The sequence below is a fragment of the Pauljensenia sp. 20925_1_27 genome, from assembly GCF_041432835.1.
Classification (GTDB): Bacteria; Actinomycetota; Actinomycetes; order Actinomycetales; family Actinomycetaceae; genus Pauljensenia.
This window is the reverse complement of the sequence record NZ_JAPWAH010000006.1, coordinates 1-57,671: the sequence shown is the minus strand read 5'-3', so window position 1 is coordinate 57,671 and position 57,671 is coordinate 1. Positions and strand designations below refer to the sequence as shown.

Genomic DNA, 57,671 nt, shown 5'->3' with positions numbered 1-57,671 from the left:
ACTCCCAATATAAGGTGTCGCAGCTCACTTACCTTGTTTATGTCCGTAACTTCGGACACAAAACAGTGGGCGTAGCGTGAGGAATGCGCACACGGCAGGCGCGGGCGCATCACCACACCTTCAAGGATGAAGACATGTCATCGACAACAACACTCACACCCCGCGAGAAGCAAGCGAGGCGCTACGCAACGACTCTCGCTCTCATCGCCACCCTCGGCCCCTTCTTCTACGGATTCGAAGGCATGGTCCTCAACGCCGCCATCAAGGCCGTGGGATCCACCTTCGAGCTCGGCGCACTACTTCAGGGCGTTGCGGGCGCGGCAGGTGTCATCGGCGGCCTGATCGGTGCCCTCGCCGCAGGACGCATCTCCGACAAGATCGGCCGCAAGACCACGCTCATGTGGGTCGGCCCCTTCCTGCTCTTCGAGGCCCTCCTCGGCCCCATCTCTCCCCTCCTGGGAAGCTTCGGCTACCCCTTCCTGCTCCTAACCCGCATCGTCGGCGGCATCGGCTTCGGCGCGGCGACCACGGTCGCCCCCGGCTACGTCGCTGAGATTGCCCCCGCAGACATCCGCGGGCGTCTCATCGGCTTCCGCCAGCTCGCGATCATCCTGGGCCTGTTCTTCGCCGGCCTCATCAACACGGCGGTCGTCTCGATCACGGGCGGTGCCGCGAAGCCCGCGTTCGGCGGGCTCATGACCTGGCAGGTCCTCTTCGCGTGCCTCATCATCCCGGCCCTCCTCTTCGTCATCTTCACGGCAAAGATCCCCGAATCTCCCCGCTACCTTGTCTCCGTGGGGCGCACCAAGGAAGCCGAGCAGATCCTGGCCAAGCTGTCCGGCGAGGAAGACCCTGCTGATCGAGTCACGGCCATCACCCAGTCCCTGACCATCACGGGCGGCGCGAAGCTGTCGATCGGACAGATCCTATCCTCGCAGTGGCGCGGCCTCGTGTTTGTCGGCATGGCGATCGCAGCGTTCCAGCAGCTCACCGGCATCAACGGCGTCTTCTTCTACTCCAACTCCCTCTTCGCGGCCGTCGGCTTCACCGAGTCGATGGCCCTGGCCCAGACGCTGCTCATCACCGCCTTCAAGATCGTCGGCGTCCTATCGGGCATCATGCTGGTGGACCGCGTGGGCCGCAAGCGCATGCTGATCTACGGCGGCACCCTCATCTTCGTGTCGCTGGGCATCGTGGCCACGGTCTTCACGGTCGCCCCCACCGTCGACGGCAAGCCGGACGTCGCAGACTCCCCGGTCCTGGCGTTCCTGGCGGTCGCGGCACTGTGTACCTTCCTCCTCGGATTCACCTCTTCGTGGGGCCCCATCTTCTCCATCGTCATGGGCGAGATGTTCCCCAACTCGATCCGTGGTGGCGCCATGTCGCTCGCATCGGGCGCCGACTTCCTCGTGAACTTCCTGGTTGTCCTCCTCTTCCCCTTCCTCATCGGCTGGTCGCCCGCCGGCACCTACTGGATCTACTGCGCCTTCGGCGTCCTCGCGGTCATCTTCACGGCGAAGTTCCTCACCGAGACCAGCGGCGCTGAGCTTGAGGACATGGACAAGGTCGTCACCCAGAAGTGAGCGCCCTCCCCTTCGATTTCAACGACGAAAAGGCATTGCAATGACTGATACGACTCGGGATATTCCCGACAACGTGCGCAACGTCCTGGTCATCATGACCGACCAGCACCGCACCGACACGATCGGCTGCCTGGGCAACCCCCACGCACGCACCCCCGTCATCGACGCGATGGGCGAATCGGGCTTCGCCTTCACACACTGCTTCACCCCCACGGCTATCTGCACGCCGGCGCGCGCCTCGCTGCTCACCGGCAAGCGCCCAGGTAAGCACCAGGTGCTGGCCAACCCCGAATGGAACATCGCCTACCAGGTCTCGATCCCCGAGGGGACATGGACGTACACGCAGGAGCTGCGCGACGCCGGATACAACGTCGGCATCGTCGGCAAGTACCACTGCGGCTACAACCTGCCCGACAAGTTCGGCGCGGACGACGACACCTACTGGGGAGCCGAAAACCCGGTGGCCAACGAAAAGTACGTCGCCTGGCTCGAGGCCAACAACCTCCCGCCCGTGCGCGCACACGACCTGTGGCGCGGCAAGCTGCCCGGTGGGCGCGACGGGCACATCATCGCCGCACGCCTCGATCAGCCCGAGGAGGCCACCTTCGAGCGCTTCCTGGCAGACCGAGCGATCGAGAAGCTGCGCGAGTACGCCGCGGACTGGAAGGACTCTTCTCAGCCCTTCTGCCTCGACGTGCATTTCTTTGGCCCCCACCTGCCCTACTTCCTGCCCGACGAGTGGTTCGACCTCATCGACCCCAATGACGTCGAGCTGCCGGAAAACTTCGGCGACTCCCTGATTGGTAAGCCCCCGATTCAGGAGAACTACGCGACCTACTGGTCCACGTCCTCGTTCACGAACGAGCAGTGGAAGAAGCTCATCGCGGTCTACTGGGGTTACACGGCCATGATCGACTTCGAGATCGGACGCATCATGGACGTGGCGCGCGAGCTGGGCATCCTGGACGACACGGCGGTGTTCTTCTGCGCGGACCACGGCGAGTTCACGGGCTCGCACCGTCTCAACGACAAGGGCCCGATGATGTATGACGACATTTACAACGTCCCCTTCATCGCCCATATCCCCGGCGTGTCCACGGTGGGCCGCTCGGACGCGTTCGTCTCCCTCATCGACCTGCCGGCCACGGTCCTGGACATCGCGGGCTTGGACACCTCGCTTGTCGAGGACGGCCGCTCGATCGTGGACCTGACGCGCGGGCAGGACGTCGAGGGCTGGCGCGAGGACATCGTGTGCGAGTTCCACGGCCATCACTTCCCCCTCCAGCAGCGCATGCTGCGCACGCGGGATTTCAAGCTCGTCATCAACCCCGAGTCGATCAACGAGTTCTACGACCTGCGCCTGGATCCGGCCGAGATGAACAACGTGTACACCGTGCCCGTCTACGACGAGATCCGTAGGGAGTTGGCCACGAACCTGTACCTGCAGCTGCGTGAGCGCGGGGACCACTCCTTCGCCAAGTGGATGGCGGCGATGACGGACTTCGACATCCCGCTGGTGAACACGGCTCGATCCGACCTCGACGAGGTCACGAGCGACTGACGCAACGCCTCGGCGGCGGGAGGGCACTCACATCCCGCCGCCGAGGCAATCGCGCGCCCTGCACACTCCACGCAGTGATGCGTATCATAGAAACTATCAACGAGGCCAGAGCGCACTGAGCGGACACCAACGATGATGTGTCGGGAAGGAGAGACATGCACTACCCCACTCGCAGCCCCCTGCCGACCCTGGAAGACCGCATCGTCGCTCACCTGGCCAAAGCCCCCGCGACGCGCTCCCAGCTGTGCGACGCGCTCGACACCTCGCGCACAAATCTGGGCCGCGCGCTCACCACTCTCCTCGACGAGGGATCGGTGACGCCGGTGCGCACGAACGCCCCCGGGCGAGGCCGTCCCACCCAGCTCCTCACCCTCAACTCCTCGGCCGCCCACTGTGTCGGCCTCAACGTCACGCGTACGTCATGCGCGGGCGTCATGCTCTCGCGCAGCGGCACCGTCTTGGCCGCCGTCCACATCGTCTCCCCCGCCTCTCCATCCCTGCAGCTCTCTCTCGAGCAAACCTGCGAGGCCCTGGCCGCGAGCGCCGCCCGCCAGGGTATTGACGCCTCGACGGTGCGTGCGGTGGGTGTGGGCGTTCCCATTCCGATGGGGCGTAACGCCAGGTTGTCCTCGGATGCGTACCCGAGCGTGGAGGAACTTGCCACGCTGACGCGTCGTTGGTGGTCTCCGGCTCCGGTGGTTGATAACACCGTCCGGATGGCGGCTCTTGCTGAGGCTATGTGGGGCGCGGGGGCTGACATGTCGTCGTTCATTTACCTGCGTTTGTCGGGTGGCGTGGGCGGGTGCGTCGTCTCCGATTTTCGGCTCGTTGGTGGAGCGGGTGGCTTGGCCGGCGAGCTGGGCCATATGACGGTGGGTGCCAACGACTCTCCGTGTGCGTGCGGCAAGCGTGGGTGTTTGGAGACGCTGGCGTCTGTGCCTGCACTGTGTGAGAGCGCTGGGGTTCGCGATGTTACGGAACTACGAGCAGCTGTCTTGGCGGGAGACGGCCGCGCACGCCAGGCCCTGGAGCGGGCGGCGGAGGCTGTCGGCTATGTTTTGGGCTCGGCCGCGCTCCTCATTAATCCGCGAGCCATCATCGTGGCGGGTGAGGTCGTCGACGCATTTCCTTCTCTGCGCACTAAGATTGCCGCCTCCATGTACAAAGAACTCCTTCCCGTGATGGAGTGGGACATCGATGTCGTCGGTGCCTCGCTGGGACCCCTGGGGGCCGCTCAAGCCAGCGCGTATGTCGCGGCCCGCTCCTCCGAGGCTGAGACACCGGATACCCCTCACCCCGAGGGCACCCCAGCGCGCGAGGCACCCTCGGCCTCGTCGATGAGTGAGGGCACGCGGCGAGAGGCCAGGCCGTGACACGTCCTCTCCCCTTTTCTGTGGTCACGAAGCCGACGGGTGCCGCCTGCAACCTGGATTGCCAGTACTGCTTTTTCCTGTCTAAGGAGCTGCTGTACAACGCGGCCGCGCAGACCATGTCGGAGCAGACGCTTGAGCGCTACGTGGAGGCGTTCCTCGAGTCGAGCCCCGACGGCGAGGTCACGATGCTCTGGCAGGGCGGGGAACCGACCCTGCGAGGCCTCGGATTCTTCGAGCGGCTCATGGAACTGTGCGATCGCTATCGACGCCCAACCCAACGCGTGCGCCATGCCCTGCAAACGAACGGCACGCTGGTGACCGACGAATGGGCGCGCTTTTTCGCAGACCACAACTTCCTCGTGGGTGTGTCCATCGACGGGCCCGCTCCCCTGCACGACGCCTACCGACTCAACCGCGGAGGGCGCGGCACGCACGCGATGGTTGTGCGCGGCTGGGAGGCACTCGCCCACGCGGGCGTAGAGACGAACATCCTGTGCACGGTCAACGCCGCGAACGAGGACCACGGGGAGCAGGTGTACCGCTACTTCCGCGACGACCTCGGTGCCCGCTACCTTCAGTTCATTCCCATCGTGGAGCGCGTACGCGCCGCCGACCTGGCCCAGGCTGAGCGCGGCTGGCGTTCCGGGACCTCTGCGCTCCTGTACCGCCAGGACGGGGACTGCGTCACCAGCCGTTCCACGTCCCCCGCTTCCTACGGGCGTTTCCTGTGCGAGGTTTTCGACCAGTGGCTGACCTCCGACGTCGGCGAGGTTTTCATCCAGGACGTGGATTCGACCCTGTCGGCCATGTTTGGCTCGGCCACGGTGTGCGTGCACGCACCCCAGTGCGGGGCGAACATGGCGATGGAGTTCAACGGCGACGTGTACGCCTGCGATCACTGGGTAGAGCCGGATTGGTTGGTCGGCTCGATCAACTCCTCGTCCTTCACGCAGCTGGCGGCTTCGGACAAGATGCGGGACTTCGCGCGCCTCAAGCCCGGCCTGGACGACGAGTGTCGCGCGTGCCCGCACCTGCGGCTGTGCTGGGGCGGGTGCCCGAAAGACCGTTTCGTGCGCCGCGGTGAGTCCTCGCATAACTACCTGTGCGAGGGGTACCGGGCGTTCTACGAGCACGCAACGCCCGCCCTGCGTGCGATGGGAATGCTGATCGCGGCGGGCAGGCCGGCCTCGGACATTATGGACCCCGCAGTCGCTTCCTCACTCGGACTTCCCTCGTCCACGTCAACCCGGAATCACCAATGATCATTGAAGCGCTCCTCATCGGCGCATTCGTCGGCATCGTCGTCGGCTCACTCGGCGCAGGTGGCGGCATCCTGTCGGTACCGATCCTCGTCTACATCCTCGGCCAAGACCCCCACCAGGCAACAGGACTCTCCCTCATCATCGTGGGTCTGACGGCCGCCGTTTCGCTGGCGACGCGCGCTCGCAGCGGGAACGTCGCATGGCGCGAGGGAACGATCTTCGCGCTCGCGGGCCTCGTCGGCACATGGGCGGGGTCAACACTCGGTCCGCTCGTCTCGGCGCGCACCCTCATGCTTGCCTTCTGCGCTTTCCTGGGAGCAGTCGCGGTGTTCATGGTGCGCTCCCAGCTGCGCACATCCGCCCCTTCCTCTTCAGACGAGGCCGGGGCTGCCTGCGACGACAAGGGTTCCTGGACGCTCGCGACCGTATTCCGGGTCGTCGCTCTGGCGACGCTGACGGGTTTCCTCACGGGATTCTTCGGCGTCGGCGGAGGCTTCGCAATCGTGCCCGCGCTGCACCTGGCGCTGCGATACCCGATGAAGCGGGCCTCCGCGACGTCCCTTCTGGTCATGGTCATCACCGCCGCCTTCGGACTGGCCTCGCGCACTCTCGCGGGCACGCTGACGATTACCGCCGAGGCCGGGGTCATGGTCGCGCTGTTCACCGCGGCATCGATGGGAGGCGGCATCGTGGGAGCCAAGCTCACCAAGAGAGTGTCGAACCGGGTGCTCGGTCTGGTCTTTGCGGCGCTCCTCGTGTGCGTGGCAGTCTCGACCCTGGCGGCCACACTCGCATAAAGGCGCGCGAGACGGATGTCGTCTCGCGCGCCCTCATCGCTCAGCTGGCGGTCGTTCCTTCGCCCTGGGTGGAGGTGTCCGCACTGCCCTGGCTTCCATTCTTGCTGCCGGGGCCTCGGCCTCCCTCCGGGGGAGGTCCCGGGCGGGTGCTACCGGTATCGCCCTGCTCACCGCCCGGCCCCTGCTGGCCATTACCCGGTCCCTGCTGACCACTTGGACCCTGCTGCTGACCATTACCGGGCCCCTGCTCACCGCCGGGCCCCTGCTGATCACTTCCGCGACCGGAATCCTCATCCTCGGTCCCGTTACCCCGATCGTTGGAGCCGTCCTCGTATCCCTGCTCGTAATAGTCCTGTCCATCCCCCATCACGGCGGCATGGGTAATGATGCCCGCGCCGAAGCCGACGGAGAGGATGGCAGCTGCCGCTCCGGCGATGGCCGCGCGCTTGCCCCACGAGGTTTTCTTCGGTGCAGGCTCGAGCGTCGCGGTGCTAGCTGCCACGGCCTCGTCACCCGATAGGTCGTCGGCAGAAGATCCCGCGACGGACTCCAGGGGCGTGCCAGCAAACGCATTGCTGGTTGCCTGCTGGGTGACGGGGGGCATCTGTGCCGTTTCCGCCTGGGACACGTGGGTGGGCAGGACTTCGGTCTGATCCGCGGCCTGCGCGCCCGTCTGGGGCAGGATCGAGGTGCGCTCGGTGTCACCTGCCGGATTTTTGTTGTCGTCCGCCATGGGGACGCTCCTTTCTGCTGATGTGTGCATCAATGCCTCGCAGATTAGGGACGACACATAAGGGGACGTTATGACGAAACTGTGAAAACACTGTGAAGAATGAAGTGTTGCACATCACCTTTTGGTGCTTGATTTATTTGTCAGCTCACAACTATCCTGCAACGTTCGCCACCCGACGATCCCACTCACGAGGTGACAGATGTCCATCAAATCCCTCCCCACGATCATGTTTGCCACGGCAACCGCACTCGCTCTCAGCACCTGTGGGTCAGCCTCAACCACCTCCACTCCCACCGCGAGCGCCGAGGCCTCGTCTGCTGCTACGGCAGACCCGTCGACCGCGCCCATGTCCGGCATTATCTTCGCCGCCGCCGACGACGGCATCGACACGACGGTCACCACCGTGCGGGCCATCGACCCGCAATCGGGCACGATCACGGCGACGCGTACCTTCACCTTCCCGAGCGAGTACCTGTCCGCACCGGGGTACATGTGTGAGTATATGCAGTGCTACTCCCCCGACTTCTCACGCATGATCATCGCGAACGACGACGGCGAGAACGAAAAGGTCGCCGTGGTTTCCACGAACGGTACGCTCACCGTCCTCAATGACGCGATCCCGACGCCGAGCGGACACACCCCCGTGTCCAATCACTTCGCCCAATTCGGCCCCGACGGCGCCATCTACGTGGCCCATATCGACAAGGACGCCGCATCGGATCGCGTCGGTACAATCTACCGTTTCCCCTCAGAAACTGAAGCGCCCGAGGCCGTTCCCACCGACTTCACGGTCGAAAACTACGCGCGATTCCAAGTCATGCCCGACCTGTCCATCCAGCGCACCAAAACCGCGGTGTGGGTCGCCAACGAGGCCGGCGTTGGATGTTTCGGCGCGGACGCCGTCACCCCCGACGGCACGTGCCTCACGATCGACCAAGGCACCATCTACTCCAAGCCGGGCACGCCTCTGGCCCAGACCACCCCGGAGGACCAGACACTGCTCGTGTCCAACTGGACAAAGGTCAGCCTGCCCAGCCTGGAGAGCACTCACACCATCGAGGGATGGCTCGCCGTGAGCCCCGACGGCACGCAGATGGCACTGTACGCGTCGCCCAAGGACACCTACTCCGACCTCTCACTACACCTCTTCGTCGCCCCCGTCACAGGCGGCGAGGCCACCCAGATTACGACGACCACCGAGGACGTCCCGGGCGTCGTGAGCATCCTGGGCTGGACTCAGTAGAAGACGCGAGGCCGGGACCGCGACGCGCACCCCATCGCGCGAGCGGCCCCGGCCTCGTCCCATGTATGCGGCAGACTCAGCGGACCTATTTTCCGATGGTATTCCTGGCCACGAGGGTGTTCGTCGCCTGGGCCACCGGGCGCACGATCATCGAGTCGATGTTGACGTGGGAGGGGCGCTCCAGGGTCCACACGATCGCCTCGGCGACATCTTCGGCGACGAGCGGGGCGGAAACGCCCTCGTAGACGCGGTCGGCAGCTTCCTGGGAACCGAGTCGGTTAAGGGAAAATTCCTCGGTGCGCACCATGCCGGGCGCAATCTCGATGACGCGCACGGGCTCGCCCACCAGCTCCTGGCGCAGCGTGTTGGCGATGATGCGTTCGGCATGCTTGGCGGCGACATACCCGCCGCCACCCGGGTAGGTGTCGTGGGCCGCGGTCGAGGTCAGGAAGACGAGGTCTCCCCCGCGCTCACGCATCCCCGGCAGGAAGGCGCGCGAGCAATGCAGGGCGGTGAGCACGTTGCGGTCAAACATCGCGCTCCACCTGGCCGGATCTCCCTCCGCGACCCGGTCCACGCCGATCGCTCCGCCGGCGTTGTTGACAACCGCATCCACAGGGCCACCCTCCAGGACGCGGGCCGCCATCTCATTCACCTGTGCCTCATCGGTGAGGTCGGCTGCCCAGTACTCACAGCCAATTTCAGCGGCGAGGGCCTCCAGGCGCTCGCGGCGCCGGGCGACGGCGACAACCCTCCACCCTCTCTGCGCCAACAGGCGTGCGGTGGCCTGCCCAATTCCGGTGGATGCTCCAGTGACGACGACGCGGCGAGAATTGCTCATAGGGCAACAGTAATATCCCCGGGAACGCACCGTCGTGCGCGCCCGGGGATACTCGCTGGTGTCTCAGCCGTTGGGCAGGCCGTAGGCCTTGTGGATCAGCCAGATCGGGTGGACGACGTTCGCGCCCGTGGCCGTGCGCAGCTGCCAGCGGCACGTCTCCGTGTCGCAGGCCGCCAGCTCGGCGTTGACCTGCTTGATGAAGTCGAAGACCGGGGCGCCCACGGCCTGGGCGATCGCGTACTTCTCCTTCTTCATGCCGTAGGTGCCCGCGATGCCGCAGCAGGGCTGCTCGGAATCCTTGACGGTCACACCGGGGATCAGGCTCATCAGCTCGATCGCCGGCTTGCCCAGACCCTGGGACTTCACCTGGCAGGGGGCGTGGTACGGGATGGTGACGTCGATGCGCTGGAAGTTCGTATCCAGCTCGCCCTTGTCGTACAGGTGCAGCAGGAACTCACTAATGTCCCACGTACGACTTCCCACATCGCGCAGCTCCGGGGTGTCCATCTCGAGGATCTCGTGGGCCTCGTGACGCAGCATGCCACCGCACGAGCCCGACGCGGAGATGATCGGGGCGTCACGGTTGACGCTGCGCAGGTCGTTCGTCAGCTTGGAGACATACTTGCGCGCGTCGTCGTACAGGCCGTTGGACTGCAGGGCCAGGCCGCAGCAGCCGTGCTTGGGAACCAGGACCTCGTAGCCCAGGTGCTCGAGCACCATGACCGAGTGAATCGAGGTCTCGACCTCGAAGTACTGGCCGGCGCATCCATGGAAGAAGATCACCTGGCCGCGCGTGCCGGAGTTAGGAAGCGGCTTGTGCTTCTTAAACCAGGACTCGAAGGTGCGACCATACGCGCGCGGCATGGGGGCCGAGCGGTGCACACCGATGACGGCCTCCATCGCCATGCGGATCGGCTTGACGTCCAGAGCCCAGTTCGCGATCGGGGCGACCGGGGTCATCATGGTGCCGATCAGGGAGGTGCGACCAATGAGACGGTCGCGCAGCGGAATACCGTGCGCTTCCTTCATGGCGGTGCGGCGGTGGTGGATGATCTCGGTGACCTTCACCCCCTGGGGGCACACGAGCGAGCATGTGCCGCACGAGGAGCAGTAGTCGATGGACTTATCCACCATCTGCCCGCCCTTGCGGAAGCGCTCGGCCTGTGGACCGGAGTACTTGGGGCCGGCGAACAGGTCGGTGACGCGCATGACGGGGCACTGGGTCTCGCAGATTGTGCACTTGACGCAGGAGTCAAGGCTTGCGCGCAGCGCGGCGTCACCGGTGAGGGCGAAGACGTCCTCTTCTTCCACGCCCGGTCCCATCAACGTTGACATTTCCAGAGTCATTTCAGTTCCTCCACGATCGAGTCGACGGCCGCGAGTGCGCTGGCCAGCGCGATTCCTTCGCCGCTCTTTTCGCGCCAGCGGGTGGCGCCGGCCAGGTTTCCTCCGGCTGCGTACAGGTTCGGGCACACGGGCGCGCCTTCCTCGTTCAGGACGCGCATGTTGTCGTCGACGGCGAGGCCGGCCAGGAAGAGGGGCTGGTCATCCCCCCAGAAGTCGGCGTGTAGGAGCTGTCCGGAGGCACCCATGACGGGCAGACCGCAGATGGTTTCGCGCACGGTTCCGTAAGAGTCCATGTCGAGGGCGCCGGATTCAAAACCGCCGGCGGCGAGGATGAGGGATCGGGTTTCCACGATCGTGGAGCGTCCCGCGCTGGCGTATTCGACGCCGCTCACTCGTCCGTCTGCCGTGTGCACGGCCTTGATCGGGGATCCGAGGATGACGCGGCACTTCTCGGAGGCGATGCGGGTGAGCAGCGCGTTGAGGCGCATGCCGGGCACCGACGGGGGCTGGATCGGGATCTCGAAGACTCGGTGGCCGAGCTTGTCTGCGAGGTCGCGCCACGCGTTCGGGTCCTCGAGGCCGAGGACGGCGGGCAGGCCGACGATTTCGCCTTCTTCGAGGAGGGGGCGAATCTGGTCTGCCAGGCGCGCGCGGTTCTCCTCGCGGTCGAGGCTGCGCGCATGGTTGGTGCCGGTGGAGTCGACCTCACCCTCGCGCACGACGTAGTCGACGGACAGGGCGCGCGCCGTGATCGGGGCACCGTCGGGCCCATTCTGGCGCGTCAGGTTTTCGGCGACGAGGCTGGGGTAGAAGTCCTTGAAGCGCGTCAGTCCGACGATGGCGTAGCGGGCGCCCGCCTGGGGGATGCCGGCCTCCATAGAGGGTGGAATCAGGCAGGTGGGGCGCAGCGCACCAACGCCGGTGGGGATGCGCACGTTGCGGGTCTCATCGCCGATGAGCACATCGGAACCGACGAGGTCGCGCAGCCACGCGACGGAAGCACCGACGCGGTCGGGGGTGACGTGCACGTAGGGGTGGGTGGGGCGGGAAGCCACGTGGGCTTCCAGCGCCTCGAGGGGCGCCTCGACCGGCTCGGGACGGTAGCCGAGAATGTCGACCGTGCCCGTGCCGAGCTGGATGCCGCCCACACCCTTCGTGACGAGCGTGACACTCAGTCCCGCGTCGGCCGCCTTGATTGCTGCGGCCAGGCCTGCCAGGCCCGCGCCGATAACGACGACGTCTCTCATCGAACGACCTCCTCGCTGGGTGCGGGCAGGTGCTCGACGTCGAGCGTGCCCTCGTGGATCCAGGCGTCCAGTGCGGCCTGCCTGGCTTGCTTGCCGAACATGATGGGCCACAGTCCGATCCAGCGGTTCTTCAGGAAGAGACGCAGGAGGGAGTTGGCGCGCATCGAGTCGATGTCTCCACGCTCGTGGGCGATGCCGGCGGCGCGCTGGGAGCAGAAGCCACCTTGGCAGGGGCCCATGCCCAGGCGCATCTGGCGACGAACATCGTCAAGCTGCCCCTTGGGCAGGGTATCCATGACGTTTTCGAGCATGGCGCGCGTGGCCATCTCGCACTCGCAGATAATCTGCTCGTGGGAGGGGGATTCGTTGCGCGATTCGACATTGTCGAGGCGGTGGCCGATCGTGTAGAGGCGCGCTTCCTTGGCGGGCGGGACGGCCTCGTCGGCGGTCGTGCAGGCGCGCTGCTCGCCCATCTCCTCGCACATGATGTCGACGATGCGCTCGGCCATGAGGCGGTAGGTGGTGAGCTTGCCGCCCGCGATGGTCAGCATGCCGTAAACGCCGTCACGCGTATTGTGGTCGATGATGCTCATGCCGCGCGCCATGTGGCGGGTATCGGTCGCGGACACTCGGGAGTCCTTGACGAGGGGGCGTGCTCCGGCCCAGGCGTGCACGGCACGGGACTTGCGGAAGCCGGGGATCATGGCCTCGCCGGAGTCGAGCATCTGCTGAACCTGGTCGGCGGGGATGGAGAGGCGATCCGGATCGTCGGCCTTCAGGTCGGTGGTACCGATGATGCACACGGTGTGATCGGGCACGAGAATGTCGCCGTCGGCGGGCCACACACAGCGGTTGATGACCGATTGGCTCAGGCGGTGATTCATGGCGATCATGATGCCGGCGCCCGGGACGACGTCGACGCCGTGGCAGTTCGCCATGGCAGCGATCTGTCCGGCCCAGGGGCCGCCGCAGTTGAGGACGAACCCGCATTCAATGCGCACGTCCTCGCCGCCGCGCTCGTCGTGGACGACGACGGCGCTGACGCGATCGCCTTCGCGTTCGACGGAGGTGACGCGGTGGTAGGTCAGGATCTGCGCCCCGTATGCCTGCGCGGAGCGGATCGCTCCCCAGGTCATCTGCCAGCCATCAACCGTGCCGTCCTGAACCTCGAAGGCTCGCTTGATGCGCGGGTCGAGCCGGGGTTCGCGGCGCAGTGCCTCGGCAATGGAGATTTCCGCAGCGGGCACCTTTGCTGCCGCTGCACGAGCCAGGAACTGGTCCGCGTACTCTTCATCGTCGTGGGCCGTCACCACGAAGAGGCCACCGGTGGCCTCAATAGCGTTTGCGTTGATGCGCTTGACGATTTCGTTTTCCTCGGCGCATTCGGTGGCCGACTCGGGATCGGACGCAATGTAGCGGCCACCCGAGTGGAGCAGACCGTGGAAGCGACCGGAAGTTCCCTGAGCGATATCGGCCCGATCGACGAGGACGGCTGAGAAGCCGCGCATGGCGACGTCGCGGACGACGCCGGCACCGGTGGATCCGCCACCGATGACGCACACGTCAGTGCGAAGTGTCTTCACCGTTAAAATTCCCTTCACCTGTTGATGAGGAAGTGCCTCATTGCTGCCTCCATCATGCGCCAGATAACCCCGTTTGCACGAATGCACACACGACTCTGCACATATGTGCAGGGCGTCGCCCTACCAAACCGACATCCGCACTCATCCGCACAACTCTGGGCAAAAACGGGGAATTACATATCATGCGCATCACGTAATTTCGGATGACTCACGCCCCGTGGACACTCATCCCACGCCATCGGCCCCTCTCCCCCTAGAGTTAAGGCATGACGAATACACTGCTGGCACGAGTCCTCGACACCGCGTACACCGATTCGACGGTGCGTCCCCAGGACGACTTCTACCGCCACGTCAACGGCACCTGGCTGGCGACGCACACAATCCCCGCGGACCGCCCCATGGACGGGGCATTCCACGCGCTTCGCGACGCCTCGGAAAAGTACGCCCGCGCAATTGCCCAGGACGCAGCCGACGGATCCCTGGACGATCCAGATGCGAGCCGCATCGCCACCCTGTGGAGCCAGTTCCTCGACGAGGACACCATTGAAGAGGCCGGCGCCACTCCCCTGCGCCCCGACCTCGACGCGATCAACGCCTGCACAAACCACGAGGAACTCGCCCGCGAAATGGGCCGCCTCATGCGCGAGGGCATCGGAGGCCTCGTCGGAGCGTACGTGGGCACCGACCCCCACGATTCCTCCCGCTACATGGTCTCCCTCGTCCAGTCCGGAATCGGCCTGCCCGACGAGGCCTACTACCGCGAGGAGGACTACGCGCCGATCCGTCAGGCGTACGTCGCACACACGGCCCGTCTCCTCGCCCTCGCTGGCGTGGACGACCCCGAAGGAGCGGCCACGCGCATCATGGAGCTCGAGACTGCACTGGCTTCACACCACCGCGATTCTGTGAGCAACCGCGATCCCCTGCTCTCGGACAACCCAGTGCCGTGGGAGGAGCTCGCCACGCTCGCACCCGGATTCGACTGGGACGCGTGGGCCAGCGGCGCACGCATGCCCGTCGCCGGCCTCGTCGTCAACGTCGACCAGCCCGACTTCCTCAAGGCCGCCGCCGCCCTGTGGGCAACCACCGACCTGCCCGTCCTCAAGGAGTGGCTGAGCGCCTCGGCCATCGACTGCCACGCTTCCCTCCTCTCTGGCGACTTCGTCAACGAAAACTTCGACTTCCACGGTCGCACGCTGTCCGGCACGCAGGAGCTGCGTCCGCGCTGGAAGCGCGCCCTCGGCCTCATCGAGGCCTACCTGGGCGAGGCCATGGGCCGCGCGTGGGTGGCACGCCACTTCCCGCCCAACGCCAAGGAAGCGATGGACACGCTGGTGCGACGCCTCCTCGACGCCTACGGCGAGTCGATCCGCGGCCTCGACTGGATGAGCGAAGACACGAAGGCCAAGGCACTCGACAAGCTGGCAACCTTCAACCCCAAGATCGGTTACCCCGTCAAGTGGCGCGACTATTCGACCCTGCACCTGGACCCCAAGGCTTCCATCGTCGACAACGTGCGCGCCGCTAACGCCCACGCCACCGACCGCGAATGGGCCAAGCTAGGCCGCCCGGTCGACCGCGACGAGTGGTACATGACTCCTCAGACGGTCAACGCCTACTACAACCCCACGCAGAACGAGATCGTCTTCCCCGCCGCGATCCTCCAGCCCCCGTTCTTCGACGCCGAGGCTGACGACGCGGTGAACTTCGGTGCAATCGGCGCGGTCATCGGCCACGAGATCGGTCACGGCTTCGACGACCAGGGCTCGCGCTACGACGGAGCGGGAAACCTGTCGAACTGGTGGACGGACGAGGACCGCGCCGCCTTCGAAGAACGCACCCACGCACTCATCGCGCAGTACGACGCCCTCACACCGGCCATCCTCCTCGAGCAGGACGAGGAGTCGGAGGAAGGCGACGAACGCACGCTCCCCCACGTCAACGGCGCGCTCACGATCGGCGAGAACATCGGCGACCTCGGAGGCCTCACGATCGCGTGGAAGGCCTGGGCAGCGTCGCTTGCCGAGCAGGGGCTGACCCCCCAGACCGCTCCCGTCATCGACGGAATCTCGGGTCCGCAGCGTTTCTTCTACTCGTGGGCACGCGCCTGGCGCACGGCCACACGCCCCCAGTTCGCGCGCCAGATGCTGGCGATTGACCCGCACTCCCCCGCGGAATTCCGATGCAATCAGGTACTGCGCAACCTTGACACGTTCGCCCGGGCATTCGACGTCACCCCCGGCGACGACATGTGGCTCGATCCCGCCCAGCGCGTCACCATCTGGTAGAGCGTGTCCCAGCCGACAAAACCCGGCGCGCCCCGCGCAATCACCCCCAACACATGACAACATAGGAATGTTGAGCGCAACAGCGCCCCCATTCCATCGACGGAAAGGCACCCCATGCCAGGCCTGAACCTGACTCGCGAGGAAGCGACCGAGCGAGCCTCGATCATTTCCTCTGTGACCCGCTACGAGATCTCACTGGACCTCACGCGCGGAGACACCGACTTCGGTTCATTCACCCGCATCGAGTTCGACGCGCGCGCAGGCGCCTCCACATTCGCTGACCTCGTGTCCAACAACGTCCACTCGATCACGCTGAACGGCAACGCCCTGGACCCCTTCTCGGTTCACCAGGACAACCGCATCGCGCTGGAGAACCTGGCCGAGCACAACGTCCTCGAAGTTGAGGCATCCTGCCAATACATGCACACGGGCGAAGGCCTACACCGCTTCGTCGACCCGGCCGACGGACAGGCCTACACCTACTCGCAGTTCGAGGTCCCGGACGCACGCCGCGTGTACACGACGTTCGAGCAGCCCGACCTGAAGTCCACCTTCACACTGACGGTCAAGGCCCCCAAGGGCTGGAAGGTCTTTTCCAACGCCCCGACCCCCACCCCCGAGGAAGAGGGCGAGGCCTGGATCTACCGCTTCGCCACCACCGAGGTGATGTCGACCTACATCACGGCGATCGTCGCAGGCCCCTACGAGGGCACGACGGCGACGCTCACGTCCTCCGATGGCCGCACGATCGACCTGGGCGTCTACGCCCGCGCGTCGATCATCGAGCACCTGGATGCCGACGAAATCATCGACATCACCCGACGTGGCTTCGAGTTCTTCGAGGGTGCGTACGGCATCGCCTACCCCTTCACCAAGTACGATCAGATCTTCGTGCCCGAGTACAACGCGGGCGCTATGGAGAACGCGGGCTGCGTCACCTTCCGCGACGCCTACGTGTTCCGCACGCGTCCCACCGAGGCTCAGATGGAGGCTCGCGCCAACACGATCCTGCACGAGCTGGCGCACATGTGGTTCGGCGACCTGGTCACCATGAAGTGGTGGAACGACCTGTGGCTCAACGAATCCTTCGCCGAGTTCATGAGCCACCTGGCTCTGGCCGAGGCCACCAAGTACACCGAGGGCTGGACCGGGTTCATGGTCCGCAAGGACTGGGGCCTCAAGCAGGATCAGCTGCCCACGACGCACCCGATCACGGCTGAAATCCGCGACCTGGCCGACGTCGAGGTCAACTTCGACGGCATCACCTACGCCAAGGGCGCCTCCGTGCTGCGCCAGCTCGTCTCCTACGTAGGCCGCGACGCTTTCTTCGCCGGCCTGCACGAGTACCTGACGAAGCACTCCTACGCCAACGCGACGCTGGACGACCTACTCTCGGAGCTGGCCGCTGCCTCGGGCCGAGACCTGGCATCGTGGTCGAAGGTGTGGCTGGAGGAAGCCGGCGTGACCCTCCTGCGTCCCGTCATCACCACGGCCGAGGACGGCACGATCGAGCGCCTCGAGATCACCCAGGAAGCCTTCTCCGAGGGTGCCTCCTTGCGTCCGCACCGCATGGGCGTGGCCGGCTACTCGCTGACCGAGGAGGGCACGCTGGCCCAGGTCTTCCGCGAGGAGCTCGACGTCGACGGCGCCTCCACGGTGGTCGAAGGTGCCGCGGGCATCGCCCGTCCCGACTTCATCCTCGTCAACGACGGCGACCTCGGCTACGCAAAGGTACGCCTCGACGAGCAGTCCCTGGCCTTCGCGGTCGCTAACATCACCAAGTTCACGGACTCACTGACCCGCGGCGTCGTCATGGCCTCCGCGTGGGACATGACCCGTGACGGCGAGATGCCGGCTCGCGATTACCTGAACCTGGCGCTGCGCGCCGTGCCCGTCGAAGACAACATGAGCCTCCTGACGCTCACCCTGCGTCACATCGACGAGGCCGTGCGTACCTTCGTTGCGCCCCAGTACCGTGCCGACGCCGCCGAGGACACGGGCCGCCGTCTGCTCCTCCTGGCTCGCACGGCTGCCTCCGGTTCTGACGCACAGCGCATGCTCGTCGCCGCAGCAGCCCGCAACGCGACCAGCCCCGAGCAGTTCGAGGCCATCCGCGCCCTCTACGACGGCACCCAGACCCTCGAAGGCCTGGACCTCGACGTCGACCTCAAGTGGGGCCTGCTGATCGCCCTCGTACGCGGCAACGCCGCCACCGAGGAGGACATCGCCGCCCTGGAGGCCACCGATGACACGATGACCGGCCATCAGAACGCCGCCGCCGCTCGTGCGGCTCGCGCAGGCGAGTGGATCAAGGCTGACGTGTGGGACAAGGTCCTGACCGACACGTCGATCCCCAACGACACGCGCTGGGCGATGATCTCTGGCTTCTGGGCGCAGGCGCGCACCAACCCGTCGGCCTACGCGAGCTACGTGGGCGAGTACTTCGAGGCCCTTGCTGGCATCTGGGAGACCTTCACCTTCCACACGGCCGAAGACCTCACGACGCTGCTCTTCCCGAACGCCATTGCGGGCTACGCCCCCGAGGTCGACGTGGTTGCTTCGGGCAAGGCCTGGATCGAAGCTCACGCGGATGCGTCCGCCGGCACGATCCGCATCATCCGCGAGCTCATCGACGTGTGTGAGCGTCAGATCGCCAACCAGGCGGTGGACGCGGACTGATCCGTTCCTCATAGACGCCAGGGGGCGTGGCCATGTGGCCACGCCCCCTTCGTCTACCTCGTGCCTGTCTACGCGCTACTGCAGTTGCAAGCCCGTGTACGTGACACAGATACAGAGGAGACAATCTCACCCAAAGGTCAGCAGAGTGAACTCACAGGGTCACCAGCCGTACCCGAGCTTGTACGCGATTCCTCCGTGCCCCGCACACATACCCCGATAGTCAGATGCTCCCGGAGACGAGAAGCTCTCTGTCCCATCGTGACAAATTGCCTTGTAGCGGTTGCCGGTTGCAACATCTGCCGCTCCAGATCCACCGCCATTCGAGGGGACCGGGTACAGGCCCCACCACACGCCCGAGTCGTAGAACCAGTGACGCTCGCTGCCGATCCACTGGGTGCCTGTCACCATGACGCCGGACGCGTTCAGGTAGTACCAGGAGCCTCCCTGGCTCAGCCAGCCGGTCACCATTGCACCCGACTCGTTGAAGTAGTACCAGGAGCCGCCGATCGCGTTCCAACCGCGCACCATAACGCCCGAGTTGTTCAGGTAGTACCAGGTACCGCCTTGGTTCAGCCAGCCGGTCTTCATGGCGCCGGAGGCGTTCAGGTAGTACCAGGAGCCGTCAACCATGGTCCAGCCCGTGCGCATCACGCCGCTCTGCGGATCCAGCAAGTACCAGGTTCTCGGCTCGTTGAAGTAGTACCAGGAGCCGCCGATCGCGTTCCATCCATGCACCATCGCGCCCGAATCACCGAGGTAGTACCAGGAGCCGCCTTGGTTCAGCCAGCCGGTCTTCATGGCGCCGGAGGCGTTCAGGTAGTACCGGGGGGAGCCGTCAACCACGATCCAACCCGTGCGCATCACTCCGCTCTGCGGATCCAGGAAGTACCAGGTTCCCTGCACGTTCGTCCATCCACGCGCCTGCGCACCTGAGGGGGCGTAGTACTCCCACGATCCCCCAAGGTTGTACCATCCGGTGACCATGTAGCCGCTGCCGTTGAAACGGTAGGTGGCACCGTCGATGTCTCGCTTCTCGTCACGTGCGTACGAGCCATTGTCCAGGTCGTACCACCAGCCCACAGAGTCCATCTTCCACGAGGGCTTAGGCGCGGGAGCAGGCTCGGGGGCCGGCGCGGGGTCCGGGTTGGGCGCGGGGTCCGGGTTGGGCGCGGGGTCCGGGTTGGGTGCGGGGTCCGCCGTTGGTTCAGCCGTCGGATCCACAGTCGGCTCCGCCGCCGGAACCTCAACAGCAACGCCCGTAGTGTCGCCGTCTTCGTTCGATACGATCGGGAAAGCGTAGGCGGGTGTCAACGGGCCAACAACGAGGGCAGCGGCACCCAGGGCTGCCATCGCGCTCCTGCGCATATTGATGGGACGCATATCTTATTCCTCTCTGAACAGAAGGCAACGAGTGCGTGATTCCGTTGAGCACAACAGTCGCACTCGATCGACGAATGCACATTAGTTTCGCAGCATTCCTTTACCGACTATACACAGAAATATGTGACGCACAAAATAAAATGCAGCCCTCATTGGCAGTTGCAGCAAAGAGATATCAATAGGCATGAAGAAGCCCCGTCGGTGAGTACTCACCGACGGGGCCTGAAAGCGTTGTGTCAGCGCTTGGCTCGACGCGATGCCACGAGCGCACCGATACCAGCAACAAGGACGGCGACCGCCCCAACGCCAACCCACACGCCCGACGCACCGGTAGCAGCCAGCGTGTCACGACGCGTCTCGGCCGGGGTCGACGCAGGCGCGTCAGACGGCGCCGGATCAGCAGCAGCAGCAGGCGTTACCGGAACCTGAACAGAGGGAACCAGGGTAGCAGGATCCTGGGTCACGGGGTTCTGCGGGGCGGGGGCCTGGGTGGTGGGGCTCTGCGGGGCAGGCGTCTGAGTTCCGGGGGCAGGCGTCTGACCATCACCAACGGACGGATTCTGCGGGGCAGGAGTCTGCTCGTCAGTATCGATTCGCGGATTCGCACTGCCCTGGTTAACACTCTGGGAGGGTGTCGGGCTTGAGGGACTCACGGAGAGCGTCGTGCAGCGCGTGAGAGCATCGCGGTACTCAGCGGCGGTCAGGTAGCGGCCCGCTTGGCCCCCGGATGTCACGGTGACGCCGCCATCCTTCTCCGGACGTACGGACGTCTGCGCAGCGATGGAGTCGGCCACACGATCGAGCTCAGCGTCGATGTCAGCAAGGCTGGCAGCGGGCTTCTGGTCAGCCGCGGATGCGAGGTACTCATCAAGAGCGCTCTGAGCGGCGTTCACGGATGCCTGCGCATCAATGACGGCCTGCTGGTTATCGGTCGTCGAGCCTGTCACGGAGGGAGCGGGCGTCGAGGGCGCGGCAGCCCCAGACTTGGCGGGCAGCGTCGAGACGTCGACTGGTAGAGCAGCACCGGGCAGAGCGCCTACCTTGTTCTGCCAGGAGTTGCCGCGCTGCGCGTCACCGTCACCGGCCAGACCGGAGACATAGTTCGTGTTGTCGGCGTTGAAGGCACCGCCATCGAAACCGTAGGCCGAGGCAGTGTCACCCGTCGTATGGAAGCGGGAGACATCCGGGGAACCACCGGTGATCGCATAGAACTTCTGCGTGCCGTAGATGCGGGTGAACTGGCCGTGCTTGGCGATATGAACGCCGACACCCACCACGTTGTTCTGGGCGAGCATGTTCTTATCGTGGCCGGAGGAGTTCTTCCACTGATCAAAGAGGGCGTCAGCAGCCTGCATCGGGTTCTTGCTGGTGCCGTAGGCCCCCCACTTGTCCCCGAAGTTCTCGCGATGGTTGTAGGCGATGTTCTCACCGGCGTAGGAGGTGTCGCCACCATCAAGCTTGCCCGCGCCGAAGTACTTGTAATTGGGATCGTGATTGAAGTCGTCCGAGTCCGACATGTGCTGGCTCCACGAGCGCGCATCTGCGGTCACGGTATCGGAGACGACCAGCTCGGGCAGCCCCGCGTTCGCACGGTAGGCATTCATCTTCTGAACGATGAGGGCTTCGATGATACGCGCCTGGGTGGCGTCGTCAACCTGAGACCAGTCCACCCAGTCGAGGCCACGATCGGTCGTTGTGGGCGCAGAGACGGGCGCGCTATCAGCCGAGTTGGACTGGGCCGCCGACTGCTGAGCAGCATCAAGGGCCGCCTGGGCATCGGCCAAAGCCGCACGGAGTTCGGCTTCACGCGCCGGATCGGCAGCGGAGGCAGAGGAATCTCCAGCAGCGCCAGCGGCGTAGCTGGCGAGCAGGGGGTTGTATTCAGCGGTGATTCGCCCCTGAGCACCAGACAGAGAGTTGCAGAATGCATCCTCCGACGCGCTCGTCCCCTCGGCCAGCGTGGGGATAACGACGAGGGATGCCGCGATTGTCGTGGCGGCGAGGACCACCGAGGTATGGGTGCGAGTGAGCTGGAACGACATTGGCTACCGGCCTAACACTATGAGACAAAGACAGGTAAATCTTTCCACTCGGTACGCTGTTTTTCAAGGTTTTTTCAGTAATTCATTACAGGCAAATGCACCAATTTGCAACGTTTTATAGGTTTGACAGATTTTGAACATCCCATATGTCGATACCAAAACGTTATTTTTCAGATCCAGTCCCTGACCAATAAGTAACAGATAGTCACGCAAGAGGTGGTCACCATAGTCCACAAGCAGTCACCGGACGTGCGCAGACAAGGCCGACAGCCCATCCAAGAACAACAAAAAACCGACACCCACTAACTGAGTGTCGGAATTTTCTGTGGAGCTAGGGGGATTCGAACCCCCGACCTCTTCCATGCCATGGAAGCGCGCTACCAACTGCGCCATAGCCCCGTTATTTAGTTCGTCGCCCTGGCGACCTGATAAATAATAGCGGACCTTCGAAGGCTGACGCAAATCCAATTCAGTGCCCCTCGTCACAGCTTAGAAAAACCTCGGAATACTGCGGCAACGAGGGACCAATAGGAGGTTATGCCCCCAGAATGTCCTCGCGTGAGCCGATGTTATGGGAGGCGAGCCGCCATCCGCTGATCGCCGCGCTCTTGGACGTCGACATTCCTACGGGCACGAGCTCCGACCAGTGGCAGTTATCCACACCGCGCAGCCCGTTGAAGACAGCTGGATCCAACCCCAGGAGGGAGACAATGCCACGCGCGATCGCAGAACCGTGTGAGACCACGATCAACGATTGGTCGTCGCGGCAGGCCCGAGCAGCCTCCAGAACAGCATCACGCACGCGCGCGCCCACGACCTCAGAGCGTTCTATCTCAGCGAGGTCACACTCCCCGTCTGCCCGGTACTGCGCAAAGGCCTCGGGCTGCTCTCGCGCAATCTCCTCGTAGGTCTTTCCCTCGAAGCTCCCGTAGGAGCGTTCCGTGAGTCGTTCGTCGAGCGCCGGGTCCTCGCACGGGTACCCAGCGATATCAAAGACGCGCGCAACGATCCGCGCAGTATCGACCGCGCGGCCCAGGGGCGAGCTCACGATACGCACGCCCCCGTCGTCGTAGCTGTGCCCGTCCTCGGCGGCAAACATGCCCACCTCGGCACTCGGTTCGCACAGGCGACTCACGAGTACGCCGGCGGCACCCGCCGCCTGGGATCGCCCGGCCTCGTTCAGAGGCTTGTCGATGCGTCCCTGGAATCGCCGCGCCAGGTTGAAGTCCGTCTGCCCGTGACGCAGTAGGACGATCCGCGATGCACTCACTGCGCAGCCCCCGCTCCGTGTGTTGCCGCGCGCTCCGCAGCGGCAGCGCGAGCCTCATCGGTATCGACATCGATCGGTGTGGCCGGGCAGTCACCCCATAGCCGCTCAAGCGCGTAGTACTCGCGCTCCTCCTCCGACAGCACGTGCACGAGCAGCTCCGAATAGTCCAGGAGCACCCAGGTGCCCTCCGCACGCCCCTCGATATGTGCCGGACGGCGGTGGTGCTCAACCCAGATGCGGTCCATGATGTCCTCGGCGATGGCACGCACCTGACGGTCCGTCGGAGCCGAGACGACCACGAAAGCGTCCGCCAGGGCAAGCTTGCTGGTCACGTCAACGAGGACCGGGTTGATACCGCCACGGTCGTGCGCGGCGCGAGCAACAATGCTCGCTAGTTCTGCGGTAGCGTCGGGAAGGCTCACGTTTCTCCTTGGGTCAGGACCGGTACAGGCCGTACTTGTTGATGTATTGGACGACGCCGTCGGGCACGAGGTACCACACCGGCTTGCCCTCTTCGACGCGCGTGCGGCAATCGGTCGACGAGATTGCCATGGCGGGCACCTCAAGCAACGACACGGACTCATGCGGCAGGCCGGGGTCAGACAGATTGTGCCCGGGGCGTGTCACACCGATAAAGTGCGCCTGCTCAAAAAGCCTATCGGCGTCCTTCCACTGCGCAATCTGCGCCAGGGCATCGGCACCCGTAATGAAGTAAAAATCAGAGTCGGGGTACTCGCGAGACAGGTCCGCCAGGGTATCGATCGTGTAGGTCGTGCCCCCACGGTCAATATCAACACGAGACACGGCGAAACGCGGATTCGAAGCGGTTGCGATCACCGTCATCAGGTAGCGATGCTCGGCCGAGGTCACCCGACGCCCCGCTTTGAAGGGCTGCATGGCGGCCGGTACAAACACGACCTGGTCGAGGCCGTAGACGTCCATAACCTCAGACGCGGCTACGAGGTGACCGTGGTGGATCGGATCGAAGGTACCGCCCATGATGCCAATCGCCCGGCGCCTGCGAAGCGCGCGGGGCGGGTGAGGAGGCAAGGCCGGTGCAGCGGTCGCCCCTGCCGTGGCCTCGGTCGTCTTCTCGATAGCAGCCTCCCCCGAGGCTGGCGCGGTCTGCTTGTCCTGCTCGCTCACGGGCGGATCGTTCCCTCTCCCTCGTAAATCCAGGTGGTGGTCGTCAGCTCGGTGAGCCCCATCGGACCGCGCGCGTGCAGCTTCTGCGTCGAGATACCAACCTCGGCCCCCAGGCCCAGCTGCCCGCCGTCCGTAAAGCGCGTCGAGGCGTTCACCGCGATAGCGGCGGCATCAACACCCGAACGGAACGCCTGCACGGCGGCAACATCCGAGGCCACAATACCTTCCGTATGACCGGTGGAGTATCGACGAATGTGCTCAATCGCCTCTTCGATGTCATCGACGACGCGCACCGCGAGGTCCATTGACAGGTATTCCGTCTCCCAGTCGGCCTGCGTTGCATCGACGATCATGTCCGCGTCGATGGAAGGCTGGCCGTCAACGATGGTGCGGGTGGCCTCGTCGGCGTGGATCGTGACACCCGCCGTAGTCAGGCGCGTGATCGCAGCAACCAGGAAGCGCTGGGCGACATCGGCATGCACCAGGAGTGTTTCCGCCGCGTTGCATACACCCACGCGCTGCGTCTTCGCATTCATGATGATGGCTTCGGCGGCCTCCAGCTCGGCAGAGGCATCGACGTAGACATGGCAGTTGCCGGTACCGGTCTCGATAACCGGGACGCGCGACTCCTCCACGACGGCGTTGATAAGCCCTGCCCCACCGCGCGGAATCAACGCATCGATCGCGCCGCGAGCACGCATCATCGCACGAGCCCCCGCACGTCCCCACGGATCGACGGTCGTAATCGCATCGGCAGGAAGCCCGACGGAAGCCAACGCATCGCGGCACACCTCGATGAGGACACGATTGGAGGACTGGGCGGCACTACCACCGCGGAGGATTACCGCATTACCGGCCTTGAGTGCCAGGGTTGCAGCGTCAATCGTGACGTTGGGGCGGGCCTCGTAGATGATGCCAACGACCCCGAGAGGTACGCGTTCCTGCGTGACGCGCAGACCGATATCCGTGCGCATACCGCGAACAACCTGACCGACGGGGTCGGGAAGACCCGCAATCTCCCGGACGGCGTCAGCGATACCCCGGATACGCTCAGGTGTCAGCGCGAGGCGGTCCAGCAGCCCCTCACTCATCTGCTCAGCGCGACCGCGCGCCACGTCCTCAGCGTTGGCAGCCAGGATCTGGTCGCTGCGTTCGATGAGCGCAGCAGCAATCGCCTCGAGACCGCGGTTCTTCGCCTGTGTGGTCACATTCGCGAGAACGCGAGCAGCCGCGCGGGCGGCATCGGTCACCTGGGAAATATCTGCAGCAGTATTCACCTGGCCATGATGACACACGAGAGCGCGTGGGGCCGCGTCAGTCAGCGCTCAGCGCAGAAAATGCGTCGCCTAACACCGCCAGGTCATCGCGGTGAATCGCAGGCCGGGGATGCTCATACCCCGCTGCCTCCAGCTCTGTTGTCCCCGAGCCGGCGATCTGCGCCAAAGTATCGGAGTCATATCCCGATACACCTCGAGCGACGAGCCCCGTCGCAGACGCCACGTCCACGACATCGCCCGCATCGAAGTGGCCAAGCACCGAACGCACACCCGCGACCAGCAGAGACTTCTTGCCAACCGTAATCGCCTGCGCGGCACCCTCGTCGACGATGATCTCGCCGCGCGACGGTGCCACATGAGCGATCCAGAGGCGGCGCGAAGCCGGACGCTCCTGGGAAGGCTCGAACCACGTTCCGACGCGCTGACCCGCCAGCACCGACTCAAGGGCATCAGCGCTGGCAAGCTGAACACCGATGCCGCTCGTCGTTACCAGCATTGCGGCCTGCACCTTCGTCGCCATGCCACCCGTACCCACGCGCGATCCCGCGCCGGTCACAAGCACGCTCATGAGATCGTCCGCGCTCACCACGCGCTCGATCAGCTCCGAACCAGGGTGATCCGGGGGTGCCGTGTAGAGGCCGTCGACATCAGTCAGCAGGACGAGCGCATCAGCCTGAACCATCTGCGCGATGAGAGCAGCAAGACGATCATTGTCACCGAAACGCAGCTCTCGAGTGGTCACCGCGTCGTTCTCGTTCAGAATCGGAACGACGCCGAGGCCGAGGAGACGCGTCAGCGAGGCTCGCACGTTCGTGTAGTGGTCGCGGCGCATCACGTCGTCCGTCGTCAGCAGTACCTGGGCAGCATCGAGGTGATGTGCCTGGAAAGCGGCCGTCCACCGCGCCATCAGGAGCCCCTGCCCCATCGCAGCGGCGGCCTGCACGCTCGGCAGGTCCTTCGGCTTCGAGGTAAATCCGAGGGGATCCAGGCCCGCGGCGACCGCGCCCGACGACACGATGACGACCTCGCGGTCTGCACCGCGCCAGCGCGCAACAAGGCGCGCGACAGAGTCGATCCGGTTGAGATCCAGACCGCCGTCTTCTCGCGTCAGTGACGACGAGCCGATCTTCACGACGATGCGCGAGGCCGACGACACTCCGCTCATGACTGATCCGAGGCGTCGGTCCAGTGGCCGGCCTGGCGCTCGGTCCACAGCTCGTCACGAGCAGCGGTCTTGGCGTCCATGACCTGGTGGTACACCTCGCGGCGCTCCTTGCGGCTCGGGCGCGCGTTCTGCTCAAGACGCAGGTCCGTGCCACGCGAGCCCAGCAGCTCGGGACCAGTAGTGAGCGTCGGCTCCCAATCGAAGACGACGCCCCCATCGAGGTCGCCGATCACAACGGTATCGCCGGCAACCGCACCGGCCTTCATCAGCTCATCCTCGACGCCCGCCGCGTTCAGACGATCTGCGAGGTAGCCCACGGCCTCGTCGTTGGCGAAGTCGGTCTGCCGCACCCAGCGCTCCGGCTTATCGCCACGCACCTGGAAGACGTCCTCGCCATCCTTGCGGGTCTTACGCACCGTGATCTCGACGCTGCGTCCGACAGCCTTCGGGCGAATCACGGGACGGGCAGCCTCGAGAGCGGGACGCTTCGCGCGTTCCTCCTCAACGATGCCGGCCAGAGCAAAAGACAGCGCCTTGAGTCCCTCGTGGGACACGGCGGACACCTCGAAGACGGGCCAGCCGAAAGACTCCAGATCCGGACGCGTAATCTCAGCGAGATCACGACCATCCGGAATATCGATCTTGTTGAGAACGATGACGCGCGGACGCTGCATGATCGGCACGTAGCCCTCGACCTGCGTCAGGTCGCCCTGGTAGGCCTCCAGCTCGGCCTCGATAATGCGCAGATCCTCGACGGGCTCGCGATCAGTCTCGAAAGCAGCGGTGTCCAGGACATGCACGATGACCGCGCAGCGCTCAATGTGGCGCAGGAAGTCCAGGCCAAGGCCTCGTCCCTGCGATGCACCGGGAATCAGGCCGGGAACGTCAGCGACCGTGTAACGCGTGTCGCCGGCGGACACGACGCCCAGGTTCGGGACCAGCGTCGTGAACGGATAATCCGCGATCTTCGGGCGCGCCGAACTCATCGCGGCGATCAGTGAGGACTTGCCCGCCGACGGGAAACCGACGAGAGCCACGTCCGCGACGGACTTCAGCTCAAGGATCACGTCCCGTTCCTCGCCCGGCTCGCCGAGCAGCGCGAATCCGGGGGCCTTGCGAGCCTTCGATGCCAGGGCGGCGTTCCCCAGACCACCGCGGCCGCCCTCAGCGACCACGTAGCGCGCTCCCGCACCCGTCAGGTCGGCGAGCAATTCGCCCGACATCGACTTCACGACCGTGCCCTCGGGGACCGGAAGAATAATGTCCGCTCCGGTCTTGCCCTGACGGAAGTCACCCATTCCAGGCGTGCCGTTATCCGCGCGACGATGCGGGCTGCGGTGGTAGTTCAGGAGCGTGGTCTCCTGCTCGCTCACCTCAAGAATAACCGAGCCGCCATTACCGCCATCACCGCCGTCGGGGCCAGCCAGCGGCTTGAACTTTTCACGCTTAATCGAGGCAACGCCGTTACCACCGTTACCACCCGTCGCGTGCAGAGTCACGCGATCCACGAAGTCAGCCACTGTTGCTCCTGACGACTGAAAATGAATGTTGAAAAGGGCGCCCGGCAACGCCGGACGCCCTTTATGCGCGCGGTCTCAGGCAGAGACCGGCGAAACGCTGACGACCTTGCGATCGCGCTTGCGGCCGAACTCGACCGCGCCGGCGCGCAGGGCGAACAGGGTGTCATCCTTGCCACGGCCAACGCCGTCACCAGGGTGGAAGTGGGTGCCGCGCTGACGGACGATGATCTCACCAGCGTTGACCAGCTGGCCGCCGTAGCGCTTCACGCCGAGGCGCTGCGCGTTCGAATCGCGACCGTTACGGGAGGAACCAAGGCCCTTCTTATGTGCCATCAGTTGCTACTTTCTGCTCGTGGGAACGTCGGGTTCAGGCGATCTCGGTGATCTTGACGACCGACATCTTCTGACGGTGTCCCTGGCGCTTGCGGTAGCCCGACTTGTTCTTGTACTTAATGATGGAAATCTTGGGGCCCTTGGCCGAGTCAACAACCTCAGCCTTGACGGAAACCTTGCCCAGCTTGGCTGCGTCAACGGTGATGGCGTCGCCATCCACCAGCATCAGCGGCTGGAGCTCGATGCTCGAACCGATTTCTTCTGCCAGCTTGTCGACGACGACGACGTCACCGACGGACACCTTTTCCTGCCGGCCGCCAGCCTTGACGATCGCGTAGACCACGTTGGAGCTCATCTCTTCTCGTATTCGTAACCGGAATCGCGCCTCGAAACTGCCGAGGACTTGTCTCATTGTCATGATTCCGTTGGCACTTGTTGCGCCGACGATCAAATTTAGCCGATTCGCACGCCGGAATGCAAGCCGGCACGGTCACGGGCGGGCGTGAAGTGCTGTGCGATTCCACACCCTACACTCGGGGGAAGGGCAATCAACCCCTCCCCCGGCGCATCAGCGCTATCCGGCGTCGACGATACCTGTCGAGGCGGCGCGACGACGACGCTTGACGCGGGGCTGATCGCTCGCCTCCGGAAGCGTAATGTCCTCAGTCGAACGAACCGGTGCCGCCGGCGCACTGGCCTCGGCACGCGCGGGCAGGTCGACGACGATGGGTGCCGGCGCCGCATCGGGCTCGACGACACCGGTCGAGACAGCAGCGCGACGCCTGCGAGTCTTACGCGGTGCGGCTGGTGCCTGCTCGTGAGCCTGCTCAACCACCGACACGGCAAGCGACGCGGCGGCCTGTGTCTTGTTCGCCTGAGCCTCGGAAGCCACCGCCGGTTCTTCGGGAACGGCCGTCTGCGCTGTGGCGCGGCGACGAGTCTTCGTCGCCGCTGGGGCCTCGGCAGGTTCGCTCGACATGGCCGTCACCGCCTTGCGGGACGCACGGCGTCGGGTCGCCGGAGCCTTCTCTCGATGCTCAGGCATCTGGATCTCCGACGCGTCCTTCACGGGCGCTGCCGGTTCGCTGGAACGCTCGACCGGCTCAGGCAGCTCGATGTGCACGGGTAGGTCGGGCAGCGGAGCAGATTCGGCGACGCGGCGGCGACGACGAGGACGCTTGGTGGCAGCCTCCTCAGTCTGCTCAGCGAGCGGCTTGGGCACGGACTCAGCTAAGGCCGCGGCACTGTCACCCGTCGACGCTGCCTGCTCGTCGACCGCCGACTCAGGCTCTTGAGCCTCGGCGGTAGCGGTACGCGAGCGACGCTTCTTCGCAGGATTACTCTCCTCGGCCGCGTTCTCCTCTTCTTCCTTGCGCGTGGACGCAGCGGCGATTGCGCTCAGCGCTTCCTTGGCGCGCTCATGATCGGCGTTATCCTCGATGCGACGAGGCTCAGCCTTCTTCTGCTGCTTCTTCGACCCCTTCGAACCCTTCGAGGACTGCTCAGCGCCGGAGGTCTCCACCGGATGATGGTGAACGATGAAGCCGCGGCCCTCACAGGCCTCACACGGGGAGGAGAAGGCCTCGACAAGGCCCTCACCCACACGCTTGCGGGTCATCTGCACGAGACCCAGCGACGTAATCTCCGTGACCTGGTGACGCGTACGGTCGCGTCCCAGGCACTCGACAAGGCGGCGCAGCACGAGGTCACGGTTGGATTCGAGGACCATGTCAACGAAGTCAATGATGACGATGCCACCAATGTCGCGCAGACGCAGCTGGCGCACGATCTCTTCGGCGGCCTCGAGATTGTTACGGGTCACCGTTTCCTCAAGCGTGCCGCCGGCACCGATGAACTTGCCCGTGTTGACGTCGATGACGGTCATGGCCTCGGTGCGGTCGATGATCAGGGTGCCACCCGAGGGCAGCCAGACCTTACGATCCATGCCCTTGGCGAGCTGCTCGTCGATGCGGTGAGCGTGGAAGACGTCCTCCGTACCCACCCACTGCTCGACGCGGTCGGACAGCTCGGGGCTGAGTTCGTCGACGTATTCCTTCACGGTCGCGTAGGTGTCGCGACCCTCGATGACGAGCTTCGAGAAGTCCTCGTTGAAGATGTCGCGCACGACGCGCACGGCCAGCTCGGGCTCGCCGCGCAGCAGCGTCGGGGCACTCTTCGTGTTGGTGTGCTTCTTCTCGATGTCCTCCCACTGACGGGTCAGGCGTGCAACATCGTCGCGAATCTGTTCCTCCGTCGCGCCTTCCGCGGCGGTGCGCACGATGACGCCCGATCCCGAGGGGACGACAGACTTGAGGATCTTCTTCAGGCGAGCGCGCTCCTTGTCCGGGAGCTTGCGGGAGATGCCCATCATGGAGCCACCGGGGATAAGCACCAGGTAGCGTCCGGCGAGCGTAATCTGAGAAGTCAGACGCGCACCCTTGTGCCCGATCGGATCCTTCGTCACCTGAACGAGGACCGGATCGCCCGACTTCAGAGCGGCCTCGATGCGACGAGGCTTGCCTTCCATGCCAACGGCATCCCAGTTCACCTCGCCCGCGTAGAGCACCGCGTTGCGCCCGCGGCCCACGTCCACGAATGCGGCCTCCATCGAGGGAAGGACATTCTGCACGCGGCCCAGGTAGATGTTGCCGACCATCGAAGACTGCGTACGACGCGCGACGTAGTGCTCGACGAGCAGGCCATCTTCAAGGATCGCGATCTGGTCGAGGCCGTCCTGGTCACGGATCACCATCGTGCGTTCGACGGATTCGCGGCGCGCCAGGAACTCGGACTCAGAGATCGAGTGGCGACGGCGTCCCTCGCGACGCCCCTCACGGCGACGCATCTTCTTCGCTTCGAGGCGCGTCGAGCCCTTGAGGGCCTGCACCTGATCGGCGGGATCGCCGCCTTCATCGGATGCCGAAGAGGACGAACGGGCGCGGCGACGACGGCGACGACGGGTAGAGGAATCTTCCTCATCCGTCGACTCTGCTTCCTGAGCGGGCACGCTGGCCCCCTCAGTATCTTCTGGCGCAGGGGCCGAGGCCTCGTCCGCCTTCTTCGAACGACGGCGGCGACGGGTCTTGGGCTCAGCCTGCGTATCGTCAGACTGCGCCTCAGCGGCAGGAGCCTCGGACGCGTCGGCCTCACCCTCTTCCGCGGCCTTCTTGGAACGACGACGACGCTTGGGGGCTGCCTCTTCACGAGGAGCCGATTCTTCGTCTGAGGCAGCGGACTTGCGGCGACGCTTGGGTTCGGGCTCGTCGATAATTGCGGGAGGGGCAACCTCGGGGGCTGCCTGGAAAACGGGGGCCTGGAACAGCAGCGAGGCGGCGGGTGCCACGGGGGTCGATTCGGTTGTCACGATTCTCCAATGGTGGGCGCGCGCCCCGTGCCTGGACGCACCCTTTTTCATCGCCCGCGAGGGGCGGAAACCTAGTGGAGCGCAGTTGCGCAGCGGCCGGCGGCATATAAATACGTCATCGCTCGGCTCTCGTCGCGAGGGCACTCCCGCGACATCCATTCACCCCTATTGTCGCACAACACGACGCCCCATTAATGGCAGGGTGACCAGAACAACGCGACCATCCTGACAATCTCACGGATAAACCCATAAAAAATAATCGGACACATATGTCACAAAACCGCCTCAGAACCAGCATTTCAACCGAGCTTCGAGACACTTTTAGGCTACATTGAAATCAACCCGTGACATAGGTCCTAGGATCTGCCGTCACGGGACAATCGACCCCGATCCCAACACGAGAAGGTCCCATCATGACCCTCGCGCAAACAGCGCTCGACGCGGTCACCGTCGGACGATGGCAGTTCGGTATTACGACCGTCTACCACTTCGTCCTCGTGCCGCTGACGATCGGCCTGTCCCTGCTGGTTGCCATCATGCAGACCGCGTGGCACCGCACCGGCAAGGAATACTGGCTGCAAGCAACCCGCTTCTTTGGCAAACTCCTCCTCATCAACTTCGCCCTCGGCGTCGCCACCGGCATCGTGCAGGAGTTCCAGTTCGGCATGAACTGGTCTGAATACTCCCGCTTCGTTGGCGACATCTTCGGCGCGCCCCTGGCCGTTGAGGCGCTCCTCGCTTTCTTCCTCGAGTCCACCTTCCTGGGCCTGTGGATCTTCGGCTGGGGCAGGCTCTCCAAGCGCATGCACCTGCTGACAATCTGGTGCGTCGCGCTGGGCACTATGTTCTCGGCGGCCTGGATCCTCGCTGCCAACGCGTGGATGCAGCACCCCGTTGGCGCCCGCTTTAACGCCGAGACCGGCCGCGCCGAGCTCGACGGCGTGAGCGGCTTCCTGAAGCTGATCACCTCGGGCGTGTACCTGAGCGAATACTCCCACGTCATCACCTCCGCATGGCTGGTTGCGGGCTCCTTCGTCGCCGGCATCTCCATCTGGTGGATGGTGCGCACCGCGCGCGAAGGTTCCGACGAGGCCATGGCACAGTCGCGCAACGTCTGGCGTCCGATCGCCCGCTTCGGCCTGACTGCAGTCCTCATTGGTGGCCTCGGCACGGTCATCTCCGGTCACATCCAGGGCCAGGAGATGGTCGAGGTCCAGCCCATGAAGATGGCAGCCGCTGAGGGCATCTGTGTGGACACTGAGGGCGCGGCTTTCACCGTCGCGCAGTTCGGTTCCTGCCCGCTCGGTGAGGACGGCACGCAGCCGACGCAGTTCATCAAGGTTCCCGGCGTCGCGTCCTTCATGTCGCACAACTCCTTCACCGCCACCTCAGAGGGCGTCGCAGACGTTCAGGAGCGCATGGTGGAACTGCTCAACTCCGATGCGAACTTCACCGCCAAGTACGGCGATGCCTCGCAGTACGACTTCCGCCCACCACAGATGGTGACCTTCTGGTCCTTCCGCTTCATGATCGGCCTGGGCATGGTGGCCTTCCTGCTGGCAGCGTGGGGCCTGTGGGCCACGCGCGGCGGTCGCACCTCGTCGAACAAGTGGCTGAGCACCCTCGCCCTGGTTAACCTGCCGCTACCGTTCGCGGCCGCTTCCTTCGGCTGGATCTTCACTGAGATGGGTCGTCAGCCGTGGGTTGTTGTCCCGAACCAGCAGGCGCTGGCAATGGCTTCTGACCTGGGCTCCGTCAACATGCTGACCGAGACGGGTATTTCCCCCAACGTTCCGGCTGGCCAGATGCTCGCCACCGTCATCCTGTTCACGCTCCTGTACGGCGTCCTCGGCGTCATGTGGTACATCCTCATGAAGCGCTACGCCGTTGAGGGCATCCACTCGCCCAAGGCCCAGGCGGCTGAGGACGAAACTCCGACCGACCTGTCCTTCGGCTACTGAGAGGAACACCGATCATGACTCTGTCTATCCTGTGGTTCGTTCTCATCGCCGTTCTGTGGACGGTCTACCTGATCCTCGAGGGCTTCGACTTCGGTGTCGGCATGCTCCTCCCCTTCGTCGCCAAGGGTGACCGTGAACGCACGCAGACCGTGCGCACGATCGGCCCTCACTGGGACGGTAACGAGGTCTGGCTGCTCACCGCCGGTGGCGCCACCTTCGCGGCGTTCCCCGAGTGGTACGCGACCATGTTCTCGGGCATGTACCTCGCCCTGTTCCTGATCCTCGTGTGCCTTATCATCCGCGTCATGGCTATCGAGTGGCGCTCGAAGGTCGCCACCGAGAAGTGGCGCCACGCGTGGGACTGGGCACACACGATTAGCGCCTGGCTCGTCCCGATCCTGCTCGGTGTTGCCTTCGCTAACTTCGTTCAGGGTATGCACATCGAGGTAATCGATGTTGCCACCGGTACCATCATCGACCCCACCCTGGTCGATCAGTCCCTGGCTGGCGCTACCCACCAGATGACCGGCGGATTCTTCTCGCTGCTGACCCCGTACACGATCCTTGGCGGCTTGGCTGTGATGGCCGTGTGCCTGGCTCACGGTGCCCAGTTCCTGGCGCTGAAGACGACGGGCGAGGTTCGCGAGCGCGCCAACGCGATCGCCGCTCCCGCCACGATTGCCGCGACCGTTCTTGCGGCCGCATGGCTGATCTGGGGCCAGTTCGCCTACACGACGAATGTCCTGGCGTGGATCCCGCTCGTGGTCGCCGCGCTGGCGATCATTGCTTCGACTGCCCTGTCGCAGGCGTCGCTGCGTCATGAAGGCTGGTCCTTCGCAGCGTCCGCCGTTGCTATTGCTGGCACGGTTGCATGGGTCTTCTCGTCAATGGCCCCTGCTGTCCAGAAGTCTTCGGTCAACCCGGCGTACTCGCTGACGATCGATCAGGCTTCGTCAACGACGGCGACGCTGACTGTCATGACGATCGTCACGGTCTGCCTGCTGCCGATCGTTCTGGTCTACGTCTTCTGGTCCTACTGGATGTTCCGCGCTCGCGTGAGCGCGCAGGACGTTCAGACTCAGACGGGTCTGCTCCTGAAGAAGGTGCGCGTCGGCGAGAACTTCCTCGCTGGCTGACCTCCTCGCGAATGCGCCCGGTCCCTCACGCAGGGGCCGGGCGCATTCGTGCACTTAAGCGGGGCGCGGCCGGGGACCTTTGGCCCATGACACGGCTTTTTCAGGCACAATAGATACGTGCGTCCCTTTGATCCTCGTTTGTTGCGTTATGCCCGCTCAGCCCGCGGTCCTATCGCCGTGACGGCACTGCTCGGAACGATCACAGCGTTGCTGGTGCTCGCCCAAGCACTGCTTATTTCTGCGACCCTTTCACCCGTCGTCTCAGGGAGCGCGTCCCTGCGCGATGTTCTCCCTGTCATCGGCGGTATCGCGGCCGTTTTCGCGTGTCGCGCTCTTGTCGTCGCGGCCCGCGAGGCAGTCAGTACGCGCGCAGCGGCAGCGGCCGTCTGCGAACTGCGCGAACGTGTTGTGGATGCCAGCATCACACTCGGCCCACGCTGGAGAGCTACACACGGCGCGGAGACGACGACGCTGCTGTCAACGGGACTCGAAGACCTGCGCCCCTATTTCATCTCCTTCCTGCCCCAACTGGTTCTCGTCTGCACGGTGACACCGGCAGCTCTCGCCGTGATTCTTCTGCTCGACTTCTGGTCGGCGCTGATCGCACTCATCGTCATCCCGTTGATTCCCATCTTCATGATTCTTATCGGGCGTTTCACGCAGGCAGCTTCGGAGGACAAGCTCGCCTCGATGAAACGTCTGACTGCCCAGCTCCTTGATCTCATGTCCGGCCTGCCGACGCTGCGCGCTCTCGGTCGAGAAAAGGCCCCCCGCACCCACCTGCGTGCACTCGGAGCCGCAAACACAAAGGCGACAATGGCCACGCTGCGGGTCGCGTTCCTCTCCGGAGGTGTTCTCGAATTCCTCACGACTCTGTCGGTGGCTCTCGTCGCCGTCGAGGTCGGTATGCGTCTGGTGTTTGGCAACATCTCGCTGTTCCACGGTCTGGCCGTCATTATGCTCGCGCCCGAGGTCTTTGAGCCGCTGCGCCAGGTGGGCGCGCAGTTCCACGCGTCCGCGAACGGTGTCACGGCCTCGCGTGCCGCATTCGACATTATCGAGGAGGCCGCAGCTGTCGATTCCCCTGGTACCGCCGCGTGCCCCGATATGTCACACACTGAGATCGTCCTTGACGGCGTCGGCGTCCGAGCGCGCGGAGCGTGGGCCCCAACACCAACGAGCGGGGTCATCCGCCCCGGTTCCGTGACGGCTCTGTCGGGACCCTCGGGCGCGGGCAAATCGACAATCGTCGCCTGCCTCCTGGCTGACATGACGCCTGATACGGGCCGTATCCTCCTGCGTCCGTCGCCCTCGTCACTCACACACGATGAAAGTGCCCTCACAGACATTTCTCCTTCCACGTGGCGTCAGCAGATCTCCTGGGTACCTCAATCCCCCACCCTCGTGCCTGGGACGATTCTGGACAATATGGGCGGGCTTTCCCTCCAGGAACTGAGCACCGCAGCAGCTGCGACGGGTTTCGATACCGTCCTCGCCGCCACCCCCGATGGTTGGGACACCGCGATCGGGTCGGGCGGCGTTGGTCTGTCCGTCGGTCAGCGACAGCGCCTGGCACTCACGCGCGCACTGGCTGCTCGCTCTCAGGTCGTCATCCTTGATGAGCCGACCGCACATCTCGATGCCCTCAGCGAGGAGACAGTCGTACGTGCCATTGACGCCATGCGCGAGGAAGGGCGTACCGTCATCGTTATTGCTCACCGAGCGGCGATGATGGAAGCCGCCGACGTCGTCATCGACGTGCGCTCCACTGCCGACGAGGAGGTACACGCATGAATCTCTTCCTGACCCGCACTGAGTCGGCCGCGCTGCGCCGCTGCATCTCCATGCTGCAGGTGTCGCGCTCCGGGTTTGCTCTCTCGCTGTTCCTCGGTGTCACGGCCCTCGGATCGGCCATCGCGCTCGGCGGCACCGCCGCATGGCTGATTGCTCGCGCATCCCAGCAGCCACCCGTCCTGTATCTGACCGTCGCTGCCACCGCGGTGCGACTGTTTGGCGTCTCGCGCGCGCTTGCACGCTACCTCTCCCGTCTCGCCTCGCACAAGGTCGCATTGGCGGGCATGGACGCGCTGCGCGGTAACCTCTACGATCGACTGTCCGAGGCACCGACGGCAACGCTGACGACGCTGCGACGCGGCGACCTCATGACGCGCGCCGGAGCGGACGTTGACGAGGTCGGAAATGTCGTCGTTAAAACCCTCCTGCCGTCACTCGTCGCCCTCATCGTCGGAGTTGGTACGGTCGGCGTCGTCACGGTTATCTCTCCGGCCGCGGGAGCGATCCTAGCCTGCGCGCTCATCGTCTCTGGCATCGTGGCACCCGCACTTATCGCGCGCTCGGTTCGACTCGCTGAAACACAGGGGTCGCAGGCCCGCACCGATATCGCGGCAACGACACTCGCCGTGTTGGAAGGCGCCACGGAGCTGTCTGTCGCGGGCACACTCAACCACGCCAAGAGTTCACTCGCGCGCTCCGAAACGCGCCTGTCCACCGCCCTCGCCCACTCGGCCAGGCTCTCCGCGCTAGCCCGAGGCCTCGACGTGTGTGCGATGGGCGCAGCCGTCATCGGTGCCCTCCTCATCGGGATCCCGCAGACCACGTCGGGCACGCTCGCTCAGGTACTCCTCGCGGTCATCGTCCTCATTCCGCTCTCATCTTTCGAGGGGGTCGCCGAGCTTGCCCCCGCGGCTTCCCAGCTGGTGCGCAGCGCCCAGGCAGCACAGCGAATTTGCGCTCTGCTGGACGACGAGGTGCCCACCAAGCCCCACGACATCCCGGAAGGCCCCACCGTGATCGAGGCACGCGACCTGGCGATCGGTTGGCCAGGCGGGCCGACCCTGGCGACCGGCATCTCTCTGACACTGCGCCCCGGTTCCTCGCTCGCCGTCGTGGGTGCCTCCGGCATCGGAAAGACGACGCTGCTGGCGACCCTCACGGGCGTCATCCCACCCAAGTCGGGCGCAGCTCTCATCAACGGCGTACCAGCCTGGGGAGCAGACCGTGACCAGCTCACCGCACACATCACGATGACGGCCGAGGATGCCCATGTCTTCGCGACCACCATCTACGAGAACCTCCGCGTGGCGCGTGCCTCGCTGACCCGAGACGAGGCCTCGGACCTGCTCACGCGGGCAGGCCTGGACGAGTGGATCGAATCCCTCCCCGAGGGGATCGACACGGTCATCGGTTCCGGGGGAACGACCGTATCGGGAGGCGAGCGTCGTCGACTCCTCATGGCTCGCGCCCTTGCGGCTCCCGCTCCTATCCTGGCGATCGATGAGGCATCCGAACACCTCGACGCCGCCACCGCGGACCGCCTCATGGAAACGCTCCTCACTCCGTCCGCTGACCGCGCTACCCTGGTCGTCACGCACCGACTCAGCGCTCTCGACCAAGCCGACCATGTCCTCGTCTTGGCTGCCGACGAACCGGGCGGGTGTGCTCACGTCGCAGCACAGGGCACACATGAGGACGCCACACGCACTCTCCCCGCCTACCAGTGGGCTCTCGAGCAGGAGGAACAATGAGCCACGAACGCACAGAATTCACGCTTGTCCAGGCGGCGCTCGACCTGACGAGCTCACTCGACCTGAAGTCGGGACTGCAGAACTTCGTTGATCAGGCCTGCGCGCTGACCTCGTCACCGCACGCCACGATGTGCGTGCTCGACACCTGGGGTGCCACCACCCTGCGCCTGGAGCACCACGACTCCTACCCTGCCCCGCCCGTGCCCGAGTCACTGCCGACTGTCATCCCCGTCAACACACCGCTCCTCGTCAACTCCCCGCAGGACGCGCCCGACATTGATCTGCCCGCCTCCACCCCGCCCTTCCTCGGGGTCTCCGTCCTCGTGCACGAACAGGTCTACGGGCGCCTCTACCTGATGGGAAAGCCCGGCGGCTATACGGACGAGGACGCGGCCGTGGTCGCGGCCCTGGCCCCCGCCGCCGGCATCGCCGTCGAAAACGCGAACCTCTATGCGGACTCCAAGCGCACCGCCCGATGGATTAGCGCCTCCCAGTCCCTGACAACGACGATGCTGGAGGGCGCCGATGAGGAGGAAGCCCTCGAACTCATCGCCAAGACCGTGCGCGAAGTTTCCCACGCAGACACCGCGATCATCGTCCTGCAGTCCGTCGGTGACACGTGGGCCGCAGAAATCGTCGACGGCAAGAACGCCTCCAACCTGCTGGGTCTCGTTTTCCCGCCCGAAGGGCGCGCCATGAGCGTGTTGCACGAGGGCACCGGCATGATCGTCGACTCGATGTCACGCGCACAGACGATGCGTGTCCCTGAACTGGCCGCCTTCGGGTCCGCGCTCTACGCTCCCCTGCGCTCCCGCGGTGTCTCCTCCGGCGTTCTCATTCTCCTGCGACAAATTGGTGCCCCCGAGTTCGACGCTTCAGAGCTATCCCTCGCGGAATCCTTGGCGTCTCAGGCCACCCTTGCGCTCGAACTAGCCTCCGCTCGCCACGCACAGGACGTGGCAGCGCTGCTCGACGAGCGTGACCGCATCGGGCGCGACCTGCACGATTTCGCGATCCAGCAGCTCTTTGCGACCGGCATGGCGCTGGACGCAGCGAAGCAGAAAGTTGCAGCGGGGCAGGCCGATCCCTCATCCATTGAGGCGCTTATCGATTCGTCCCTCGCTTCCATTGACGAGGCTGTCCGCCAGATCCGCACCATCGTGCACAATCTGCGCGAGCGCGACAAGGCGGTCGGCCTCGTCGAGCGTATTCGCCGCGAGTCCTCACTGACCCGTTCCGCGCTGGGTTTTGCTCCCTCACTCGTCATCACGCTCGACGGGCGCGCCATCAACTCAGACTTGGATAACGAGCTCGTTGTCATTGATGAGTTCGATGGGCGCGTCGATCCCGACCTCTCCGACGACGTCGTGGCAATCGTACGCGAAGGCCTATCCAATATCGCCCGTCATGCACACGCGACCGCGGCGACCGTGTGCGTCGATGTCTCGGGACAAGGAAAGACCGGACGCGTGCGAATCACGATCAACGACGACGGACGCGGCATCGACCCCTCGCGTACCCGAAACTCCGGCTTGGCGAACATGGCGGAACGTGCACGACGCCACCACGGCAGCTTCGACGCGGACAGCGGCGACGGCGGTGTCGGCACGCAGATCCGTTGGATCGCCCCGCTCGAGGGCTAAGGTCACAGAGCCGCAGAGACGACGGAGGGGGTGGATGTTCCGATTGGAACTCCACCCCCACCGCATGCGGGCGAGAGACACTATCTCCGGTCCTTCAGCTGAGTATCACCCCAGCCACTGACCACCGCTGGAGAAGGTGTACCAACGCCAGCCGATCCAGTGGCCACCCGTGTACATGTCGCCACCGGTCCCGAAGTAGTACCAGACCCCGCCGATCTGCTGCCAGCCGGTGACCATCCGGCCCGAGGCATCGAAGTAGTACCAGGTGCCTCCGATCGGCTTCCAACCGATCGTCATGGCACCACTGTCACCCATGAAGTACCAGTTCGAGCCCATCTGGAGCCATCCCGTGTGCATCGAGCCAGAGGGATCCAGGTAGTACCACGCGCCGCTCGTGTAGAGCCAGCCGGTCTTCATGACGCCGTTGGAGGCGAAGAAGAACCACTTGTCTCCCACCATCTGCCAGCTGGTGACCATCGCGCCGGTCTCCGGTGTCAGGTAGAACCACGAGCCACCCAGGTTGACCCATCCTGTGACCTGCGCTCCGGCGCCGTTGTGGTAGCGCCACGCACCATCCCAGTACACCCAACCCGTCAGCATGTAGCCGTTCTGATCGAAGCGGTACACGCGGCCATCAAGGGTGAGGGTCTCGTTCTTGGCGTAGTCACCGCCGGTGATCTTCCACCACCAGCCGATGCCGTCATTCATCCAGGTACCCACCGTGTGATCGGGTGTGGGTGCCGGATCCGGGGTCGGGTCAGGCGTGGGTGCCGGATCCGGGGTCGGGTCAGGCGTGGGTGCCGGTTCCTCAGCCAAGGCGAGGGTAACCAGACCCGACTCGGTGACCCCGGCCTCGTTCATCGCCATGACACGGACAACGGAGCCGTTGCTCTCACCGTCGATCGTCAGGGTCAGCTCGGGACCGTTCTCGTCTTCCACGATGGACCACGAGTCGGAACCTTCGCGCTTGATCTGCCAGAACAGGGTCGGCGTGGGAGTTCCAGTGGCCTCGGCCTTGATCGTGACCTGCGTCCCCTCCTTGCCTGTCACGGTACGGAATGCGCCGTCTCCAGAGATCTGCGCATCCTCCGCCGGGTTAGCGGTGACCGTCAGCGGCTTAATAACCGGAGGCTCCTGCTCATCGGGATCCGGGGTCGGTGCGGCGGCTGCGAAGGCTTCGACCTCCGCGAGCGCAAACTCACCGAACTCGGTGGGCTGGATAACGCGGATGAAGCGTGCGTCGAAGCCCTCGAAGTCGACCGCGCTCGGGCGGCCGCCGACTCCGTCAACCTTGATCGCGTGGACGCCGTCAACTGCACCAGCCGTCGCGGGGTTAAAGGAGGCATCGAGGCGCGTCGTGGAGGCGACCACCCAGAAGTCGTGCAGGCGCTGGTCGCACGAGATTCCCTGGCAGTTGTCGGACGACGAGCGGTTCCAGACGTTCACGACGCCGAGGGGGTGTTCCTCGCCGAGGTCGACCTCCCACCAGGGGTTGGCCTGCTTACCCGTGTGGGCGACCGAGCCGTTATCCCACACGCCGTCCGTATTGCCGTCAACGGCGCGCGAAGCGGTGCCTCCCCACCCGGTCGAGGACATGGTGGCTGTCTTGTTGAGGGCGAGGTTGTCGCTGCCCTTGGTGACGGTGAGGGTCGCGCGTGCCGAGGTCGTGGAACCGTTGGCGTTCGTGGCGACGGCGTAGAACTGTGCGCCGTCATCCTCGAGGGTGGTCGTCAGCGTGTACATGGCGCTCGTAGCGTCCGGGATTGCCGTTCCCTCGGTCGCTCCCTTGGGGACGCGGTACCACTGGATGGTGGCGGTCGGGCGGCCCGAGGCAACAACGGTGAAGGTAGCGCTCTCCCCCGCCTTCACAGACACCGATGCGGGATCCGTGGCGATCACGGGCGGCTGGGTGGCCGCGTTCTCTCCGTAGACGTGCACGGTCGCACTCACGGAGCCCAGGCGAATCGGATCGGCGTAGTAGGCGGGGTGCGCCAGCTCGAGGCGCAGCGGCGTGACCTGCCCGGGCTCAAGGGTGAGCCCCTCGCCGACTTCTCCGGCCTCGATCTGTGCACCGGTCACTTCAATGGACGTGGTCCCCAGAGTGATCTTGTACGTTGTCGAGGCATCGAAGTTGCCCGAGAACTTCAGGGTTAGGTCGGTGATGGCCTGATCCCCCTTGTTCACGAGGTAGGCGTCGTAGGCCTGCGCGCCAGAGTAGCGCATCGCGGAGGCCCGTCCGAAGAACTGCTCCGAGGAGATGGTCGCTCCGTCGACGGCGGTCACCGTCTGGGTGGGAATGTACGTGGGGGCGCCGTCGAAGGTCACCTTGATGACGGGACGCAGGTTCGGCTCCGGATTCTCGCCCGACATGGTCACGGTGAGGGTGGTCCCATCCTGGGAGAAGTCGAGGGCGCGGTCGGTGCCATCCACGGTCACGGCGCTCACGTGGCCACCAACGCTGGGAAGCGTCAGCGTCTTGCCGGGGCTCCACAGCTCGGGGAAGAAGTAGAGGTCGTTGCCCTTGGTCATCACCTTGCCCCAGTTGGGGGCGGGGAACCACGTCGGGCGCGCTCCCGTGATGGCGTCGGGATGACGCGCCATCCACTGGCCGACCTCGGTGACGACGCCGGAATCGAAGGCGTCGATCGTGCCGTCGCCCTTCGGGCCGACGTTGTAGGCAAACTGTCCGCCCGATGCGACCGTACCGATGAGGTTGTTGACCAGCTCGCGTTCCTTGTAGCTCTTCGCGCTATCGTCGCGGTTCGCCCACGAGCAGTAGCCCCAGCAGGCCGGGTAGATCGAGCGAATCGACTCCCACGGGCCCATGTGGAAGTCCGTGGTCACCGAGTTGTCACCGCCGACCTCGAAGTCACCGGCCTTGTTCCACACGCGCGAGTTGACCATCGTGTCGGGCTGGAGCTCGTGGACCCACTGGGCCATGCGCTGAGACTGCTCCGCGGTGGGGCCGCCCATGTCGAACCACAGTTCGGCGATCGGGCCGTAGTTGGTGAGGAGCTCGGTGAGCTGGGGCTTGATGACGGTCGTCATCAGTTCCTCATCGATGGGGTTGACATTGCCGTAGGGCTCCGGGGTCTGCTTCGTCCAATCGATGATCGAGAAGTAGAAGGCGAGCTTCACGTCGCGCTTGTTGCACTCGGTGGACAGCTCCTTCATCGGGTCTTTGCCGTAGTTGGACTGCTTGACGATGTTGTAGTCGGTCGTCTTCGTGTCCCACATGGCGAAGCCGTCGTGGTGTTTCGACGTGATCATCAGGTACTTCATGCCGGAGTCGTGGACCGTCTGGCAGATCGCCGCGGCATCGAAGTTGGCGGCCAGGTCTTTGGCCTTGAGCAGGTAGTCCTCAGTGGGGATGTTCTCCCAGGCCTTGATCTGCTCGGGGTAGCCCATTGCCTGGCGGTGTCCGTTGTAGTAGCCGCCGTAGACGGAGTAGACGCCGAAGTGCATGAACATGCCGTACTGGAGTTCCTGCCACTTGGCAATTTTCGGGGTGGAGCTCAGTGGGACCGCTGCGGGGACGCCGGTAGGCGCTGGCGGCGCGTCGGCAAAAGTGGGGGCGCTCATGGGTGCGAGCACCAGTGCCGTAGCGACCGCACACCCGGCAAGCATTCGCTTGAGGTTCACGGGGTGTCCTTTCAAGGGGTAATGGTGGACAACGGTGTCCGTCCTCAACGGTGAGGATGAGGCGAACGTTACCCCACAGGGCTTTCCCGTGAATCAGTTTGATAGTAGCTTTCTCGAAAATCAGGGGGTTCCCCGTTTAGGCGGAAACTAAAACGGTCGTACTATTCGATCTCTTGCGCTCGCACATACGACAAGCGGGCCGGTTACCCCGACCCGCTTGTTAACCCTCCTCCCCTCAGGGACGAGGCAGTGGCTCAGTTACGCCACGCGGCAGCCCTCTGCCCGGCAACCCAGGCGGCAACCTGCGTACGGCGCTGCAGCCCCATCTTGGACAGCAACGACGTGATGTGGTTCTTCACGGTCTTCTCGGCGACACCGAGCTTTTCGCCGATCTCACGGTTCGACAGACCATCTCCGATCAGGTCAAGAACCTTACGCTCCGACGGCGTCAGGTCAGCGGTCGGATCCTCGTGATCGACGCGCCGACGCGTGAGCGTACGCTCATCCAGCAGGACGCGGCCATCCGCGACAGCCTTGATAACGTCCGTGATCTCAGCTCCGCGCACGGTCTTGAGAATGTACGCACGCGCTCCGGCCTCCAGGGACTCAGCCAGGGCCTCGTCGTCGTCGAAGGACGTCAGGACCACCGGGAGGATCTGCGGATGAGAGGCGCGCAGGCGATTCATGATGTCGATACCCGTCCCGTCGGGCAGCTGCAGATCAACGAGGATGACGTCGGGGCGCACCAGATCGGCGCGACGCACGGCGTCAGCGACCGACCCGGCTTCAGCAACGACCTCCAGGGCCTCATCTCGGTCAACGATCTCAGCAATGCCACGTCGAACGATCTCGTGATCGTCGACGATCATAACGCGCGTGCGCGCAACGGTATTTTCACTCACGTGTCTGATTCTAACGGTCAGGAGGGCACGCGCCCTCGATTACTAGTACTTACTGCTCCGGAGATAGGCGGCTCATCGCATCCTGCGCGGCCGCGTTCTCCGCGTGCTTCTTCGACGAGGCCTGCCCCGTCCCGAGTGCATCCGAACGCCCGGAGACGAAGGCCTGCGCCGTAAACACGCGCTGGTGATCCGGCCCCTCGCCCTCCACCTCGTAGGACACCTCGCCCAGGCCCTGTGCCTGGGCGTACTCGATGAGGATCGTCTTCCAGTCCTGATGCTGACCACGCGAGGGGGCATCCACCAGCAGGAAGCTGAGACGCTCCAGGATCACGCGACGAGCTTCCTCAAGCCCGCTCGTCAGGTAGGTCGCGCCGATCAGCGCCTCGAACGTGTCGGAGAGGATGGAATCCTTATCCCGCCCTCCGTGCGTTGACTCTCCTTTGCCGAGGAACACGAAGTCACCCAGGTTAATGCGCCGAGCCGCTGCGGCCAGAGGCTGCTGCGAGACTGTGGCCGCGCGCATGCGCGACAGATCAGACTCTGCGACGTCGGGGTACTGCTCGTAAAGCTTCTCCGCAATCACGATGGAGAGCACCGAATCGCCGAGAAACTCGAGGCGCTCGTTGTTTGCGATTCCTCCAGCCTCGTTCGCGTAGGAACGATGCACCAGAGCGAGCTGTAACAGCGGCGCGTCGATGCGTGTCCCCCAGGCGTCGACGAGAGCGTCTGTATCCGTGCGCGGGGGTACCGGTAAGTGCTTCGAACGGGCCATCACGAACGCTCCGACTCGCCATCCTCCCCCAGCAGGGACGCCAGGGAAGCCAGGCGCGGATCGACGACGAAGTGCTCGTGATCCTCGGGCAGGTCCACCCACTTCTCACCGCACACATCGCACAGGCCCGCGCAGTCGTCGCTGCACAGCGGGCGCGGGTCGACGAGGGGAACGATCGCGTCGCGCAGCTGGGTCTCGATATCGATGGTGTCGCGCTCGCCGATGACGAACAGGTCATCTGCTTCTTCACCCTCGTCGTCCGCGGACGTCAGGACCGGGGCACCGGGCTCAAAGTAGACCTCTTGGCTGACGACGTCGTGGTGCTCGCGCACCTCGTCGAGGCAGCGCACGCACTCACCGACGAGGTCCACCGATGTTGCCAGCGAGACGAGAACACCATCCTCGACGCTGGTCATGTCCACGGAGATGTCCAGAGGCACGCCGGGCACGGCCGACATCGAGGGGGTCCCAAGGTCGTCAGGGGTCACCCACACGAGGTCCTCATGCAACGTGGATCCGAGAGCGCGAGGCAGACGCGCCAGGGACAGCACCAGGGTCTTGTCACTCATTGGCCAGGTCCACATCTGTCACGCCAACGCCGCGGCGCTCGGCGATCGTTCGACGGCCCGCATCCGTGCGGCGCGACAGGTCGGAAATGAGCTGCGCGAGCTCATCGAGGGAGTTGGCCACGTAGTCGTCGGCTCCCTCGCGTAGCGATGCCGCTGAGCGCTTCGCCTCGGACACGATTTCGCGCGCACGGTCCTCGGCCATGCGCACGATGTTCTCAGTGGAGACGATGCGCGCCGCCTGTGCGTTCGCGTCGGCGATCGTCGCCTCGGCATCCGAACGTGCCTGCGAGACGAGAGCTGTCGCCTCGTCGTCCGCTCGCGAGCGCGTCCGTTCAGCTTCCTCTTCAGCATCGGAGATGATTTGTGCGGCGCGCTCGTTGGCCTGGTCGAGGGTGGAGGATGCGCGCGAGTTCGCCTCGGCGATACGGGTTTCTGCCGCGGAGTCCGCGCGTCCCAGGACCGCGTCGGCATCGGCGACGACGGCGTCGGCAGCAACGAGATCCTCCGGCAGAGCCTCGCGTGCCTGATCCAGGAGGTCAAGCAGCTCGGCCTTGTTAATCATGATGGATGCGGACAGGGGAACGGTGCGCGAGGACTCGACGAGATCCTCGATCTGATCGAGGGCGGCGATCACGGTGGAGGGACCGTAGACGGTTTCCTCGTTCCACTCGTCCTGCGTCTTGTTGTCGGGCGTATCAGCCATGGCTGCCTCCTGCGTTCCACCGAGCATGATTCAGCTTCTATTGTCGGTCAGAAATCGCTCAACCGCTGGCGGGACATACCGAGAAATATCCTTTTTGAGTCCGAATAGCTCGCGGATGGCGCTCGACGAGACATGCGCGAGCGCGGGGCGGGTCGGGATCCACCATGTGTCGATGCCACCGACCTCGTCGTTAAAGGCTGCCTGAGGGGCCTCGTGATCGAGATCTATTGCCGAGCGCACGCCCTTGACGATGAGTGTGGCACCCAAGCGCGAGGCCTCGTCCATCGTCGCCCCTTCCAAGGCCACGACGTCGACGTTGCTCAGGTGGGCGGTGGCTTCCTCGATGAGAGCGACCCTTCGGTCGGTTGGGATCAGCCCATGTTTGGCGGGGTTGATGCCGACGCCGATAATGAGCCGCTCAGCGATGGCGCAGGCGCGCTCGGCGACGTCGAGATGCCCATTCGTAAAGGGGTCAAAAGAGCCTGGGAACAGTGCGATCATCGGCGGTCCTCCTCACTCATCGACGAGGCCTCGGCCTCCTCGGGAGCGCTCACGCCGCCCTCTGAGTCTTCCGTGGGTAGTGGCGGGCCCGCGAAATAGGCGACGGTCTCGCCCCACGTGCGCTGGTCTTCTAAGACGAGGAAGGGCGGCCATGTGGGCGCGGGTGCGCGGGTCGAGCGCTCAACGACGACGAGTGCATCGGGGCCGATCCAGGGTCCGAGCAGCGACAGGATGGCGGTCATATCCGCCTCGGCAATGTCGTAGGGAGGATCGATGAAAACAAGGTCAACGTCTCCGCACAGATCCTCGCCGGTGCGCGCAGCAAGATACGCACGAGCATCAGCTGTGACGACGCGTGCGGGCAGACCGGTCGAGCGGACGTTGGCGGAGGCGACGCGCGCCGCTCCAGACGATTTTTCGACGAGCGTTGCGCGTGTGCTACCGCGCGAGAGCGCCTCCAGGCCGAGCGCACCCGTCCCGGCGTACAGGTCCAACACGGTTGTCCCATTCAGGACGTTCATGTGGTCGAGACGGGAGAAAAGCGCCTCGCGCACGCGCTCCGATGTGGGGCGCGTCCCGGACTTAGGCACGGCGAGGGTTCGCCCTTTGGCACTACCTGCGACGATTCTGGTCATGCCTCTACCCTACCGGGCACGCCTCAGGAGCGTTGCATCCACTCGACTTGCCCCTCGGAGGCGCCACGCAGGGCGCGCGCGAGGTCCGGATGGCCCTCCAGCGTCGCGTCGCTATCGAGGAGCTCGTCGGCTGCTTCTTTAGCCGAACGGATGAGTGATTCGTCGCGGCGGACGGAGAGGAACCGCAGGTGCGTAGCCTTGCCCGACTGACCGGCGCCCAGGACGTCACCCTCCTTGCGCAGGCGCAGATCGGCCTCGGCGAGCTCGAAACCGTCGGTCGTCTCGGCAAATGCCTGCAGCCTCGCGCGCCCCGCATCGGTGAGTTCATGCCGATGCATCGCGATACACAGGGAGGGCAGGGAGGAACGCCCAACACGCCCACGCAGCTGATGGAGCTGAGCGAGCCCGAACTGCTGGGAGTCGAGGATCACCATGAGGGTTGCCTCCGAGACGTCAACGCCGACCTCGATGACGGTCGTTGCGACGAGGAGCGGGGCGCGTCCGGCGGAAAAGTCCTCCATGATCTGGGCTTTCACGGGCGCGGGCGTGCGCCCCGTGAGCTCATGGATGGCCACTCCCGCGAGCGCCGGGTGGGATCGGAGATAGGCGGCAACCTCGCTGACGGATGCCAGCGGGCGCGCGTGCTCCTCGTCGGCATCGCTCACCTCATCAGTAGCGTCGATACGCGGGCAGACGACGTAGACGCGCCGCCCCTGCGAAATCTCTTCGGCGGCTCTGGCCCACGTGCGCTCCACCCACGCGGCGTTTGCTGCGTCCGCGAGGTAGGTGGCCACGGGCGTGCGACCGCGGGGCATCCCGCTCATGCGTGTCTCATCCAAGTCACCGAACACGGTCATGGCGATCGTGCGCGGGATTGGCGTCGCGCTCATCACCAGTTCGTGGACACCGCGACCATCTTCCCGGGCTCGACGGAGCGCGGCACGCTGCTCGACGCCGAAGCGGTGCTGCTCGTCGACGACAACGAGGGCGAGGTCGGAAAAACGCACAGATTCCTGGAAGAGTGCGTGCGTTCCCACGACGATGAGCGGTTGCGCGGAGTTCATCGCCGCTTGAATCTCACGGCGGACAGCCGGCGTCGTCGAACCGGTCAGGAGACGCACGTCGGGGGCTTCTTCTCCCAGGGGTGCGAGGAGGGCGCGCAGGGATGCTGCGTGCTGCTCGGCCAGGACCTCCGTCGGGGCGACGAGGGCACCCTGGTGGCCCGCCGCGACGACCTGCAGGAAGGACATGAGCGCGACGATCGTCTTACCCGAACCGACGTCCCCCTGGAGGAGGCGCTGCATCGGGGTCTCGCGCTCAAGGTCGGCGCTGATCTGCGCGACAGCGTCCTCCTGAGAATCGGTGAGTTGGAAGGGCAGACAGTCGCGGAACCGATCCACGAGTGCGGCGCTCCGGGGGGAAGCGACCGCCGGGGTCGCGCGTGCGCCACGCCGACGCATCGCCAGCCCCACCTGCAGAACAAACGCCTCCGTAAAGGCCAGTGCGCGGCGGGCCTGCTGGTAGTCCTCGTCCGTCTGCGGCTGATGCAGGCGACGAAGGCTGCACGCATAGGCGGGAATGTCGACGCGATCGCGGACATCGGCAGGAACCACGTCAGGTACGTCCGCATCGTCGAGGTGGTCGAGAACCATGCCGACGGCGCGGGCGATCGCCCACGAGGCCAGGGACCCCGTCGTCGGATAGATCGGGATGGGCCGGGAGGCGATTCGCTCGATATCCTCCCCGTCGACGCCTTCGAAAGACGGGTGGGTGAGTTGAAGCTTGCCGCGATAGGCGCCCACTTTCCCGGCAAAAAGGAAGGATTGCCCGGGGGTCAGGATCCTCTCGATCGGCGCAAGCTTGTACTGATTTTTCGCGAAAAACGTGGCGGAGAGGAACTGAACGCCGTCCGTGAGAGTGACCTCCAGGCGGACGCCCGATCCGGAGCGGTTAGCGATCAGGTGCGCGGACGCAACCTCGGCGAGGATCGTGACATCCTCCCCCTCTCGCAGGGAGGACAGGGGCGTGAGGCGGCCCCAGTGGTAGTACCGGCGAGGTGCCACCATGAGCAGGTCGCCCACCGTCGCAACCCCGCCGCCCGCCAGCGCCTTCGCCGTCTTCTTGGGCAGGCGCAGGGACAGCGGGATGTCGAGTGCACTCACGAGGCGCACCCCGCGACCAGGCTCGGCCCGCTCTGCCCACCATCCCACGTCTCCAGGTCGATCGTCGAGGACGCATCACGCGTGGAGAGCAGCTGGCGCACCGTCGCCACCGTGTAGGGACCATCATCGTCGCGAGAGACAAGCAGCCGCCACGACTGTGCTCCCCCGCGCGCAGCCTCGGCCAATGCCTCGGCGATCCCTTCGGGATCCCCGTCGAGCGGTAGCGGGGCGGTCGTCCACGTCGACAGCGCGTCGTGGGCACCGTCGCGCAGCATCCGCGCGAGCGTCGGAGCCGCCGCGAGGCCACCTGGCTGCGGGACGAAGAGAGGAGCGCACGCGCGGGCGACCGCGAGGACGCCGAGATCATCGCTGCTGGCTGCACGCAGGATCGCAGGCACGCCGGGAGCTGGAGCGGGAAGAACAGAGGCAACGGTACCGACCAGGGCGGCGCTGGCCTCGTCGCAGGGGGCAACGAGCGTCACGCCCGTGCGCGAACTTGCTGCGGAGACGACACCGGCCGCGTCGCTCGGGTTCAGGTCCAGGAAAACGACGGCTCCTGCGCGTGCGAGTTCTTCGACGAGGCCGGGGGCACGGGTGCACACGATGACTCGTGCGCGCTCGACTCGGCGCATCGGGCGACGCTGCAGGAGACGCACGCCGCGGTGGCTGAGCCCCTCGTCCGCCAGCTCGTCGATGCCGATCTGGGCATCGGGACGCGCGTCGCACACCTGGAAGCGCACAACCTGCCCGGACGTGGGGTGCGCAGCCAGCGGCGCGGACGTATCCACGTGGAGACGCCACTCCCCCATTCCAAACAGATCCACACGGCCCACGTAGGACAGGCGCGCACCGAGTCCCCCCAGGCGCACGAGCAGCCCGCGTAGGTCGTCTTCGGTACCCTCCAGGATGATGTCGACCGTGAAATCACGGCCGGGCGGGGGCGAGGCAGCCTCCGGCGCGCGCGAGTGGCGCTCCGCGAGGTCAGCGAGCATCGCGGTGAAAGACTGCAGGATACCGGCGTCGTCACGCATGGCGGCATCGATGCACGCGAGCACCAGAGCGATGAACGCACCGCCGGGATCGATGCGCCCCGTCGATTCATTCGTCGCCTCCACCAGGCCGATCTGCGCCTGTGTCGAAAAGCGGGAGAAGACGTCTTCAACCTCGGGGAGCGTATCGCCCATATCCGCAAGCTCACGAACAGCACCGTTGAGCATCTCAACGAGCGCATCGGACCATTCGATAGACGAGGCCACAGGCGTCAAGGAAGCCGCCAGCATCCGTCGCGCTGCGAGCGGCGTCACGTGGTGCTCGTCCGTCAGGGCACCAGCCCAGGCCTCGAACAGCGCACCGAGCGCGAGACCGCTATGCCCGATGCCCCGGCGGATAATCGTCTCCACACCCGCCTCGAGTGCTACGCGCAGGTGGGCGCGAGGCTCCAGGGAGTCCATCGCAGCGGCGAGGGCAGCCATCGTGGCCGCCGCATTTGTGCCCGTGTCACAATCCGCGCCGTCCCATCCATCCAGGTCATCAAGAAAGGGCGCGAGCCTCGCCGCCTCCTCGGCACCGGCGCGACACGCCTCGATGATGACCGCTGCATTGAGCTCCATGACTCCCCTTTCCTGCCCGTCCCATTGTCCCCGCGAGGGTTGCTGTGTGCGACCTGACACGACCGATCACGCGTGCGACTTGTTGAAAGCGCGCATCATCCGCTATTCTGTCATGGTTGCCTTCGGTTCAAGCACCGGAGGAAGTGTTCCCCGCGACCGTGGGGAGCCAAAGACTGAACTGGAAGACATACCGAGGAGAACATCGTGGCTGCCGTTTGTGACGTGTGCGGTAAGGGACCCGGCTTCGGCAAGAGCGTGTCGCACTCGCACGTTCGCACCAACCGCCGGTGGAATCCGAACATTCAGCGCGTTCGCGCCCTGGTCAATGGGACGCCCAAGCGCCTGAACGTGTGCACCAAGTGCCTGAAGTCCGACAAGGTCGCCCGCGCGATCTGAGTCGACGACACTGACGTAACGCTGGAGGGGCGAGCCGACAGGCTCGCCCCTCCAGCGTTTATCCACTCCTCGCCTCCGCTGCGTACATGCCCTGAATCAACATGGGTGAACGCCCGCGACTCATCGTCGCGGGCGTTCACTGTCCTCCGCCGAGCTCAGAGGCTCAACCGACTGCCGGGCGCAAGCGCTACAGGAGCCCCGCAGCCAAATCCAGCGGCGTTCCGAAACGATGGTTCGTGATCGCCACCGCCTGTTCACGCAGGAAGGGCAGCAGTTCCGTATGGGGGCACGGCGTCACCGCTCCCGTGTACAGCGCAACATCGGGGCTGCCCATACTCGCGCGACTTGCGCGCTCCCAACGATCCTCCGAGGACTCCTCGCGCGGGCCAAGGACGCGCACGCGCATTCCCAGGCCGCCCGAGTTCGCCACCATCGCCAGGCGAGAATCCCATGAGTGCGCGTCTTCGACCGTCACCTCGATATCCCCGCCCTCCAGCAGCTCCCGGATGGTAGCCGGAAGCTCGTCGGCAACGGATAGCCCGATGGGGCCACCCGCGAGGATGCCCGCTGCCAGCACACGCACAGTGTCGGCGAGGGCAGTCCCGCTCCCGGCGCGCACGAGGACCGGCGTGGAACGGTAGCGCAGGACATTGCGTTCGCAGGCCATGCCGGTAACGTCGCGGTTGGCCCCGTAATCGGATGCCCAGGCAGCGCCATCGGCGGCGACGGCACGGCTCAGTTCGGCCGCATCATCCGCGCTCAGGTGAGGACCGGCCGCACGACACAGGGCGAGCACACTCGGATCGAGCGCCTCCACGGGAGCACCGGACGCCCCCGCCATCGCATCGCGGTCGGGCTCAACCTCGCCCAGACCCAGCAGGTACGAGGGGCCGCCAGCCTTCGTGGTCGATCCGATGGCCGAACGCTTCCACCCGCCAAAAGGCTGACGGCGAACGATTGCGCCGGTAATGCCACGGTTAACATAGAGGTTTCCGGCCTCAATATTATCCAGCCACGTCGCTAGTTCCTCGGTGTCGAGGGTGTGCAGGCCTGAGGTCAGGCCGTAGTCGACCTCGTTGACAACGTCGATTGCCTCTTCCAACGTATCGACACGCATGACACCGAGAACGGGCGCGAAGTATTCCGTCAGATGGAATTCGCTGCCAGGGACCACGCCCGCTCGTATACCCGGGGTCCATAGCCCATCGCCCAGGTAGCGGGGCTTCAGTACCCAGTGCTCACCTTCGCCCAGGGTCGTCAGGCCACGCACGGCCTTCACGTCGTCGGGCACGACAACGGGGCCGACCTGAGAGTCCAGTGACGCCGGCAATCCCACCCGCAGCGACGCGGTCGCGTCAACGAGCTGACGCGCAATACGCGTGGAGCGTCCCGCGGAGCCGACGAGGATCAGCAGAGAGGAAGCCGAGCATTTCTGCCCCGCATGCGCGAAGGCGGAATGCACGATGTCGCGCACCGCCAAATCGGGATCCGCAGAGGGAGTGACGATGATAGCGTTCTTGCCGCTCGTCTCGCCCAGCAGGTGCATGTCCGGCTTCCAGGAGCGGAAGAGACGAGCCGTGTCGTACGAACCGGTCAGTACGACACGGTCGACGTCCTCATGTGTCACGAGATAGCGTGACACGTCCCCGTCGTCGAGCGGGGCGAGTGCCACCAGCTCTCGAGGGATTCCCGCTTCGTGGAAGGCCGCGACGAGTTCAGCTGCACAGCGTTTGGCCGGCGGGGCGGGCTTGAGGATCACCGCGCTACCGGCCGCGAGCGCCGCGGCGACGCCACCAACAGGAATGGCGATGGGGAAGTTCCACGGGGAGGCGACGACGGTGACATCCACAGGTACGAATCGTGCCCCCGCCATGTACGCCTCATCGGTGAGCTGCAAAGAGGCCTGCGCATAGTGGTGGCAGAAGTCGACGGCCTCGCTCACCTCGGGGTCAGCCTGATCGATGGTCTTTCCGGCCTCAGATCCGGCGACCTCGATCAGCTCACCCCTGCGCGCTGCGAGGACGTCGCCGACACGATGCAGTGTCGCGGCTCGTTCGTCGGCAGACAATGCCTGCCAGGAGCGTGCGGCGCGGGCAGCTGCCTCGACGAGGCCGTCCACTGCCTTGTTCGTCGCCAGCGCTTCCGCTCCGTCATGCACGGCCTTCACGCCACGGGTTGAGCCAGGGATCGCCGCAGCGATGTCACGTGCCCACTGGCGGTTGGCCGCCAGGGCTGGATCTGAATCCGGCTCGGACTTGAACGGGCGATGCGCGCGCTGGGCGAGACTCCCCTGTTGAGTCGGTACCCCGGCCTCGCGCTCGGCCAGACGGTTCTGGCTGCGGTTGGGAACGGGAACGGGCGCGTCCGGATCAACGTCGGACAGCGCTGCCAGGAAACGGTCGCGTTCGCGGGCGAAGACGTCCTCGTTCTCGGCGATATCGAAGACACCGGACATAAAGTTCTCGGGCGCCGCGTTTTCCTCCAGGCGGCGCACCAGGTAAGAAATGGCGACGTCAAACTCACGGGGGTTGACGACCGGGACGTAGAGGAGGAGAGAACCGACGTCGCGGCGCACGACCTCCTGGATGCCGGTGGCCATGCCGGAGAGCATCTCAAACTCGACGCTGTCCTCGACGCCGCGCGCGGCGCGCAGCTCGTAGGCAAACGCAATGTCGAAGATGTTTTGTCCAGCCACGCCCAGGCGGATCGCTCGCGTGCGTTCCGGGGTCATCGCCCAGCTGAGCATGCGCTTGTAGTTGGTGTCTGTGGCCTGCTTGGACGGCCAGGTCGTCAGCTCCCACCCGTGGATCTCCGCGTCCACCCGCTCCATAGACAGGTTCGCGCCCTTGACGATGCGCACCTTGATGCGCGAGCCTCCCGCGTCCACGCGCGTGCGCGCCCACTCCTGGAGGCGCTGGAGGGCACCGAGCGAATCGGGCAGGTAGGCCTGAAGGACGATACCGGCCTCGTAGCCGCGCATGTCCGGCTGGTCGAGGATGGCGGTGAACACCGCGATCGTCAAATCAAGGTCCTTGTAGTCCTCCATGTCGAGGTTGAGGAAGGTCCCGTTGTCGCGGGCCAGGCGGTAGAGGGGCAGGAGGGCACTCACGCCGTGGTCGACGACCTCCTCGAAGCCCCACGGGTTGTGCGGTCCCGTCACGGCAGAGACCTTGATGGAGACGTAGTCGACGTCCTCGCGGGTGACGAGGCGAGACACCTCTGCCAGGCGGTGTGCCGCCTCTTTCTCGCCGAGAACCGCCTCGCCGAGGAGGTTCACGTTCAGGCGGTGGCCGCCCTGACGCAGGCGCTCGAGTGCAGGGCCGAGACCCCTGTCGGTTGCGTCGACGACCAGGTCACCGACGATCTCACGGAATACGCGTCGCGCCACCGTCGTCACAGTGCGGGGTGCGAGGCGCGAGGCGGTTGACCCGAGCCCCATCGCCGCGGCCAGGGCCGGGGGCAGGAAGTTTTTACGGCCGGCCGACAGGCGCTTCAACGCTTCGCTGGCCACGTCCAGATCCGCGGGACGCACGACGTCGTCAACGAATCGAGTGGTGAACGTCAGACCGTCCGGGTCGGACAGGATCCGGGAGAGAATCTTGGCCGATTGCGGAGTCGGCTCATGGGCCGATTCATCGGCCCAGCGGCGGGCTCGAATGATCGCTCTCTCCCCCAGCGCCCACAGATCATCGGGGCAGCGTCGAGCGTTGGAATCGGGGTGGGGCGGGGTAGGAACGGCGACGTTCGTCATGCGTAGACCTCCAGGCGTGGATGAGCGACGGATTCTCCGCGTCACGTGCAGCGGCTTCGCTGGACACGTTCGGCAAAACTCCCGACATCGTGAAGTATGCTGGTTTGTCCATGCTAACGCTTCTCAGGGTTCTCCGTGGCACCAGCGCATGACCATAATACGACCAACACGGGACCTAAGCCCCAACTCGCGAAAAACAGCCACAAACCCTCATCATCTGTGCCGCTTTTCACAACACGGTGCCTCCTGTGCGGAGGCACCCCCGGCCTCGTTCAGGAACGGATAAGCCAGCGCACCTTCACGTCGTCAACCACACCGGCCATCACCTCGTGCATATTGAATTCACGCCCACCATTAGCGCGCGAACACAACCACTGCACCTGCAAACCATCGGAGAGCGCCACGAGCTTACGTGCGATCTGCTCACTGGGCGCATCGGCGCGAACCTCGCCACGCTCCTTGCCATGCTCGATCGCATTCACCAGATACTCAATCGCACCGAGCAGATGCTGACGGAACCACGGATGAGCCTGATGCTGCGCATCGATCACGGCAGCCGACATTGCCGTGTAGAGGGCAACTCCATCGGGATGACGTTGGTTGTGCGCAACCATGTCCACCCACGCGTCCAGTGCAGCCTCCGCGCCCTCCTCAGCGCGCGGAAGACGACTGACAACCCGACGATCACGCTCATCGAGGACAGCCGCGAGGAGCTGATCCTTCGATGCATAGTGGTGCAACAGGCCAGCCTTGGAAATATCGGCTGCGCGCGCAATATCCGCCAGCGACGTCGCGACAAAACCACGCGTCGAGAAAAGGATCAACGCCTCTGCGAGGATACGCGCCTTTTTATCCTCACTGCCGGCCTTCGGTCGACCGGGCTTGCGCGTCTGCATTGCCTGGGCCTCATTGCTCATGCGGCTGCTCCAGATTCGGTGTGACAGGGTTACCAAAAACCCATCATAGCGCGCAACCGCCGCTACGACACCGGGTATGCGAACTTCTTTCGCCGAGTCCGCATACCCGGTGCGCACATGGCGTGAATACGGGCCTCAGTAGCCGAATCGCACCTCGAACTGGGGCTTACCCGACGCATCCAATTCAAGCTTGCCATTCTTGTCGGTCTTCACCGTGGCAGTCACCCGGGACGTGACCTCACGCTGCTTGTCCCCGCTTTCTATGCCCTGGATCGTAAACGTTGCCTCGCCGGTGTACTCGCCGCCCTCATCCGTCGTCGCCTTCATCGTTGTGGGCATCGCCTTAACCTGCAAGAGAGCGAGGGTCCGAGACTGAACAGGCACCGGGCATGCTGTATCGATATTGCCCGGGACGGTCGCACACGAGTTCGTCAGAGCAGCCGCAGCCTCGAGCGCGGCGGCGGCCATCTTGTCGTTATACGTGCCCGTCAGCGCAACGGTGCCACCGTATGTCGAGGAGTCGTACCCGGTCGCAGCCTTGACGGACAGAGTCTTGGGTGCCGCATCAATGTAGTCCCCCGTCTCCTCCGGGGTGAACGTGTAGACGCCGGGGTAGAGCACGAGAGAGCTGCTGGAGGATTGCTTGAGCGTCGCAATCGAGAGCTTTTCTCCGCCGATCGAGAAGGCCGTGACATTGTCCGCCTCCACATCGACGCGGGCAACCATCGCATCCTGGATCTTCCAGTTTTTCAGCAGGCCAAACGTCTTCTTCGCCTGGCTCACGCGGAAGGA

General features: G+C 64.9%; 42 protein-coding genes and 1 tRNA gene. 14 read left to right on the top strand and 29 right to left on the bottom strand.

What is annotated here, in order from left to right; all coding sequences use genetic code 11:
* Positions 1 to 134: 134 nt before the first annotated feature.
* The 5 genes from O3684_RS05205 to O3684_RS05185 all read left to right on the top strand — a co-directional run bounded on the left by O3684_RS05205 (position 135) and on the right by O3684_RS05185 (position 6,576).
* Positions 135 to 1,583, top strand: a complete 1,449-nt coding sequence (locus O3684_RS05205; protein ID WP_500065467.1) for a sugar porter family MFS transporter — start codon at positions 135 to 137, stop codon at positions 1,581 to 1,583.
* A 40-nt stretch (positions 1,584 to 1,623) separates the two neighbouring features.
* Positions 1,624 to 3,144: a sulfatase family protein gene (locus tag O3684_RS05200; protein ID WP_500065465.1), complete on the top strand. Its 1,521-nt coding sequence runs from the start codon at positions 1,624 to 1,626 to the stop codon at positions 3,142 to 3,144.
* 155 nt (positions 3,145 to 3,299) lie between these two features.
* Positions 3,300 to 4,517, top strand: a complete 1,218-nt coding sequence (locus tag O3684_RS05195) for an ROK family transcriptional regulator (RefSeq protein WP_500065463.1) — start codon at positions 3,300 to 3,302, stop codon at positions 4,515 to 4,517.
* The gene (locus tag O3684_RS05190) at positions 4,514 to 5,779 is read left to right on the top strand and encodes an anaerobic sulfatase maturase (RefSeq protein ID WP_500065462.1); all 1,266 of its coding nucleotides are present in this window, start codon (positions 4,514 to 4,516) and stop codon (positions 5,777 to 5,779) included. The genes O3684_RS05195 and O3684_RS05190 overlap by 4 nt, the downstream gene beginning before the upstream one ends.
* Positions 5,776 to 6,576 (top strand): sulfite exporter TauE/SafE family protein, encoded by an 801-nt coding sequence (locus tag O3684_RS05185; RefSeq protein WP_500065460.1) that lies wholly within the window; start codon positions 5,776 to 5,778, stop codon positions 6,574 to 6,576. The genes O3684_RS05190 and O3684_RS05185 overlap by 4 nt, the downstream gene beginning before the upstream one ends.
* 40 nt (positions 6,577 to 6,616) lie before the next feature.
* Here the strand turns inward: O3684_RS05185 and O3684_RS05180 are convergent, their stop codons facing one another.
* Positions 6,617 to 7,309, bottom strand: coding sequence for a hypothetical protein (locus O3684_RS05180; protein ID WP_500065459.1), 693 nt, complete (start codon positions 7,307 to 7,309; stop codon positions 6,617 to 6,619).
* Between the two features lie 199 nt (positions 7,310 to 7,508).
* Here O3684_RS05180 and O3684_RS05175 point away from each other — a divergent pair, with 199 nt between their 5' ends.
* Complete coding sequence (locus O3684_RS05175) at positions 7,509 to 8,552, top strand: hypothetical protein (RefSeq protein ID WP_500065458.1); 1,044 nt, start codon at positions 7,509 to 7,511, stop codon at positions 8,550 to 8,552.
* 85 nt (positions 8,553 to 8,637) lie between these two features.
* Here the strand turns inward: O3684_RS05175 and O3684_RS05170 are convergent, their stop codons facing one another.
* The 4 genes from O3684_RS05170 to glpA all read right to left on the bottom strand — a co-directional run bounded on the left by O3684_RS05170 (position 8,638) and on the right by glpA (position 13,570).
* Positions 8,638 to 9,393: an SDR family oxidoreductase gene (locus tag O3684_RS05170; RefSeq protein WP_500065457.1), complete on the bottom strand. Its 756-nt coding sequence runs from the start codon at positions 9,391 to 9,393 to the stop codon at positions 8,638 to 8,640.
* Between the two features lie 63 nt (positions 9,394 to 9,456).
* Positions 9,457 to 10,740, bottom strand: coding sequence for a (Fe-S)-binding protein (locus O3684_RS05165; RefSeq protein ID WP_500065455.1), 1,284 nt, complete (start codon positions 10,738 to 10,740; stop codon positions 9,457 to 9,459).
* Complete coding sequence (glpB, locus tag O3684_RS05160; RefSeq protein WP_500065454.1) at positions 10,737 to 11,987, bottom strand: glycerol-3-phosphate dehydrogenase subunit GlpB; 1,251 nt, start codon at positions 11,985 to 11,987, stop codon at positions 10,737 to 10,739. The genes O3684_RS05165 and glpB overlap by 4 nt, the downstream gene beginning before the upstream one ends.
* The gene (gene glpA / locus O3684_RS05155) at positions 11,984 to 13,570 is read right to left on the bottom strand and encodes an anaerobic glycerol-3-phosphate dehydrogenase subunit GlpA (protein ID WP_500065453.1); all 1,587 of its coding nucleotides are present in this window, start codon (positions 13,568 to 13,570) and stop codon (positions 11,984 to 11,986) included. The genes glpB and glpA overlap by 4 nt, the downstream gene beginning before the upstream one ends.
* A 266-nt stretch (positions 13,571 to 13,836) precedes the next feature.
* Here glpA and O3684_RS05150 point away from each other — a divergent pair, with 266 nt between their 5' ends.
* Together O3684_RS05150 and pepN are read left to right on the top strand one after the other, a co-directional pair.
* Positions 13,837 to 15,858, top strand: coding sequence for a M13 family metallopeptidase (locus O3684_RS05150; protein WP_500065452.1), 2,022 nt, complete (start codon positions 13,837 to 13,839; stop codon positions 15,856 to 15,858).
* Between the two features lie 114 nt (positions 15,859 to 15,972).
* Positions 15,973 to 18,537 carry an aminopeptidase N gene (pepN, locus tag O3684_RS05145; protein WP_500065451.1) on the top strand — a complete coding sequence of 855 codons (2,565 nt, stop codon included), beginning with the start codon at positions 15,973 to 15,975 and terminating at the stop codon, positions 18,535 to 18,537.
* Between the two features lie 159 nt (positions 18,538 to 18,696).
* On the opposite strand, the gene O3684_RS05140 is transcribed toward pepN, so the two are convergent.
* The 12 genes from O3684_RS05140 to O3684_RS05085 all read right to left on the bottom strand — a co-directional run bounded on the left by O3684_RS05140 (position 18,697) and on the right by O3684_RS05085 (position 32,085).
* The gene (locus O3684_RS05140) at positions 18,697 to 19,917 is read right to left on the bottom strand and encodes an N-acetylmuramoyl-L-alanine amidase family protein (RefSeq protein ID WP_500065449.1); all 1,221 of its coding nucleotides are present in this window, start codon (positions 19,915 to 19,917) and stop codon (positions 18,697 to 18,699) included.
* Positions 19,918 to 20,153: 236 nt separating this feature from the next.
* Positions 20,154 to 21,959, bottom strand: coding sequence for a CAP domain-containing protein (locus tag O3684_RS05135; RefSeq protein WP_500065448.1), 1,806 nt, complete (start codon positions 21,957 to 21,959; stop codon positions 20,154 to 20,156).
* Between the two features lie 326 nt (positions 21,960 to 22,285).
* Positions 22,286 to 22,358, bottom strand: a tRNA-Ala gene (locus O3684_RS05130).
* A 136-nt stretch (positions 22,359 to 22,494) separates the two neighbouring features.
* A complete protein-coding gene (locus O3684_RS05125; protein WP_500065447.1) occupies positions 22,495 to 23,229 on the bottom strand; it encodes a histidine phosphatase family protein in 735 nt (244 codons plus the stop codon).
* Complete coding sequence (gene rsfS / locus O3684_RS05120; RefSeq protein WP_500065446.1) at positions 23,226 to 23,651, bottom strand: ribosome silencing factor; 426 nt, start codon at positions 23,649 to 23,651, stop codon at positions 23,226 to 23,228. Before rsfS ends, O3684_RS05125 begins: the two co-directional genes overlap by 4 nt.
* A gap of 13 nt (positions 23,652 to 23,664) precedes the next feature.
* Positions 23,665 to 24,375, bottom strand: coding sequence for a nicotinate-nucleotide adenylyltransferase (nadD, locus tag O3684_RS05115; protein ID WP_500062396.1), 711 nt, complete (start codon positions 24,373 to 24,375; stop codon positions 23,665 to 23,667).
* A complete protein-coding gene (locus O3684_RS05110; RefSeq protein ID WP_500065444.1) occupies positions 24,372 to 25,652 on the bottom strand; it encodes a glutamate-5-semialdehyde dehydrogenase in 1,281 nt (426 codons plus the stop codon). The genes nadD and O3684_RS05110 overlap by 4 nt, the downstream gene beginning before the upstream one ends.
* Positions 25,653 to 25,689: 37 nt before the next feature.
* A complete protein-coding gene (gene proB, locus O3684_RS05105; protein WP_500065443.1) occupies positions 25,690 to 26,817 on the bottom strand; it encodes a glutamate 5-kinase in 1,128 nt (375 codons plus the stop codon).
* The gene (gene obgE, locus O3684_RS05100) at positions 26,814 to 28,337 is read right to left on the bottom strand and encodes a GTPase ObgE (RefSeq protein ID WP_500065442.1); all 1,524 of its coding nucleotides are present in this window, start codon (positions 28,335 to 28,337) and stop codon (positions 26,814 to 26,816) included. Before obgE ends, proB begins: the two co-directional genes overlap by 4 nt.
* A gap of 75 nt (positions 28,338 to 28,412) precedes the next feature.
* On the bottom strand, positions 28,413 to 28,670 hold the full coding sequence (gene rpmA / locus O3684_RS05095) for a 50S ribosomal protein L27 (protein ID WP_016461852.1): 258 nt from the start codon (positions 28,668 to 28,670) through the stop codon (positions 28,413 to 28,415).
* Between the two features lie 34 nt (positions 28,671 to 28,704).
* The gene (rplU, locus tag O3684_RS05090) at positions 28,705 to 29,025 is read right to left on the bottom strand and encodes a 50S ribosomal protein L21 (protein WP_003796298.1); all 321 of its coding nucleotides are present in this window, start codon (positions 29,023 to 29,025) and stop codon (positions 28,705 to 28,707) included.
* A gap of 219 nt (positions 29,026 to 29,244) precedes the next feature.
* Positions 29,245 to 32,085 carry an Rne/Rng family ribonuclease gene (locus O3684_RS05085; protein WP_500065441.1) on the bottom strand — a complete coding sequence of 947 codons (2,841 nt, stop codon included), beginning with the start codon at positions 32,083 to 32,085 and terminating at the stop codon, positions 29,245 to 29,247.
* Between the two features lie 362 nt (positions 32,086 to 32,447).
* On the opposite strand from O3684_RS05085, the gene O3684_RS05080 reads away from it, so the two are divergent.
* From O3684_RS05080 to O3684_RS05060, 5 genes are all read left to right on the top strand, one after another.
* A complete protein-coding gene (locus O3684_RS05080; protein WP_500065440.1) occupies positions 32,448 to 33,995 on the top strand; it encodes a cytochrome ubiquinol oxidase subunit I in 1,548 nt (515 codons plus the stop codon).
* 14 nt (positions 33,996 to 34,009) lie between these two features.
* Entirely contained in the window at positions 34,010 to 35,131 is a 1,122-nt protein-coding gene (gene cydB, locus O3684_RS05075) for a cytochrome d ubiquinol oxidase subunit II (protein WP_500065438.1), read from the top strand.
* Between the two features lie 117 nt (positions 35,132 to 35,248).
* On the top strand, positions 35,249 to 36,925 hold the full coding sequence (cydD, locus tag O3684_RS05070; protein WP_500065436.1) for a thiol reductant ABC exporter subunit CydD: 1,677 nt from the start codon (positions 35,249 to 35,251) through the stop codon (positions 36,923 to 36,925).
* Complete coding sequence (gene cydC / locus O3684_RS05065; protein ID WP_500065435.1) at positions 36,922 to 38,676, top strand: thiol reductant ABC exporter subunit CydC; 1,755 nt, start codon at positions 36,922 to 36,924, stop codon at positions 38,674 to 38,676. Before cydD ends, cydC begins: the two co-directional genes overlap by 4 nt.
* Positions 38,673 to 40,319: a GAF domain-containing sensor histidine kinase gene (locus O3684_RS05060; RefSeq protein ID WP_500065433.1), complete on the top strand. Its 1,647-nt coding sequence runs from the start codon at positions 38,673 to 38,675 to the stop codon at positions 40,317 to 40,319. The genes cydC and O3684_RS05060 overlap by 4 nt, the downstream gene beginning before the upstream one ends.
* A 105-nt stretch (positions 40,320 to 40,424) precedes the next feature.
* Here O3684_RS05060 and O3684_RS05055 read toward each other — a convergent pair whose 3' ends face one another.
* The 9 genes from O3684_RS05055 to O3684_RS05015 form a co-directional block, all read right to left on the bottom strand.
* Complete coding sequence (locus O3684_RS05055) at positions 40,425 to 43,961, bottom strand: alpha-L-fucosidase (protein ID WP_500065431.1); 3,537 nt, start codon at positions 43,959 to 43,961, stop codon at positions 40,425 to 40,427.
* A 254-nt stretch (positions 43,962 to 44,215) separates the two neighbouring features.
* On the bottom strand, positions 44,216 to 44,830 hold the full coding sequence (locus tag O3684_RS05050) for a response regulator (RefSeq protein ID WP_016461860.1): 615 nt from the start codon (positions 44,828 to 44,830) through the stop codon (positions 44,216 to 44,218).
* 82 nt (positions 44,831 to 44,912) lie between these two features.
* Entirely contained in the window at positions 44,913 to 45,635 is a 723-nt protein-coding gene (gene rnc / locus O3684_RS05045) for a ribonuclease III (RefSeq protein ID WP_500062490.1), read from the bottom strand.
* Positions 45,635 to 46,204: a YceD family protein gene (locus O3684_RS05040; protein ID WP_500065430.1), complete on the bottom strand. Its 570-nt coding sequence runs from the start codon at positions 46,202 to 46,204 to the stop codon at positions 45,635 to 45,637. The genes rnc and O3684_RS05040 overlap by 1 nt, the downstream gene beginning before the upstream one ends.
* Positions 46,197 to 46,907, bottom strand: a complete 711-nt coding sequence (locus tag O3684_RS05035) for a hypothetical protein (protein WP_500065429.1) — start codon at positions 46,905 to 46,907, stop codon at positions 46,197 to 46,199. The genes O3684_RS05040 and O3684_RS05035 overlap by 8 nt, the downstream gene beginning before the upstream one ends.
* 30 nt (positions 46,908 to 46,937) lie before the next feature.
* Positions 46,938 to 47,408 (bottom strand): pantetheine-phosphate adenylyltransferase, encoded by a 471-nt coding sequence (coaD, locus tag O3684_RS05030; RefSeq protein ID WP_500065428.1) that lies wholly within the window; start codon positions 47,406 to 47,408, stop codon positions 46,938 to 46,940.
* Positions 47,405 to 48,043 (bottom strand): 16S rRNA (guanine(966)-N(2))-methyltransferase RsmD, encoded by a 639-nt coding sequence (gene rsmD, locus O3684_RS05025; RefSeq protein WP_500065427.1) that lies wholly within the window; start codon positions 48,041 to 48,043, stop codon positions 47,405 to 47,407. Before rsmD ends, coaD begins: the two co-directional genes overlap by 4 nt.
* Before the next feature lie 23 nt (positions 48,044 to 48,066).
* Positions 48,067 to 50,214 (bottom strand): ATP-dependent DNA helicase RecG, encoded by a 2,148-nt coding sequence (locus tag O3684_RS05020; RefSeq protein ID WP_500065510.1) that lies wholly within the window; start codon positions 50,212 to 50,214, stop codon positions 48,067 to 48,069.
* On the bottom strand, positions 50,202 to 51,815 hold the full coding sequence (locus O3684_RS05015) for a DAK2 domain-containing protein (RefSeq protein ID WP_500065426.1): 1,614 nt from the start codon (positions 51,813 to 51,815) through the stop codon (positions 50,202 to 50,204). Before O3684_RS05015 ends, O3684_RS05020 begins: the two co-directional genes overlap by 13 nt.
* A gap of 204 nt (positions 51,816 to 52,019) precedes the next feature.
* Between O3684_RS05015 and rpmB the strand changes: the two genes are divergently transcribed.
* Entirely contained in the window at positions 52,020 to 52,211 is a 192-nt protein-coding gene (gene rpmB / locus O3684_RS05010; RefSeq protein WP_003792657.1) for a 50S ribosomal protein L28, read from the top strand.
* Between the two features lie 187 nt (positions 52,212 to 52,398).
* Here the strand turns inward: rpmB and O3684_RS05005 are convergent, their stop codons facing one another.
* The 3 genes from O3684_RS05005 to O3684_RS04995 form a co-directional block, all read right to left on the bottom strand.
* The gene (locus O3684_RS05005; protein ID WP_500065425.1) at positions 52,399 to 55,962 is read right to left on the bottom strand and encodes a bifunctional proline dehydrogenase/L-glutamate gamma-semialdehyde dehydrogenase; all 3,564 of its coding nucleotides are present in this window, start codon (positions 55,960 to 55,962) and stop codon (positions 52,399 to 52,401) included.
* 272 nt (positions 55,963 to 56,234) lie between these two features.
* Positions 56,235 to 56,879 (bottom strand): TetR/AcrR family transcriptional regulator, encoded by a 645-nt coding sequence (locus O3684_RS05000; protein WP_500065424.1) that lies wholly within the window; start codon positions 56,877 to 56,879, stop codon positions 56,235 to 56,237.
* Between the two features lie 135 nt (positions 56,880 to 57,014).
* On the bottom strand, positions 57,015 to 57,671 hold a 657-nt coding region (locus tag O3684_RS04995; protein WP_500065422.1), incomplete at its 5' end, for a hypothetical protein.

Excerpts from the sequence above, each read along its gene's own strand:
- O3684_RS05040 (WP_500065430.1), bottom strand. The coding sequence starts at position 46,204 with ATGAGTGACAAGACCCTGGTGCTGTCCCTGGCGCGTCTGCCTCGCGCT.
- pepN (WP_500065451.1), top strand. The coding sequence starts at position 15,973 with ATGCCAGGCCTGAACCTGACTCGCGAGGAAGCGACCGAGCGAGCCTCG.
- O3684_RS05015 (WP_500065426.1), bottom strand. The coding sequence starts at position 51,815 with ATGGAGCTCAATGCAGCGGTCATCATCGAGGCGTGTCGCGCCGGTGCC.
- O3684_RS05005 (WP_500065425.1), bottom strand. The coding sequence starts at position 55,962 with ATGACGAACGTCGCCGTTCCTACCCCGCCCCACCCCGATTCCAACGCT.
- O3684_RS05195 (WP_500065463.1), top strand. The coding sequence starts at position 3,300 with ATGCACTACCCCACTCGCAGCCCCCTGCCGACCCTGGAAGACCGCATC.
- O3684_RS05035 (WP_500065429.1), bottom strand. The coding sequence starts at position 46,907 with ATGGCTGATACGCCCGACAACAAGACGCAGGACGAGTGGAACGAGGAA.
- O3684_RS05140 (WP_500065449.1), bottom strand. The coding sequence starts at position 19,917 with ATGCGTCCCATCAATATGCGCAGGAGCGCGATGGCAGCCCTGGGTGCC.
- rsmD (WP_500065427.1), bottom strand. The coding sequence starts at position 48,043 with ATGACCAGAATCGTCGCAGGTAGTGCCAAAGGGCGAACCCTCGCCGTG.
- glpB (WP_500065454.1), bottom strand. The coding sequence starts at position 11,987 with ATGAGAGACGTCGTCGTTATCGGCGCGGGCCTGGCAGGCCTGGCCGCA.
- cydB (WP_500065438.1), top strand. The coding sequence starts at position 34,010 with ATGACTCTGTCTATCCTGTGGTTCGTTCTCATCGCCGTTCTGTGGACG.
- O3684_RS05165 (WP_500065455.1), bottom strand. The coding sequence starts at position 10,740 with ATGACTCTGGAAATGTCAACGTTGATGGGACCGGGCGTGGAAGAAGAG.
- O3684_RS05205 (WP_500065467.1), top strand. The coding sequence starts at position 135 with ATGTCATCGACAACAACACTCACACCCCGCGAGAAGCAAGCGAGGCGC.
- O3684_RS05150 (WP_500065452.1), top strand. The coding sequence starts at position 13,837 with ATGACGAATACACTGCTGGCACGAGTCCTCGACACCGCGTACACCGAT.
- O3684_RS05200 (WP_500065465.1), top strand. The coding sequence starts at position 1,624 with ATGACTGATACGACTCGGGATATTCCCGACAACGTGCGCAACGTCCTG.
- rnc (WP_500062490.1), bottom strand. The coding sequence starts at position 45,635 with ATGGCCCGTTCGAAGCACTTACCGGTACCCCCGCGCACGGATACAGAC.
- cydC (WP_500065435.1), top strand. The coding sequence starts at position 36,922 with ATGAATCTCTTCCTGACCCGCACTGAGTCGGCCGCGCTGCGCCGCTGC.
- O3684_RS05135 (WP_500065448.1), bottom strand. The coding sequence starts at position 21,959 with ATGTCGTTCCAGCTCACTCGCACCCATACCTCGGTGGTCCTCGCCGCC.
- O3684_RS05185 (WP_500065460.1), top strand. The coding sequence starts at position 5,776 with ATGATCATTGAAGCGCTCCTCATCGGCGCATTCGTCGGCATCGTCGTC.
- rplU (WP_003796298.1), bottom strand. The coding sequence starts at position 29,025 with ATGAGCTCCAACGTGGTCTACGCGATCGTCAAGGCTGGCGGCCGGCAG.
- proB (WP_500065443.1), bottom strand. The coding sequence starts at position 26,817 with ATGAGCGGAGTGTCGTCGGCCTCGCGCATCGTCGTGAAGATCGGCTCG.
- O3684_RS05000 (WP_500065424.1), bottom strand. The coding sequence starts at position 56,879 with ATGAGCAATGAGGCCCAGGCAATGCAGACGCGCAAGCCCGGTCGACCG.
- O3684_RS05180 (WP_500065459.1), bottom strand. The coding sequence starts at position 7,309 with ATGGCGGACGACAACAAAAATCCGGCAGGTGACACCGAGCGCACCTCG.
- O3684_RS05050 (WP_016461860.1), bottom strand. The coding sequence starts at position 44,830 with ATGATCGTCGACGATCACGAGATCGTTCGACGTGGCATTGCTGAGATC.
- rpmA (WP_016461852.1), bottom strand. The coding sequence starts at position 28,670 with ATGGCACATAAGAAGGGCCTTGGTTCCTCCCGTAACGGTCGCGATTCG.
- O3684_RS05175 (WP_500065458.1), top strand. The coding sequence starts at position 7,509 with ATGTCCATCAAATCCCTCCCCACGATCATGTTTGCCACGGCAACCGCA.
- coaD (WP_500065428.1), bottom strand. The coding sequence starts at position 47,408 with ATGATCGCACTGTTCCCAGGCTCTTTTGACCCCTTTACGAATGGGCAT.
- O3684_RS05085 (WP_500065441.1), bottom strand. The coding sequence starts at position 32,085 with ATGAAAAAGGGTGCGTCCAGGCACGGGGCGCGCGCCCACCATTGGAGA.
- O3684_RS05060 (WP_500065433.1), top strand. The coding sequence starts at position 38,673 with ATGAGCCACGAACGCACAGAATTCACGCTTGTCCAGGCGGCGCTCGAC.
- O3684_RS05170 (WP_500065457.1), bottom strand. The coding sequence starts at position 9,393 with ATGAGCAATTCTCGCCGCGTCGTCGTCACTGGAGCATCCACCGGAATT.
- O3684_RS05080 (WP_500065440.1), top strand. The coding sequence starts at position 32,448 with ATGACCCTCGCGCAAACAGCGCTCGACGCGGTCACCGTCGGACGATGG.